Genomic DNA, 55,814 nt, shown 5'->3' with positions numbered 1-55,814 from the left:
CAACGGCTCGTACATCCCGCTGGGCGGCGACTTCGCCTATACCAAGCGCGTGCCGCTCGGCGTCTGCGTCGGCATCGGCGCATGGAATTACCCACAGCAGATCGCCTGCTGGAAAGGCGCTCCAGCCCTCATCGCCGGCAACGCCATGGTATTCAAGCCTTCGGAAAACACGCCGCTCGGCGCACTCAAGATTGCCGAAATCCTCATCGAGGCAGGTCTGCCGAAAGGCCTTTACAATGTCATCCAGGGCGACCGCGAAACCGGGCCGCTGCTGATCAACCATCCCGATATCGCGAAGGTTTCCCTGACCGGCTCGGTGCCGACGGGCCGTAAGGTGGCGGCTTCTGCCGCCGGCAACCTCAAGCACGTCACCATGGAGCTCGGCGGCAAGTCGCCGCTGATCGTGTTCGACGATGCCGATATCGACAGCGCCGTCGGCGGCGCGATGCTCGGCAACTTCTATTCGACGGGCCAGGTCTGCTCGAACGGCACGCGCGTCTTCGTCAACAGCAAGATCAAGTCCGAATTCCTGAAACGCCTGAAGGCACGCACCGATGCCATGTTGATCGGCGATCCGATGGACGAGGCAACGCAGATCGGCCCGATGGTCTCCTGGGCGCAGCGCGAAAAGGTGCTTTCCTACATCGAAAAGGGCAAGGCCGAAGGCGCGACGCTGCTGACCGGCGGCGGCATCCCGAACAATGTCTCCGGCGAAGGCTATTACATTCAGCCGACCGTATTTGCCGACGTTACCGACGACATGACGATTGCCCGCGAGGAGATCTTCGGGCCGGTCATGTGCGTTCTCGATTTCGAGGACGAGGCCGAGGTGATCGCCCGTGCCAACGCAACCGAATTCGGTCTTTCCGGCGGCGTCTTCACAGCAGACCTCACCCGCGCCCACCGCATGGTCGACCAGCTCGAGGCCGGCACACTGTGGATCAACACCTACAATCTCGCGCCGGTGGAAATTCCCTTCGGCGGCTCCAAGCAATCCGGCTTCGGCCGCGAAAATTCGCTGGCGGCGCTCGAGCACTATTCGGAGCTGAAGACCGTTTATGTCGGCATGGGGCCGGTGCAGGCGCCTTATTAACGCAACCTCGGGGCTCAACTTCTCCCTTTGAGGGCGCCGGCGGCGGCGCCTCAAGGGAGGTCAGGAGCAACCAATCGCAAGCGCGGACGATGATCCGCCTCATCCTGAAGTGCTCGCCAAGGCGGCCCTCGAAGGATAGGGCGGCCACAGGGAGATAACTATGCAGCAGGCAGATTTCGTCATCGTCGGCTCGGGCTCGGCCGGCTCCGCCATGGCTTACCGCCTGTCGGAAGACGGCAAGCATTCGGTCATCGTTCTGGAGTTCGGCGGCAGCGACTTCGGCCCGTTCATCCAGATGCCGGCAGCACTTGCCTGGCCGATGAGCATGGATCGCTACAATTGGGGCTATCTCTCCGAACCCGAACCGCAGCTCAACAACCGCCGCATCACCGCCCCGCGCGGCAAGGTAATCGGCGGCTCCTCCTCGATCAACGGCATGGTCTATGTCCGTGGTCATGCGGAGGATTTCAATCGCTGGGAGAAGCTCGGCGCTCAAGGCTGGGCCTATGCGGACGTGCTGCCCTATTTCAAGCGTATGGAACATTCGCATGGCGGCGAGGACGGCTGGCGCGGCACGGACGGCCCGCTGCATGTGCGCCGCGGCGATGCCCGCAATCCCCTTTTCCACGCCTTCATCGAAGCCGGCAAGCAGGCCGGCTTCGAGGCGACCGAGGATTATAACGGCAGCAAGCAGGAAGGCTTCGGCCTCATGGAGCAGACGACCTGGATGGGCCGGCGCTGGTCTGCGGCGACGGCCTACCTCAAGCCCGCGCTGAAGCGGCCGAACGTGAAGCTCATCCGCTGCTTTGCCCGCAAGATCGTCATCGAAAACGGCCGCGCGACCGGCGTCGAAGTGGAGCGTAACGGCAAGACCGAGATCATCAGGGCGAACCGCGAGGTGATCATCTCCGCCTCCTCGTTCAACTCCCCGAAGCTGCTGATGCTCTCCGGCATCGGGCCTGCGCAGCATCTGCGCGATATGGGGATCGAGGTGAAGGCCGACCGGCCGGGTGTCGGCGCAAACCTGCAGGACCATATGGAATTCTATTTCCAGCAGACCAGCCTCAAGCCGGTATCGCTCTATTCCTGGCTGCCCTGGTACATGCAGGGGATCGTCGGAGCGCAATGGATGTTCTTCAAATCGGGTCTCGGCACGTCGAACCAGTTCGAAGCCTGCGCCTTCCTGCGCTCCGCACCCGGCGTCAAGCAGCCGGATATCCAGTATCACTTCCTGCCGGTCGCCATCAGCTACGACGGCAAGGCGGCGGCCCAGAGCCACGGCTTCCAGGTGCATGTCGGCTATAACCTGTCGAAATCGCGCGGCAACGTGACCCTGCGCTCCTCCGATCCGAAGGCCGATCCGGTGATCCGCTTCAACTATATGAGCCATCCGGAGGACTGGGAGAAGTTCCGCCATTGCGTGCGGCTCACCCGCGAGATCTTTGGGCAGAAGGCTTTCGACGACTATCGCGGCGCGGAAATCCAGCCTGGGGCGAACGTCCGGACCGACGATGAGATCGACACCTTCCTGCGCGAGCATCTGGAAAGCGCCTATCACCCCTGCGGCACCTGCAAGATGGGCTCCAAGGACGATCCGATGGCGGTGGTCGATCCCGATACCCGCGTCATCGGCATCGACGGCCTGCGCGTTGCCGACAGCTCGATCTTCCCGCACGTCACCTACGGCAATTTGAACGGTCCCTCGATCATGACCGGCGAAAAGGCGGCCGACCACATCCTCGGCAAGCCGAGACTGGCACGCTCGAACCAGGAGCCGTGGATCAATCCGCGGTGGGAGACGAGCGATCGGTAGGAGGGGCAGACAACGCCAACTTGACGGCATAACTTGCGGGATTTACGGAAAGTCCGTATATTTGCGGTAAGGAGACTTGCCATGAAAACGGTAACTGCCGCTGAAGCTTCCAAGAATTTTGGCGCATTTCAGGATGCGGCCATGCGCGATCCGGTTGTCATTACCAAGAACGGCCGGCCGCGAACGGTTTTGCTCGCTTACGAAGACTATCAGCGACTACTGCGACGAGACAGGCAGGTTCAGCTGACATCGAATCTTTCAGATGCCGATATTGCGGCCGTCGAAACATCTGAGATGGAAGCCGGGCATGAGCATCTTAACGATGAACTAAAGCCGCATGCTGCCCGCTGAGGTCAAAGTCGGCTTCGTCTTTCGCTATTCTTATCTCTGGCATAGGGAGCGCCTGGAGGGACGCGAAGAAGGGGTGAAAGATCGCCCTTGCCTCGTGTTGGCCCTTGTTGTCAGCGATGCAGACGGAACCAAGCAGGTGCGTGTCCTCCCCATTACCCATTCGCCTCCAGAAACGGCGTCCATGGCCATCGAACTTCCCGCGCCGGTCAAACTCCGGCTCGGTCTGGATGATGCCCCTTCGTGGATCGTACTTTCGGAAAGCAACTATTTTGCTTGGCCGGGGCCGGATATTCGTCCGGCGGAGACGGAGAGCGGTTATCTCGGACCATTGCCGCCAAGCCTTTTCAACGAGGTGAAACATCGTTTTGTGGCACTGGCGCGACAATCGGTGCATAGATCAGTTGCCAGGACCGAATAGTATCCTCCGACTCTAATTGTCCTGAAGAGCGTCCCATGCCCCCTATCTACCGTAAGTCCAAGCTGCTCCGCCGTTCCCGTGTTTTCTGGGGTTCGTTCAATCTCTGGCGGCCGCGTTTGGTCTTCTGGACGGGCGCGTTGGCGATCGGCGTGATCAGCGTCGGTTTTGCCAAGCTTGCCGATCTGGCGCAGCGCGCCTTTACCGGTGTGACCCAATCGGGCGAATGGACATGGTTGCTGCCGCTGCTGCTGACGCCGCTCGGCTTCGTGCTATCAGCCTATCTCGCCGCGACCCTGCTTCCCAATTCGCAAGGGAGCGGCATTCCGCAGGCGATCGCTGCGCGGCATCTGCATCATGACGAGGATCGCACGAAGCTGCTCTCGCTACGGCTGGCCTTCGGCAAGATCGTGCTGACCATATTGGGGCTTCTGAGCGGCGCTTCCATCGGCCGCGAGGGGCCGACGGTGCAGGTCGGTGCCTCCTTCATGCTGGCGGTTGCCCGCTTCGGTGGCATGGCGCAGGCAAAGGGGCTTATTCTTGCGGGTTCCGCCGCCGGTATCGCCGCCGCCTTCAACACACCGCTTGCCGGCATTGTCTTTGCCATCGAGGAGATGAGCCGCACCTATGAATCCCGCGCCAATGGCCTCGTTCTGACCGCCGTCATTCTTTCCGGCCTTGCCGCACTCGGCCTTTCCGGCAGCTACAACTATTTCGGCACGGCCGATGCCGCCCCGACGATGCTTCGGGATTGGATCGTCATGCTGATCTGCGGTGTCGGCGGCGGCGCGCTCGGCGCTACCTTCAGCGGGCTGGCACTCTATGCCGGCATCCGCATCCGCCGCTGGGCACAGCCGCAGCCGCTCAAGCGCATGCTGATCCTTGCCGGCCTCTGCGGCCTTGTCGTTGCCGCCGTCGGCGTGCTCTCTGGCGGCCAGACCTTCGGCACCGGCTACGAGCAGGCCCGCGGCGCGGTCGAAGGGCATGCCCTACCCGAACTCTTCTTCCTCGAAAAACTGCTGGCGAGCTTCCTGTCGATGATCTCGGGCATTCCCGGCGGCATCTTTGCGCCGTCGCTTGCCGTCGGCGCCGGTTTCGGCAGCACGGTCGGCACGCTGGTCGGCGGCGGTGTGGCGCTTGCAGCAATTCTCGGCATGGCAGGCTATTTCGCCGGCGTGGTTCAGGCGCCGATGACCGCCTTCGTCATCATCCTGGAAATGACGGGCGATCATCAGGCCGTCATCCCGATCATGGCAGTGTCGATGATCGGCTATGTGACGTCGCGGCTGCTGTCGCGCGAGCCGCTCTATCACGGCCTGTCGCGCGTCTTCATCGCAGCGGCGATCCGCGCCCGGCGCGCCATGGAGAAGGAAGCCGGCGAAGAACACGTCGCCGGTTGACCGGGCGTCAGCCATTCCGCACCGCGAATTGCGCTAAGCCATCAGCCTGGTGACCTCGGCCCTATCCGGCTGAGCAATCGCATCGGCAATGGTCGTCGAGAACAGGACCTTGCGCGTCGCATCCGCCACCCGGGCAAAGACATGCCGGATTTCGCAGGTCTGCTCACCGTCGCAATCGTCGCAGCGGCGATAGGCGGTGAGCGACAGACAGGGCAGCGGCGCCAAAGGCCCATCGATGACCCGCAGTATCTCGCCGAAGGTGATCTCATCCGCCGGCTTGCGCAGGAGATATCCGCCCTGCTTGCCACGGCGGCTGATCACGATGCCCTGATGTTTCAGGTCGAGAAGGATCTGCTCCAGGAATTTCTTGGGGATCTTCTGCTGGGCCGCGATGTCGGAAATCATCATCGGCTCGCCGGCCTCGGATTGGGCCAAAGCCGAAAGCGCGCGCAACGCATATTTTGCTTTCTGAGTAATCATTTCGAACCGCTTCACACACACATGCGATACGTTCGGCCGATGGATTCGGCCGGTCCGCTCTAGCTAGAACTCCTCAACCCTCGTCCCCGGGGTGTTTCGAAGCACTCACACCCATGGCGCAACGCCAGGAAAGATCAGCAACCCAAACTTGTTATCATTCTTAGCCGCTATGCCCATAGTTTAGCGCAAAATCCGCAGCAGCGCATCATTTTGGGCATCACTTCCGATTTCCGTTTGACAAGCTATGTGTAACTCTACTATTTCTATAGACATTAAAGCAAGCACTTAAACATGGCCCGCCATATCAAGTGCTTCCAAAGGGCCGCTTCTGGCGGCGAAACACCTTGGTTAACAGCCGAGGCGGTCGCTTTTCCTTATCGGTGCTGCTTCATGGAGATATTTACTCTCCATCCGCTTCGTTTCGAAATCTATTTTTCTGTCCGCCATCCTTGTGAGCTGCGATACTCCTGGCAACATCAGGACAGGATCCCCATGACTGCCATTACATCCATTGAAGACGCCGCGACGCTCAACGGCCAGCTCGCATCGCTCGATCTTGCTGGCCGTCTGTCCCTTGTTGCCGGCCTCGGTGGCCGCGCCGTGTTCACGACGTCGCTCGGGATAGAAGATCAGGTGATCACGGCGGAGATCGGCAATCATCGTCTGCCGATCGAAGTGGCGACCCTACAGACCGGCCGTCTCTTTCCGGAAACGCTCGCCCTGATCGACGAGACGGAAAGCCAATACGATATCCGCATCATCCGCTACGAGCCGGAACAGGCCGATATCGATGCCTATGCTGAAAAATACGGTCTGAACGGTTTCTACGAGAGCGTCGAAGCCAGGCATGCCTGTTGTGGCGTGCGCAAGCTCAAGCCGCTTGCGCGCGCACTCTCGGGCGCCACCATCTGGATCACCGGTCTGCGCCGTGGCCAGTCCGCCAACCGTGCCGACACGCCCTTTGCCGAATTCGATCCGGAGCGTAATCTGATCAAGATCAACCCGCTGGCCGATTGGGACATCGATGTCATCCGCGCTTATGTCGCCGACAACAGCGTTCCGGTAAACCCGCTGCATGCGCGCGGCTATCCCTCGATCGGCTGCGAGCCCTGCACGCGGGCGATCAAGCCGGGCGAGCCCGAACGGGCCGGCCGCTGGTGGTGGGAAAACGACGAAAAGCGCGAATGCGGTCTTCACGTTCATGAAGAGGCCGCGGCCACTGCCCAGTAAAATACCCGCCGGCTCTCGGCTTTCGATCCAGGGCGCGTTTCCTACGCCGCCGATCCACCGGGAGCCAAGGCATCCATTCTTTCCGGCCCATGTTCCGGCCGGCACACTTGAAAGTTCTGGAGTCATCAATGCCCGATAGCCGTCCGGATACGGAAATTTCCAATCCGCAAAGCGTCAAGCCACCGCTCGATCCGCATCTCAAGGCGCTGGAAAACGAGTCCATCCATATCTTCCGCGAGGTTGCTGCCGAATTCGAGCGTCCGGTGATGCTCTATTCGATCGGCAAGGATTCGTCGGTGCTTTTGCATCTGGCGCGCAAGGCCTTCTATCCCGGCCGCGTCCCCTTCCCGCTGTTGCATGTGAACACCGGCTGGAAATTCGCCGAAATGATCACCTTCCGCGACGAGATCGTTAAGAAGTACGATCTCGATCTGATCGAGCACATCAATCCGCGCGGCAAGGCGGAGAATGTTACGCCCTTCACCCATGGCTCGGCGCGCTATACCGATATCATGAAGACGGAAGCGCTGCGCCAGGCACTCGATGCCGGCCGGTATGACGCCGCTTTCGGCGGTGCCCGCCGCGACGAGGAAGCCTCGCGTGCCAAGGAGCGCATCTATTCCTTCCGCACACCGGACCATCGCTGGGATCCGCGCAACCAGCGCCCGGAACTCTGGAACATCTATAACGGCCAGATCCGCAAGGGCGAAAGCGTTCGCGTCTTTCCTCTCTCCAACTGGACCGAAGTCGATATCTGGCGCTACATCCAGGCCGAGGATATTCCGATCGTGCCGCTCTATTTCGCCGCGAAGCGCCCGATTGTCGAGCGCGAAGGCATGATGATCATGGCGGACGATCCGCGGCTGGAGCTGCTGCCGGGGGAAGCCAAACGCGAGGAGCTCATCCGCTTCCGCACGCTCGGCTGCTTCCCGCTGACGGGCGCCATACGCTCGACGGCAACAACGCTGGAAGACATTATTGCAGAGCTGGAAATCGCCACGGTTTCCGAACGGCAGGGACGCGCCATCGACCGTGACCAGTCCGGCTCCATGGAAAAGAAGAAGCGCGAAGGATATTTTTGAGATGACCGTAAACGCCAACGTCGTCACAATTCCCGCTGTTGGGCCTGCTGCCGAACCGGCCAAGGCCCTTCGCGACTCGCGCCCGCTTCGCCTGATCACCTGCGGCAGTGTCGACGACGGTAAGTCGACGCTGATCGGCCGCCTGCTCTGGGATACCAAGGCGGTCAAGGAAGACCAGGCCGCCACGCTCCAGCGCGATTCCACCGGCAAGCAGAACGATCTCGGCCTGCCTGACTTCGCGCTGCTGCTCGACGGCCTACAGGCCGAGCGCGAACAGGGCATCACCATCGATGTCGCCTACCGCTATTTCTCGACCGACAAGCGCTCCTTCATCGTCGCCGACACGCCCGGCCACGAGCAATATACCCGCAATATGGCAACCGGCGCTTCGACCGCCGATCTTGCCGTGCTGCTGGTCGATGCGCGCTTCGGCATCCTTGAACAGACCCGCCGGCACGCGACAATCGCCTCGCTGCTCGGTATCAAGCAGTTCGTGCTCGCCATCAACAAGATCGACCTGACGAATTACGACCGCGCCGGCTTTGAAAAGATTTCCAACGAATTCCGCGAATTCGCCCTTTCGCTCGGCGTCAAGCAGATCACGGCCATCCCGATGTCGGCGCTGAAGGGCGAAAACGTCGTCTATTCCGGCCAGGCGGCCATGCCTTGGTACAGCGGCCCGACGCTGGTCGAGACGCTGGAACTGGCGACCGTCCGCTCGGCGCAGACGGTCGGTTTTCGTCTTTCGGTGCAGCGCGTCTCCCGCCCCGGCGAAAGCTTCCGCGGTTATCAGGGGACGGTTGCCGGCGGTTCGGTGAAGCCGGGAGACAGCGTGATGATCCTGCCGTCGGGCATGGTCGCCAATGTCTCGAGGATCGTGACGTTCGATCTGGTGCGCAACGCGGCGGTGGCCGGCGATGCCATCACCCTCGTTCTCGATCGCCAGGTGGACGTGTCGCGCGGCGATATGATCGTCGCCATCGACAGTCAGCCGCAGACCGGCCTCTCTTTCGATGCGCAGATCGTCGCACTGCAGCCTGAGGGCATCGAGCCTGGCAAGCGCTACTGGTTGAAGAGCGGCAGCCGCCGCCAGCGCGTGCAGGTACAGCCGATCGCCCAGCTCGAACTCAAGACGGGCGCATGGGCGCCGGCGCAGGCGCTCTGGATGAACGCGATCGGCAAGGTTCGCTTGACCTTCGACGAGAACGCCATCTTCGACCCCTATGAGCAGAACCGTTCGACCGGTTCCTTCATCCTGATCGATCCCGAAAGCAACAACACTGTTGCCGGCGGCATGATCACCGGCAGGCGTTCCGACGTTGGCGGCATCCACAAGGAAGGCCAGCGCGTTCTCCTGTCCCTGCCCGCCGATCTCGCCGAGCAGATCATGGCAAGCGAACTCTTCGCCAGCCGCCGTGATGAAACGGATGTGCGTCGCGTGACCGCAGCACAGGCCGCGGAAATCTGGACGAACGCCGCCAGCGACATCTGATCGCTATCGCATCTGAAAAGGAAGGCGGCGGGCTCGGCCCGGCCGCCTTTTTTATTTGGAGGTGTTTAATTTGGAGCTGGAGCGGTTCAGCTTTTCATGGAAACTCTGAACCGCGCTCACTCTTTATTTCATTGCAATTCCGAACGGAAAACCGCTGCGCACTTTTCCTGGAATTGCTCAGAGGCTTGCGACGACGGCTGCCAGAGTTGCCATGCGAGCTTCGTCACGCTTGTAGAAGATCCACTGCTTGATGCGCTTCGGCCGCACGAAACCGGCTTGCACCAGAATGCGCATGTGCTCGCTCAAGGTCGCCTGCGAAATCTCAAGCTTTTCGGCAATCAGAAGCGCGCACACGCCGTCCTCCACCAGATCGCCGTCGACCTGCGGCGCAAAATGGGCACGCGGATCCTTCAGCCATTTGAGAATGCTGATGCGGCGTTCGTTGGCCAAGGCCTTGATGAGATCGAGCTCTTGCATTTCGTCATTTTGCTAAGTAACAAAGTCATTGTCAACTTTGGCCGCGAGATACCCCATGCTTTCCGACAGGATCACCCCCGAGCGCATCGCAGAAACCGAAAAGCGGATCCGCCCGCATATCCGCCACACGCCGGTTCTGCATGCGGACCTCGCGGATTTCGGCCTTGCTGCGGGGCCGCTGGATTTCAAGCTCGAGTTTTTGCAGCATTCCGGCTCGTTCAAGGCGCGTGGCGCCTTTTCCAGTCTGCTCGGCAGGAAGGTGCCGGCGGCGGGGGTCGTCGCGGCATCCGGCGGCAATCATGGCGCGGCAGTCGCCTATGCCGCGATGCGGCTTGGCATCCCCGCGACGATCTTCGTGCCGAGCGTGACCTCGCCCGCCAAGGCCGAGCGCATCCGCGGCTATGGCGCGAACCTCGTCATCGGTGGGGAACGTTATGCCGACGCCCTTGCCGCCAGCGAGCAATGGGTGGGGGAGAGCGGCGCCATGGCGATCCATGCCTACGACCAGCCTGAGACCTTGCTTGGGCAAGGGACGATCGGGGTCGAGATCGAGGCGGATATTCCTAATACCGATACGCTGCTTGTCGCCGTCGGCGGCGGTGGATTGATCGGCGGGATCGCCGCCTGGTTCCAGGGGCGTGTGCGCGTCGTCGCCGTCGAGCCGGAAGGCGCACCGACACTCTGGCAGGCCTTCGAGGCGGGGTACCCGGTCGACGCTCCCGCAGGCGGCATTGCCGCTGATTCCCTGGCGCCGAAGCGCGTCGGCGAGCTGATGTTCCCCATCGCCCGCGCCTATGCGCAGCGCCCCGTGCTGGTGTCCGACGACGAAATCCGTCAGGCGCAGCAGACTTTGTGGGACCGACTGCGGATCGTCGCCGAACCAGGCGGAGCGACGGCCTTTGCTGCGTTGCTCGCGCGCAAATATGTCCCGGCGCCGGACGAGCGTGTGGCCGTGCTGCTCTGCGGCGCCAACACGACGGCTGTTCGGTTCGACTGAAGCCGTCCTATCCGTTGACGGCTTGCCTCGGAGGGTCCACGCCGAGGCGTAAGGTCACCGCAATATCTCGGCGAGCGCTGCCAGCAGGCGGTCGCACTCCTCATCCGTGCCGATGCTGATGCGCAGGAAGTCGCTGATGCGCTCCGCGGAAAACCGCCTGATCAAAATCCCCCTGCTCCGCAGCTCAGCCGCCAGATCAGCGCCCGGCCGGCTTGGATGCCGGGCGAACAGAAAATTGCTGGATGACGGAAGGACATAGAAGCCGAGTTCCTTGAGCGCCAGGGAAAGACGCTCGCGGGTGGCAATGATCAAGGCGCGATGATGCTCGAACCAGTCCCGATCTTTCCAGGCCGCGACGGCGCCCACCAAGGCAAGGCGGTCGAGAGGATAGGAATTGAAGCTGTCCTTCACCCTTTCCAAGGCCTCGATCAGCGGTCTCTGCCCGACAGCAAAGCCGACGCGCAAGCCAGCCAGCCCACGGGACTTCGACAACGTCTGGACTACCAGCAGGTTCGGATAGGTCCGGACAAGCGGAACGGCGCTCTCGCCACCGAAATCGACATAGGCTTCATCGATGACCACAACCTGATCGGGATGCTCCCGGAGAAGGGCTTCGATACCAGACAAAGGCAGGCCGATCCCTGTGGGAGCATTGGGATTGGGCAGGATGATCGCGCCGCAAGGCTGGCGATAATCGTCAAGGCGTATCCGCATCTCCGCATCGACCGGAACCTGCTGGAACGCAATCCCATAGAGCCGGCAATAGGTCGGATAGAAGCTGTAGCTGATATCAGGGAAAAGCAGGGGCTCTTCATGGTTGAGGAGCGCCTGGAATGTGTGAGCCAGAACCTCGTCCGATCCGTTGCCGACGAAGACCTCGTCCTTGTCGATTCCGAAGCTCTCGGCGATCACGGTGCGCAACTCCCGCGCCGTCGAATCCGGATAGAGCCGAAGCGTGTCGGACGCCGCCTTCGAAATCGCCTCCAGAGCGAGCGGCGAAGGGCCGTAGGGGCTTTCATTGGTGTTCAGCTTGATCATGCCGCCTGTCGTCGGCTGCTCGCCGGCGACATAGGGGGTCAAGGAATGAACAATGGGACTCCAGAAACGGCTCATCGTGATTTCCAAATCTTGGCTGCCGCCGATCCCCGATCGGCGCGGCAAGTTAAATATGAAGTTTCCACCGTCGCAAAATCGAATTCGCGCGACAACCGTTTCGGAGACGATTCGGGAAAATATCCTCGTGGCCCCGGCATGGAGGTTACGAACCGGCCGTCAAACCTCTTTCTCAAACAGCAGCCGTCACCGGTAAAGCCTCACAGCTTTTTGCGAAAAGCCTTTCGCTCAGAAAATCGACCAGTACCCGGACCTTGGGCGACAAATGACGGCTCGACGGCCAGAGGAGATGGAAATGGCCGGGCTCGTCGATGAAATCGTCGAGTACGGTTCTGAGCTTTCCTTCCGCGAGCATGCTGCGCACAAGGAAATCGGGCATGCAGCCGATGCCGAGGCCGGCGACCGTCGCGCCGCGCACCGCCTCCATATTGTTGCAGGCAAAAGCCGTTCGCATCCGCAGTTCCGGTTCGCCTTCCGGCATGGTCAGCGGCCAATCCTGCAGCTTGCCGCTGTTGGGAAAGCGAAACCTGACAGCCAGATGCTCGTTGAGCGCGCGCGGGCAATCGGGAATGCCGAAGCGTTCGAGATAGGCGGGCGCGGCGCAGAGCAGCATCTGAAATGGCCGTAACGTACGTGATATCAAGCGCGAATCCGGCAGGTCGCCGCTGCGGATCGCGACATCGACCCCCTCTTCGATCATGTCGACGATGCGGTCGTTGAAATCGATGTCGAGTTCGACGTCGGGGTAGCGGGAGACGAATTCCGGCACGACAGGCAGCAGGAAATGATAGCTGACGATCGGCACGCTGACGCGCAGCCGTCCGCGCGGCACGGCTACCGCTTGGGCGAGCGAGGCCTGCGCGTCGTCGAGATCATCGAGCACGCGCCGGCAACGCTCATGGAAAAGACGCCCCTCTTCGGTCAGCCGGATGCTGCGCGTGGAGCGCTGCAGCAGGCGAACGCCAAGCTGGCGTTCCAGATTGCTCACCGCCTTGCCGACAGCCGACGCGGAAAGGCCGAGGACACGCGCGGCCGCCGCGAAGCTGCCGAGATCCGCCGTGCGAACGAAAGCCGTCAATCCACTCAAGCGATCCATAGGCGATCTCCATTCGAGAGTTTTATTCCGGTATATATGGAGCGCTAGCGCCATTATCATCCAATTGCAGCAAAACTATCCTGTCCAGGTCATTTCAAGCCCGTGGGCCGCCGCCTTTTCGGCAGCATCTCCCAGCATTGCCCGCGGTCTTTCCTTGCTCAAACCCAACGGTAATCCGATGACCTCACCTCAGACAAAGGCCGCAAGCGCGACCGAGAAATTCTTCGTTCTCGTCGCCGTCTGCTGCGCCGCGGCGGCAATGCCGCTCACATTCACCGGCCCGGCGGTGGCCTTGCCGGCCATCAGCCGGACACTCGGCGGCAGCCCGCTCGCCCTCAACTGGGTCACCAACGCCTTCATGCTGACCTTCGGCAGCTGCCTGATGGCATCAGGCGCGCTGGCGGACAGCTTCGGGCGACGCCTCATCTTTCTTTCCGGCGTCGGATGCTTCGCACTGTTCTCGGCCGGACTGGCATTGGCCGGCGATATCGTCTGGTTCGATATATTGCGGGCGTTGCAGGGCCTTGGGGCGGCCGCCGCCTTTTCCGGCGGCATGGCCTCGCTCGCGCAGGAATTCGACGGCGCAGCGCGCATGCGAGCCTTCAGCATCGTCGGCTCCAGCTTCGGCGTCGGGCTCGCCTTCGGGCCGATCGCCTCCGGCCTGATGATCGATGCCTTCGGCTGGCCGTCGATCTTCGTTCTTGTGGTTGCATTGGCGCTGCTCGCCCTCGGCCTCGGCGCCTATTTCCTGCGCGAGTCAAAAGATCCAGATGCGGCGGGGCTGGATTGGCCCGGTGCATTGAGCTTCACCCTTGCCCTGACGCTGTTCACCTACGGCGTCTTGCGCGCGCCGGAAACCGGCTGGAGCGATCCGCTCGTCGTCGCCTTGCTGGTCGGCGCCGCATCGTTCTTCCTTGCCTTCGGCATCATCGAGCGCATCGTGAAGCGGCCCATGCTGGATCTCAGCCTGTTTCGCTATCCGCGCTTCGTCGGCGTACAACTGCTGGCGGCGGCACCCGCTTATGCCTTCGTCGTGCTGCTGATCCTTTTGCCGATTCGCTTCGTCGGTATCGAGGGCATGAGCGAGATCGCCGCCGGGCGGATGATGATTGCGCTGTCGGCCCCGCTGCTCATCCTGCCGATCGTCGCCGGCCTACTGACCCGCTGGTTCAGTCCCGCAACGATCTGCGGCGCCGGCCTTGTCATCTCCGCTGCGGGCCTGTTCTGGCTCAGCCATGTCACGGCGGGTTCGGCTCCTTCCGCGCTCATCGGTCCACTGCTGACGATCGGCGTCGGCATCAGCCTGCCCTGGGGCCTTATGGATGGGCTTGCCGTCAGCGTCGTTCCCAAGGAGCGCGCCGGCATGGCGACCGGCATCTTCAGCACCACCCGCGTCGCCGGCGAAGGCGTTGCGCTTGCGGTCGTCAGTGCCGTTCTCTCCGCCCTTATCCAGTCGAAGCTCGGGATATCGGCGGCAGAGCGTGCTTCGACCACGGCGCAACAGCTCGTCACCGGCAATCTGGCCGCGGCGGCCTCGAATGTGCCGGCGATCGGGTATGAAGCCCTCATTCAGGACTATGGCCATGCCTTCAACACGCTGCTGTGGTTCCTGACGGCCATCACCGTCGTCACCGCAATCGTCGTCTTTTCCTTCCTCGGCCGGGCGCCATCGACCGTCACCGTTGAAGACGCGGATCAATTGCAGGAGGACGAAGAGACGCTTCGCACATCGAAAGCTTAGGCAACGTCAGCGGCCGGCCAGGGCCTCGATCCCGGCGGTCCTGCCAGCGATCGCGGCATAGCAAGACGGCAAATCAAAGGCCGATAAGGGCCAAAAACCTTGGCGCGGCGCAACAGAATGTTTCGCCGCCACATAAAACGTGCGCGGCGAATCGGCGCTTGGACAATCCACGGAACGGTGCGAGACTGGCGTTCATATGCGCTGCTGCTATATGATATCCCCATGATATCAGACCGGTTTTTGAAAACTATTGCCTGGACCTACCTAGCGGCGCTCATCGGCGTAACGCTTGCGCATTTCAATTGGCAAGCCACATTAGGCAATCCGTTCGATATCTTTCGTGCCGGCGCTCTCTGCATAGCGGGCATGCTTGCCCGCCTCGCCTACCCGCAATCCCCCTCCTTCACCTGCCTTCTGATGATCGGCAGCGTGCTTGCGCTTTCCGTGTCGCATTTCGTGGCGAACGGCAACTATGGCTCGACGTTCGATATCATCATCGGGATGACCAGCGGGCTCTGGGGCATCATGATCGGCTCCGCCCTCAGCAAGCTGATCGCTTCCGCCTCGAAGCGGCCTGCATCCTACTGAAACAACCAGCAGTTCTTTTGACGGAGCGCTTTCTGCCGCCGGTCGAGTATGACCGTTGCGGCCGAAACGCAAAATGGCCGCCAGCCGCGGCCGCCTGACCTCATCTCACAGTATCTGCAAGAAGATTGAAATCGAGATGACGGTTATTTCCTACCTCTGAATGACTATTATGCAGCCAATATTATGCGTGACTTACTATCTGTATTTGCAAATGTGACTTTCCTGCAACTGAAATTTTTAAATCACGGAAAAGACGTTCTGAAAAAAATATATCACATAACTTTCTCGGTGTTCGTCTCTAATAGGGAGCAGAAGCGGGTGGGGCCCGTTTCTCCCGAGTCGGGGTTTTTAAACAGGGATAGGGCAAGGCACGTCGATTTTTCGGCGCGATAGCCTATGCCCAATCTATATTGGATTGGAGTTTTTATGAACATCAAGAGCCTTCTTCTCGGCTCCGCTGCTGCCCTGGCAGTAGTTTCCGGCGCTCATGCAGCCGACGCTATCGTTGCTGCCGAGCCGGAACCGCTGGAATACGTCCGCATCTGCGACGCATATGGCGCTGGCTACTTCTTCATCCCGGGCACGGAAACCTGCCTCAAGATCGGCGGCATGGTCCGTACCGAAGGTAAGTGGTACGATGCCTACAACCCGACCAGCAAGAATGGCACGGTTTGGCACACACGCGCTCAGCTGAGCGTCGACACCGCGACCGACACCGAATACGGCCCGCTGAAGACCAACACGGTCTACCGCTTCGACTGGCAGGATGGCGGCTCGACCACCACGAAGCTGCTGTTCGCCAACATCAGCCTCGGTGGCTTCCTCGTCGGTAAGGCTGACTCGCAGTACAACTCGTACATCGGTTACGCCGGCAACGTCATCAACGACGACGTGGTCAATGACGGTCCGTACGAACTCAACCAGTTGACCTACAACTATGATGCCGGCAACGGCTTCACGGCTGTGGTCTCGGTTGAAGACAGCAACTCCGGTTCGGGCGCTACGGGCGTCAACGGCGAAGACAGCTCCAACCACTATGCTCCGGACGCTGTCGCAGGTGTTGGCTACAAGGCTGGCAACTTCGGCTTCAAGATCGTCGGCGGTTATGACTCCATCGTCGAAGAAGGCGCTGTCAAGGCTCGCGTCGATGCCGACTTCGGCGTCTTCAAGGCCTTCTTGATGGGTGGCTGGAACACCGATGGCGACAAGCTGAACAAGTATGCGAACGCCAACGGCGCCGGCGCTGCCAAGGGTATCGGCTGGGGCGACTGGGCTGTCTGGGGCGGCTTCACCGTTCCGATCAACGAGAAGCTGCAGGCTAACGCTCAGGTTGCCTACACCGACTCCAAGATCTTCGCAGCGACTGCAAACGTCCGCTGGAACCCGGTCAAGAACCTCCTGGTTCAGCCGGAAGTATCCTACACCAACTGGGACTCCATCAATCAGGACCAGTGGGCCGGTATCCTCCGCTTCCAGCGTAGCTTCTAAGACCTCTTTACTGAGATCTGATCTGACTTGACCCCTGATCGGATGGGGACCGGCCCGACTTCCAGCGAAGTCGGGCCGGTCTTCCCGAGAAGGGGTCGAATCATTTTGCGGGTGCCATGGCGTACTTCGGCCGCCGAAATTGCGCGGTTATGCTGGCCGCAAAGTCAGCCGGCGCGCAGGCGCATCGATTGTCGAGCGAGTAACCGCGCTGCCGCCAATTGCCTGAATTTCCTTGTCATCAACGCATCGACATCCGGTATTTTTTGTCGTAGAGACAACGCATGTCGTTCGCTCACGCATATGCCTCGCGATTTTATTCGTACCGCTGCTCTCAGCGGAGGCGGGCCTGTGCGTAGTTAGAAAAGACACGACAGCAAAGACCCGAACAGCCGCTAGTCTACCTGGCGGCTTTTTTTGTCGCCACGGTATGACCCTTAAAGGAACCGATACCGTGTTGAATTCCACTGATGACTTGCGCATTGTCGAGATCACGGCGCTGACGCCGCCGTCTCGGATCATAGACGAGATCCCCCGCGACGAGGCAGCGACGGCCACCGTCACGCAGGCGCGCAATGCCGTCCACAATATCCTTCGCGACGAGGACGACCGATTGATCGTCGTCATCGGCCCCTGCTCCATCCACGATCCGGCAGCAGCTCACGAATATGCGGCACTGCTCAAGGAACAGCGGGACCGCTTCGCCGACGATCTCGAAATCATCATGCGGGTCTATTTCGAAAAGCCGCGCACCACCGTGGGATGGAAGGGCCTGATCAACGATCCGCAACTCGACGGCAGTTACCGCATCGAGGAAGGCCTGCGTATCGCGCGCAAATTGCTGTTCGACGTCAACGAGATCGGCCTGCCGGCAGGCTGCGAATATCTCGATACCATCACGCCGCAATATATTTCGGACCTGGTGAGCTGGGGTGCGATCGGTGCAAGGACGACCGAAAGCCAGGTGCACCGGCAGCTGGCGTCTGGCCTCTCCTGCCCCGTCGGCTTCAAGAACGGCACGAATGGCGACGTGCGCATCGCGCTCGACGCGATCGTCGCGGCGTCGCAGCCGCATCACTTCCCGGCCGTGACCAAGGAAGGTCTCGCAGCGATCGCTTCGACGCGCGGCAACGAGGATTGCCACATCATCCTGCGCGGCGGCAGAGAGCCCAACTACGATGCCGCTAGCGTCCAGTCGACTGCGGAACAGTCCCTCAAGGCCGGGCTCGATCCACGGATCATCATCGACGCAAGCCACGCCAACAGCAGCAAGAATCCGGAAAACCAGCCGCTCGTCGTGACTTCCGTCGCGGAACAGGTCGCGGCGGGCGACCGGCGGATCAAAGGCATGATGATGGAGAGCAATCTCGTCGCCGGCCGCCAGGACCTCGTGCCGGGCAAGCCGCTGGTCTATGGCCAGAGCATCACCGACGGCTGCATCGACTGGCCGACCTCGGTCCGCACGCTGGAGGATCTGGCAAAGTCCGTTCAGGCACGGCGCCGGGCGCGTTAACGCTGCCTCCCATTCGGGAGACCGCTTCGGGTCAAATACGTCGGTAGTGCGCGAGGCTCAGATAGCTTTTTCTGGGTCCGTGCACATGCCACATTTCTGCCCAGGCATCGGATGTCCGAAAGAAGAGACGGCCTCGATAAAGATCGGGGCCGCAATGGTGGGTGACGCGTTGCGACGCGCCCTCACCGATGCGGATGAATTCCGACAGATTGGGAAAACGCACGACGAGATCGTCATCCACGTCATCGAGCCGATAGGTTCGGCTGCTTCTCAGCGTCGCTTGCTCGCTTCGCATATCGCCATGCTCCTCGAACTGGACAGGCGTGACGAACGCCTGTCCCTCGAAGGTTATCAGGGAGCGGTTGAAGCGATCGATGATCCGCCGCTTCACCTCCCATGTGCCGAGGAAGGGGCTCAGCCGGCTAATGCCAGCCGATCCTTCCATCAGGAAGCCGCGCGCTGCGCCGCGTCGGCTTGCCGGCGCGGCAGCTTCCAGCCAGGCCGGACGAAGTGGCACGTATAGCCGTTCGGATAGCGCTCCAGATAATCCTGATGCTCCGGCTCGGCTTCCCAGAAATCGCCGACCGGTGCGACTTCGGTGACGACCTTGCCAGGCCACAGGCCGGAAGCGTCGACATCGGCGATCGTATCGAGCGCGACCTGCTTCTGCTCTTCGCTGGTGTAGAAGATCGCCGAGCGGTAGCTCAGGCCGACATCGTTGCCCTGGCGGTTGCGTGTGCTCGGATCGTGGATCTGGAAGAAGAATTCCAGCAGATCGCGATAGCTGATCTTCCGCGGATCGAAAATGATCTCGATCGCCTCGGCATGGGTGCCGTGGTTGCGATAGGTGGCGTTGCTGACATCGCCGCCGCTATAGCCGACACGCGTCGAGATGACGCCGTCATAGCGGCGGATGAGATCCTGCATGCCCCAGAAGCAACCGCCGGCGAGAACTGCACGTTCCGTTGTCATCTTACATCCTCCACTTGATCGATATAGGCACCATAGCCCTCGGCTTCCATCCGGTCACGCGGAACGAAGCGGAGGGAAGCCGAATTGATGCAGTAGCGCAGGCCGCCACGATCAATCGGCCCGTCCGGGAAAACATGGCCCAGATGGCTGTCGCCGTTTGCCGAGCGCACTTCGACGCGGATCATGCCATGCGACATGTCTGTGAGTTCGCTGACATTGGCGGGTTCGATCGGCTTGGTGAAGCTCGGCCAGCCGCAGCCGGAATCGAACTTATCCGCAGAGGCAAAAAGCGGCTCGCCGGAAACGATATCGACATAGATGCCCGACTGCTTGTTGTAGAGATGTTCGCCGGAGCCGGGACGTTCCGTGCCGCTTTGCTGCGTCACGCGATATTGTTCGGGGGTAAGCTTGGCTATGGCCTCTGCCGTCTTGCTGTATTTGCCCATTGTTGTTCTCCATGCCCCTCGGCACGCATTCCGAGCTGGGCCGGGTCCTTGTGAGGACGCGAGAGGGCCGAATGAAGCTCGATCAGCGCTAAGGGAGTGTTTGCAGGGCCAATATAGGCATCACGAGACCGGTTTGCCATATCGATCACGACTGCGTGACGCCCCGCCCCTTCCTCTTCAACCATCCGCCTTGCATGAGGCGGCATAAATCGCGGCAAGCGCCTCGATGCCGGCCTGGTCATCGCCGTCGAAACGGCTTGGAAGCGGGCTGTCGAGATCGATGACGCCGAAAACCTTTCCATCGCGGAAGAGCGGCACGACCAGCTCCGATCGCGAAGCCGCATCGCAGGCGATGTGTCCGGGAAAGGCGTGTACATCCTCGACGAGAACCGACTGGGCCTTCTCGACCGCCGTCCCGCAGACGCCGCGGCCGACGGCGATGCGCACGCAAGCCGGCTTGCCCTGGAATGGCCCGAGCACAAGTTCGTTTGGCTGCCGCAGGAAATAAAATCCCGCCCAGTTGAGGTCAGGCAGCATCTGGAAGATCAGCGCGGAGGTGTTCGCGGCATTGGCGATCGAATCCTGCTCGCCATCAAGCAAGCCCCTCAGCTGATCGGCAAGCTCGCGATAGAATTCGGGCTTGCTGTCGTTTCGGATCGCTTTTTCCACGAACATGGGCTTGGCCTTTCGAAGATGCCGGTTGGAGAGATGTCAGTCCTTTTCATCCGGCGGGCAAGGCCAGTTGGACGGCGCCTTCAGCCAGGACGGCAATATGGTCGTATTGTCCCCGCAAGCCAGATTGATCTGCGCCTGCTGGAGGCCGCTTGCCTTCGACAGATCGAGGCCTTCGATGCGGGTGAGATACATGAAGGCTCCGCTGAAGGAGGTTGCCCCGTCCATCACCGCGCCGTTCAGCGTTGCCCGGGATAGATTGGCGAAGGAGAAATTCGCACCCGACAGCAGGGCTTTATCGAAATCGGCTCGCCCAAGCTCCGCCTTCTGAAAATCGGCATTGTTGAGCTGCGCGCCGGCAAATTCGGCCCGCTGCAATTCGGCATTGGCAAAGGAAGCGCCATTGGCGGAGGCTTTGGTGAAATCGGAGCGATAGGCTTCGATCTTGGCAAAATTCGCGCCGTCGGCCTTGGCGTTCTTCAGCCAGGCGCGCACCAGCGTCGCTTTCTCGAAGTTGGCGGAGGTCAAGTTGGCGTCGCTCAAATCGGTGCTGTCGAAATGGGCGCCGGCGAGATTGGCGCCCTGCAGATCGCTGCTCGGCAGCATGATGTTGGTCTTGCTGCAGCCGCTCCAGTCGAGACCGGGTGCCGCGACATTGCCGCAATCGGCGGCACGTAGCGCAGTGGCGCTGGAGCCGAGGAAGAACACCGCGCTCAGCGCCAATACGCCAAGACCTGTGGCTATCCCCATTCTCCGCCCCATGGCGCCCGACCGCGCGGCACGACGCCTTTGCCTGCCTGCAAACTTCTCCCCGGCCGCTCGGGCCGCCCCGTCAACAAGATCCATTCCGTCACTCCGCTTCAGCACCGACAGCCGAACTCTCGCCTGAGTCGGATGCGCGTCCCTTTTCCTTGTATATGGTGCTTCGGGCGACAAAAAGAGCGGTTTTGCAAAAGCAGGTCCGATGTTAGCCGTAATGCGACGGAGGGCTGCATCCAGGCTCCAAGTCAAGTCTACCGCAAGTACTCGCATTAGTGATTATCGCGCCGCGCAGGATCAGCTTGATGACGCCTCGCAATGCGACCAATCAACACCTCTCGCGAAGAGTCCCATATCTCGAAAGCACTTAGCGCAGGGAAAATATCCTCTGCATAGAGTGTGCTGGGCATAGAGTTGTTTTCGCCGCGAGCGTAGTCGAACAAAGCCGAGGCACGACCGTATATTTCCGCTGCGTCGAAAATATATTCCTCTAGGTTGAGCGCCAGGACCGGCCGTCCTTGCTCTCTTTCCAGAATCATTCCCTCAAGACGAGCACTATGGACCTGAATGTCGGATAACAAATCTGCGACAAACCTGCGATCAGCAGTGTTTGAGAATTGAATAAACTCTTTCAGGGAATCGATCGCAGTATTGGGAGGATCTGGAATCTCGCTAAGCTTAACGCTTCTAGGTAGTGCCTCGCCTTGGCATCGCTTCAGGGCGATGTTGAGTGTCGTACCAGTACCCTTGGCATACCTGCAAATTCTACTGAGAACCAAAGGCAACACGGCTCGACTTGCCGCGTGTTGCGCCACTATCCGGTCCTCTTCCATTTTTCGTTCAGATGCGATTTGCTGATGTACAGCGCGCACGCTTACAAATGCAGCAATAACAGCTGCGATACCGGTGATTAGAGTGGTATCGATCCAGCGAAGCAACCCAATTGCGCTCAAGGCTTCACTGATCACAATGCCGGCTGGTCTTCGCGCAAAAGCCCACCAAACTTCTCGGCCAACAGCAAACGCGAAAAGACCACCAGCAAAGCCGGCAACGAACGCATGCCATATGTGCAACCTGAAGCTCATTTTCGTATGAAACTACATTAACGATTCGACCTGTAACGATCCCGAATATAGTTATTGTAATAGGTGCCTGGGGAAGCCGCACTGATGAGCCCGAGATAGACGCTTTCCGGTACGTTATAGTAATCGTATGGACCGCCGCTTTCGACAAACCAAATCTGCAGCGTCGCGGCCTGGCTGATGTATTCCGCGCGACGGATCGCCGAAGATCTCAAATATGGCATTCACGCGAATCCCTCAAAATGTTGGCCGAATTGCCAATTTGAGTTGCCATCGACGACTAGGTGCACGCGCCTAGCCTAAAAATTAAATGAGAGCTGATCCGGATGCGACCGCCAATGAGCACGTACATGCTCCTGGCGATTGAATCTTCGGCGGACATATGCCCGCACCCTCACCAATTTTGACCTCAACTTGTTTACCACGTTGATGCCCTCTTTTGCTTCACAGCAGGAATAAGCCCACCGCTCCAGTTCCGCAGAAATGCGGCCCCGCGCCCGTGCCGAGTAACGATCTGAAGATCGCCGAACAAAAGTGCCGATGGCAACCCGCTTTATAGTGGCCGATTCCTGGTGGTGTTGTAACTAAAAATACTCGCCTGATGGCTGCAGCTCACAGAAAAACAATCGAGCGGAAAGAAGTTGACTGGTCGGCCGAAGCCTGATTACTCAGCGATGACGGCGAATTATAAAAATCTGCGGTGGATTTTCCAAGTAGCGGCAAGCACCTTAAAGTTAAAGTTGCTATCTTTCTTCCATAACCGGTTGAAGGATCACTATGCATGGCAGCAAAGAAATATCAGGTTTTTGTATCGTCGACTTTTCGCGATCTTGTAGACGAGCGCCAAGACGCAATCCGAAACATTCTTGACCTCAATCATATCCCAGCCGGCATGGAACTCTTTCCAGCGGCGGATATCGAGCAATTGGGCTATATCAAAAAAGTTATCGATGAATGCGATTACTATCTGCTGATCATTGGCGGCAGATATGGCTCTATGGACGCCGAAGGAGTGAGTTTCACAGAAAGAGAATACGACTACGCTATCCAGACAGGTAAAGTTGTACTCGCATTTGTCCATGAAGATCCGTCCCAAATTGCTGTCGGGAAGAGCGACATTGAGCCCGGAGTGTTCGCGGCACTTCAAGCGTTCCGTCAAAAGGTAGTGACCGGTCGCCTCGTTAAGACATGGACCTCGCGACAGAGTTTGGAATCACTGGTCCTTAAGGCACTGATGCATGCCTTTAATCAAATGCCGCAAGTTGGTTGGATAAGAGGCGACACCGCAGCCAACGAACAGGTTTTGGAACAAGCAAACAGGGCTTTGCAGGATAATGCCACGCTTCGCGCTGAACTTACTATGCTTAAAGGATTATCTGCGCCAAAATATGAGAATCTAGCTGGTCTTGAGGATGAATTTACTTTTCGATATCGCACTCGCCGACCAGCAAGTCAGAACTCGATAAAATACAATTACACAGATCGCACCATGAAGATGAAGTGGCGCGCGATTTTTTTGCCTCTTGCCGCAGATCTTACCACGGCAAAGGTTGATGGAGTTATTTCGAATGCGGTAAAACTAGCGATGCAGGAGGCAAAATGCGAGTACAATCCCTTCGATATCAACGATATGGACTTGGCGACTATTAAAGCTCAATTCATAGCCTTAAATTTGATTAGTGCTAATGTGGGGCAGTCGACGAAAGGCACATATCACGAGTTCCTATCGCTAACTCCGCGTGGAAGGAGCACCTATATGGAAGCGATTGTCGTCCGAAAGGACAGATAGCCCCGGTGGCTCAAATCTCTGGGTAGGCACGACGAGGTACCGGCGGCCCCACCGATCATTAGTGCTGCCGTATTCATTGCCGTGAAGAAATCAGCACGAAGCCCAAATACGAAAAAAGCCCGCGTTAGCGGGCCTTTTCGCTGGTCGGAGTGGAGTGATTCGAACACTCGACCCCCACGTCCCGAACGTGGTGCGCTACCAGACTGCGCTACACTCCGTGACCAGCGGCGCTTCTATAGACCAGCCATTTTTGATGCACAAGCACCAATCTCGAAAAACCTTTTGATTTTTGACGAAAAAATTACAGCCGCGTCTGCCTAGAAAATCGGCAGGAAACCGGTACCGAAAATGCCGGCGTGCAAAAGTCGCAACAGAAGAGGTAAAATCCCGCTTCTACACGCGGATGGGAATTTTCTTTTGCCGGCTTTGGCGCTAAAGCCCTAGGCGGGACAGATGGAAAATGCCGTGGGACAGCGGCCTTTCCGCGACCGAATGCGTGACAGAAGCTCAAGGACGACACGATGAATATCCGCATGATCACCGCGGCTGGACTGTTGCTGGCACTGGCCGGCTGCAGCACCACGACGACGACAACGACAGCAGCCCTGCCGCTGCTTGCGAAGAACCCCGTTCAGGATCGCTGGCAGGGTCAATCCGCAGGCCGCTTCTTCGCGGCCTATGGCCCGCCGATCTCCGACCGCGACGAAAGCGGCAACCGCGTCTACACTTGGCGCGGCGGCTACAAGAACGTGACCATCGTCACCAAGGACGGCAAGAAGAGCGGCAAGCGCTCTCTCAGCTGCAAGGCCGATATCGTCACCAATCAGAGCTACGAGATCCGTTCGGTCAAAATTCTCGGCGACCAGCCGGGTGTCAGCGGCTCGTCCTATTGCGCCGAACTTCTGGCTCCGCCGGAAAAGGCAAGCTGAGGCCGGAGCTTCATCACGGGACAATGCCAGCGGGCGGCCTGCGAGGGCCGCCCGTTTGCGTTTGCGGGTTTCATCAGTTTGCCGCGGCAAGCTCGGCGCAGCTTTTTGGCCGTGGCGCATCGGCAGCCGGCATGAAGCCCTTGTCGACGGCATAGAGCTTGGCAAAGGGCGTTTCAGCGGCAAGCCTCACGCCTTGCGGCACGTCACCGCCGAAGCGATCCTCGGCATCCGCATTGACGAGTAGAATGAAATCGAAGTGCCGCCGCCAATCGCTGAGATAGGACGCAATGCCGCTGACGGCCCTGATCTCGTCGGGGCAATCCAGCAGGCTTATCGAGAAAAGATTGCCTTCCGGCACGGCGATGCCGCTCCAGGGCGGCAATATCGTCAATGGCTGCTTGCCCCTGGCGGTGAAGAGCGTGGGCACGAAGGCATGGGCGTAAGGGACGGCAAGCGTCGGCAGATGCCGGAACGTATCCTGGTTCCAGGCGAAATAGCGATGATCCGCAACGCCGTGCTCGTTCGGCTGCCGCATGATCGGCAGGATGGCCGCGCCCTCGGGCACTGACGCAAGCACGGTGCGAACGGCAGCGGCATCGGCGTCCCCCTGCCGCCAGTTGAAGCCGATCCAGGCCGTTCGTCCCAGCACGGCGGCCGAAAGCACGAGCATGACGATCAATGCCTGGCGACGCGGCAGGCGCGGCAAGGGGCAAATCATCACCATGGCCGCAAGCGCCGTCATGATCGGGAAGCGCCAGCTGATCCAGCCGGTGCCGAGCATGTGGCGCGGCGCAATGCAGGACAGAAGCAGCAGGCCGGCGGCCGCGATCGCCATGCCGGCATGGATGGTCAGACGGCGCGTGCGCACCGCATAGGTGCAGATAAGGATCGGCGGGATCATGAGCAGCATGTCGGCCAGCAGCGCATAGCTCCACAACGCCGACATGAGGTTCGCCAGGATCAGAACGACGGAATCATTCCAGGAGGCATCCAGACCGCCGCCGCCATCGGGCAGGACAGGCTGATAGAAGAACAGGCAAATCGCCGGCAGGGCGCAGGCCAGCATCGCGATCAGAAGCCTGCCGCATAGGCGCAGGAAAGCCCCAGGCGATCTCAAGGCCGCCATCGTCGGCGAGAATTCCAGCCCGCAGACGAGCGCCATGTAGAAGCCCAGCGAAAAGATATGCATGACTGTCAGCAGCAGGCCGGCGAATAGGCGCCAAACGAACAGCACGGCCGGCTTGCGCGATTGCAGGGCATGATCGGCGCCTGCGAAGAGCAGCGCCATGCCGAGCCCGATCTGGAAATTGATGAAACCGCCGATCAGCGTCGCGCACCAGGCGAAGTACAATATGCCGATCTGCCAGTAATAGCCGCCGCCATGCAGGCGCCGGTGCAGCGTGATCGCGCCGAGCGGCGGCAGCACGATCGCCATGAAGAGGAAGATGCGTGCCAATAGCGAAACGCCGATCATCGGCCCCAGCCAATAGGCGGCGAGATCGATGCCGACATTGGTGAATGTCCTGTTCCAATCGAGCGCATAGATCTCGTGGAACGGGGGCGTATTGATGCCGCCGGCCAGCAGCCACATACGGGCATAGTGATTGGGATAATCGAGGATCGGCGGGAATTTGAAGACAGCGACGAAAAGCGCGACCAGGATCAGAAAGGCGGCAATCGCCAGACCCGGCTTCTGCCTGACAATGGCGGCATCCGCGTCGACTGTTTCGTGCACGCTCGGGGAAGCGGCCGCGCCTTGGGCCAATGGTGCGCTGGCTGATCGTTGCCGCATCAGCGGATCGCCCTCACCTGCTCCGCGCTATCGGCGGCGTCACCGGAGGCGTTCAGGGCGCGGTCCAGCGCGCGCCGTTTGCCAACCGCGTCCAGATCGGAAAAATCGCTGGGGATATCGAGCGATCGGCCGCCCTGCAGCAGGCTTTCGATCATGAACATCGGCCGCCGCTTGTTTTCCTGCACCAGACGGCCGACATATTCGCCGATGATGCCGATGCAGATGAGCTGGATGGCGCTGAAGGCGGTAATAGCCGCCATGATGCTGGACCAGCCGACGATCGTTTCGCCCGCAAACCAGCGGATGAGGGTATAGAGCAACAGCAAGGCCGCGCAGCCGGCGCTGACGAGGCCGAGCCAGGTGCTGATGCGCAGGGGCACGGTCGAAAAGCTGGTGATGGCATCGAGCGCGAAATTGATCATCTTGCGCAGCGGATATTTGGTCGTGCCGGCAAAACGCGCGTCGCGCTCATAGGGCAGCGCCACCTGCTTGCCGCCGATCCAGCTCACCATGCCGCGGATGAAACGATCCCGCTCCGGCATCGCCAGCAGGATATCGACGACGCGCCGCCGCATCAGTCTGAAATCGCCGACATTACGCGGGATCGCCACCGAGGCGAGCCGCGACAGCAGCCGATAGAAGAGCGAGGCCGAGGCAAGCTTGAACCAGCTCTCCCCCTGCCGGCGCGCACGCTGGCCGTAAACGACATCCGCGCCGCGATCCATGATCGGCATCATCATCAGCAACAGTTCCGGCGGATCCTGCAGATCGGCATCGATCAGCAACACCCGCTCGCCACGCGCGGCGGCAAGGCCGGCGGTTGCGGCGAGCTGATGACCGTGATTGCGCATCAGCCGCACGCCAAGCACCTGCGGCGTCTCCTTAGCAAGCGAGGCGATCGCCTCCCAGGTGCCGTCGGTCGACCCGTCATCCACCAAAATGATCTCGAAGGCCTCGCCGGCAATCCCCCGCGCCGTCGCCACCGCCCGCCGGCAAAACTCGCCAAGCCCCTCCTCCTCATTGTGGCAGGGGGCAACGATGGAAAGCAGCAATTCGTGGAGAGCGTGGTTCATGATCGCCTGTATCGAGATGATGGCGACGAGAGTGGAGGAAAAAGGTCAAACAATATTTAAGTGGTGGAGATAGCGGCGCTCGCGACGGGAATTTCTTCAGACAATGTCTTTGACGTTGCAAAGACTATTGTTGGAGCCCGCAAATCATGAAGTTCGCATGATTTGGAATATTGGAAAGCAGATGGCTGGGGCGCCAGGATTCGAACCTGGGAATGCCGGTACCAAAAACCGGTGCCTTACCGCTTGGCGACGCCCCAACAGAGGAAATGGCTGTCATGCCAGCCAAATCGGCGTCTGATTAGCAAAGGTCGCATCCCGCTACAATGACTAAGTGATGCGCGAACGCATATTTCTGTGTGCTTTCCGGACGGCTATGATAGGTCTTGCTGCGCTGCATTGCGAATGAGGAGGTCCGATGAGCCAGTTTCGCGCCCGCCCGCCGGCCGTGCCTACCGTGCTTCTTGATGACGCCGTCTGCCGCATCACGCGCTGGGATTTCGAGCCTGGCGCCGATACCGGGCATCATGTCCACGGCCTCGGCTATGTCGTGGTGCCGATGACGGATTGCCGGTTTCTGCTGGAGGAGCCTGGTGGCAGCCGGCAGGTCGATATCCCCAAGGGTGCCGCCTACCGGCGCGAGGCGGGTGTCGAGCACAATGTGGTCAATGCCGGCACAGAGCCGATGTCATTCATCGAAATCGAATACAAGCAATCATGAGCACGCCCGACTTCGACCTTGCCTTCGAACCCGCCTACGGCCGCGCCGTGCCGGCGGCACCCGGCATCGAGCGGATGACGGTCAACAATCCCAGTGCCTTCACCTTTCACGGCACAAACAGCTATATCGTCGGCGGCTCGTCGGTCGCGGTCATCGATCCCGGTCCGGAAAATGAGGCGCATTTCGCCGCCCTGCTGGCCGCATTGAAGGGACGCGAGGTCACGCATATCTTCGTCAGCCACACCCATCGCGATCACTCGCCGCTTGCCAAGCGACTGAAGGAGGAGACGGGAGCGCTGACCGTCGGCGAAGGGCCGCATCGCGCCGCGCGGCCGCTCTATCACGGCGAGGTCAATCCCTTCGCCGAAAGCTCCGACATGGAGTTCCGTCCGGATATCGTGCTTGCCGATGGCGAAAGCGTCTCAGGAGACGGCTGGCAGCTGACGGCGCTGCTGACACCGGGTCATACGGCAAATCACGCCTGCTTCGCGCTTGACGGCACGGGCATCGTCTTCTCGGCCGATCATGTCATGGCCTGGGCAACCTCGATCGTCGCGCCGCCCGACGGTTCGATGGCGGATTACATGGCCTCGCTGGAGCGGCTTCTTGCTCGTGAGGACAGGTTGTTTTTGCCCGGCCATGGCGGCCCGGTGAAGGAGCCCGCCTCCTTCATGCGGGGATTGCGGACCCACCGCCGCATGCGCGAGCGCGCCGTGCTGGAGCGTATCAAGGCCGGCGACCGGCTAATCCCTGATATGGTGAAGGCGATGTATCGCGATACGGACCCGCGCCTGCACGGCGCGGCGGCGCTTTCGGTGCTGGCGCATCTGGAAGATCTGGTCGAGAAGGGCCAGGTGGAAACCGATGGGCCGCCGGCGCTTTCAGGGGCCTATCGTCCCGCCTGAGCCGGGAGCTGTTGGTTGTCGGTGATTTTCGAAGTTTGAATGATGGGCACGATTTCTCCTCTCGGGACCCTCAAGGGGATAAAGGGTCGCAAGTCTCAGCTTCCGGCGATGCCGAGCAATTCCGCGTCCAGTGCCTTCAGATAGGCATCCGCCAAGTCGGCACTGACGCCGAGATCGTTCTGGCCGTAGCGGGAGGCGACGCGGATATCGACCAGCGTCGTTTCCGCCTCCTCACGAATGCGGATCACCAAGTCGCACGGCAGGCCGAGGATGCGGGTGCGGGTTTCGCCCTGCAGGATGACATCAGTATTCTGGCGGATGAGTTCCGCCACGCCATCGCGGAAGGGGCGCGGCGTCGGCACCGGGACGATATCGGGCATGTCGCCGATGGCATTGTCATCCCGCCCCGGATTGACGGTCTGCGGGCGCGGGCGGCGCTTCGGCGTCACGTTACCGTTCGGATCGGTGACATCGGCGCCCTCGGCCTTGACGATGGTGATGTGACGGTCATGCGCGACCTTGCGCACCGCTTCCAGCACGCGGTCGGCAGCACCCTCATAGCGGCGACTGATCAAAGCGGGATAGGCATCGAACTGCGCCTCGCGCTCCTGCTGCGTTACCAGATGGCGCGACGGCAGCCACAGCTGCCTGGCGTCGGGCGTTGCCAGCCATTCGGGCGGCTCGTTGAGATCGGTCGAAATCTCGTAGATCGGCGGCCGGCTCCAGTAGCGCTCGGCACCGAAGCCGAAAATCGCAAGCGGCAAAGCGGCATAGATGAGCGCCTTGACGGCGGAGACGCCGCCGATGGCGGCATTCCGCCAGAGCTGCGTAAGACCGACCAGCGCCAGCAGCACCGAAAGCACGGCACAGGCAGCCGAAATCAGCAGCAACAGCACGAAATAAGGCGTTTCCAGCGGCCCGAAGCGATAGCCGATCAGCGTCACGCCGCAAAGCACCAGGGCAAACGAAGCGATCAAACGCGCGGCGCGGGCGGCATGTGAAACGGGACGGTCGAAGCGAATGGTCATCAAGGGCTCGTCGGCGCGTCGGATCGGAAGCCGGATGCACCGAATCCCGGAAAGCGACTTATGTTTAGATCAAGAAACGGCGAAAATAAATCGAATGTCACGGCATCAACGCGCAATGTTTCGTCAAGGCTGAAACCAGTAACGTCTAGACCAAAAACGTGAGCGCTTGCTTAAATTCCAAAAAAAGGCCATTCTTCAGCGTTTTATCGAGGCTGTGAAAGGACTTGATGAGATGGAACCGATAGTTTCTCAAGACGCCGCCGCCAAGCCCGTGCCGGCAGCGGCTATTGCCGGGGCCGATGCGGCCGATACGATCCTGCCGCTGGAACTTCTGGAACTGGAGCTTTCGCTCGAAGGTTTTTCCGGCGGAGAACCAGGCTTCTGCGAGGCCGTGCGCGACGCCGCTTCGGCGGTGCGCGGCGACTTCCTGTTCGACCTTCCGGCTGCGGGGTTGATACCCGATTGCCGCAGGCTGGCGGTCATCCGCATTCCCGAAGGCGATGGGACGATGCGCACTCTCTTTGCCGCGCTTGACGAAGACGGCGTGGAAATCCGCCTGCTGCAACCGGACGACGAAACCGAGCATCTTTTGCAGTTTGCCGATGCCTTCGTCGATCTGCTGCGCCGATTGCCCGCAAAACCGAAGGAAGCCGCATAGGCGATCCGCCTACGGTCCAATACGTCTTTCGCGCCATGCCGCGCGGCGCTATAATTCGTGCCTGCACATCAGCATTCAGGACACAAAGTCATGCGTATCGCCGCTTCCATCCTTTCCCTCCTCACCATCACGCTTGCGCTTTCCTCCTGCCAGACGGCCGAGGAAATTCGCGCGGCCGACGAGGCGAGATGCGGCGGCTACGGCTTCAGGCGCGGGTCGGAGAATTTCGCCAACTGCCTGATGAATCAAGATCTTAGCCGACGGGCCGATCAAAGAGCCTTCATGGAAAGCAACGATGATTTTTTCTGGGGGCCGACAATCGTAGTTGGCGGCCCGGGATATCATCGCGGCTATTGGCGCCGCTGACCTCAAGAAAATCAGCCTCGTCCCTTGATCGCCGCCTGCGCCGCCGCAAGCCGGGCGATCGGCACGCGGAATGGCGAACAGGATACGTAGTCCAGTCCGATATCCTCACAGAAGTGGATCGAGGCGGGATCGCCGCCATGCTCGCCGCAGATGCCGAGCTTCATGTCGTTGCGGGTGCGGCGGCCACGCTCCGAAGCGATGCGAATGAGCTCGCCGACCCCATCGAAATCGAGCGATATGAAGGGATCATGCTCGATGATGCCCTTGCGCTGATAGGTCGGGATGAAGGCGGCGGCATCGTCGCGCGACATGCCGAATGTGGTCTGCGTCAGGTCGTTCGTGCCGAAGGAGAAAAATTCGGCGGCCTCGGCGATGATATGGGCGCGTAAGGCGGCGCGCGGCAGCTCGATCATCGTGCCGACAAGATAATCGATCTTCATCCTGGCTTCGGTCATGACGGCGCGCGCCACCTCGTCGATACGAGCCTTGACGTAATCGAGCTCGGAACGCAGGCCGACGAGCGGCACCATGATCTCGGGCACGACAGCAGCCCCAGTCTCGCGTGCGGCGAGGACCGCCGCCTCGAAGATCGCGCGGGCCTGCATCTCGACGATCTCCGGATAGGAAATCGCCAGCCGGCAGCCGCGATGGCCGAGCATGGGATTGAACTCGTGCAGCGCATCGACGCGCTGGCGCAGCATGGCCGGTTCCATGCCCATGATACCGGCGACCTCGGCGATCTCCTCGTCCGTTTTCGGCAGGAATTCGTGCAGTGGCGGATCGAGCAGGCGGATCGTCACCGGCAGGCCGTGCATGATGGTGAACAGGCCGGTGAAATCGAGGCGCTGCATCGGCATGAGCTTGGCAAGGGCAGCCCGGCGACCCGTTTCGTCTTCGGCGAGGATCATCTCGCGCATCACATGGATGCGATCGCCTTCGAAGAACATGTGCTCGGTGCGGCATAGGCCGATGCCCTCGGCGCCGAAGGAACGGGCCGCGCGCGCATCGGCCGGCGTATCGGCATTTGTGCGCACCGTCATGCGCCGCGAGCGGTCGGCCCAGGCCATGATCCGGCCGAAATCGCCCGAAAGCTCCGGCTGAATCATCGGCACTTCGCCTTTCAGGACCTGGCCGGTGGAGCCGTCGATGGTGATGATATCGCCCTTCTTCAAGGTGATTCCGACGCCGATCAGCTTCTCATTGCGCATGTCGATACGCATGGTGCCGGCGCCAACGACGCAGGGAATGCCCATGCCGCGGGCGACCACGGCCGCATGGCTGGTCATGCCGCCGCGGGTGGTGAGGATCGCCTCGGCGGCGTGCATGCCGTGAATATCTTCCGGGCTCGTCTCGATGCGCACGAGGATGGCCTTGCGGCCTTCCTCCTCGGCAATGATTGCCTCCTCGGCCGTAAAGACGATTTCGCCGGTGGCCGCACCCGGCGATGCGGGCAGGCCGGAGCCGATGACCTCGCGGCGGACGCGCGGATCGATCGTCGGGTGCAGCAGCTGGTCCAGCGTTGTCGGCTCGATGCGGGAAACCGCTTCGTCTTCCGTGATCAGCCCCTCGTCCACCATGTCGACGGCGATCTTCATCGCCGCCTTGGTGGTTCGCTTGGCGTTACGGGTCTGCAGCATCCAGAGCTTGCCGCGCTCGATGGTGAATTCCAGATCCTGGACCTCGCGGTAATGCGATTCCAACTGCGCGCAGATGCTTCGAAACTCGGCAAAGGCCTCGGGCATCAGCTTTTCCATCGATGGCTTGTCATAGCCGGAGGCGATGCGGGCCATTTCCGTGATGCTCTGCGGCGTGCGGATGCCGGCAACGACATCCTCCCCTTGCGCATTGACGAGGAACTCGCCGTAAAGCTCCTTCTCGCCGGTCGAGGGATTGCGGGTGAAGGCAACGCCGGTGGCGGAGGAATTGCCGAGATTGCCGAACACCATCGCCTGAATATTGACGGCGGTTCCCCAAGCCTCGGGGATATTGTGCAATTGCCGATAAGTGACGGCGCGGGCGTTCATCCAGCTGGCAAAGACCGCGCCGACGGCGCCCCAGAGCTGAACCTCCGGCTCCTGGGGAAAGGCCTCGCCCAATTCTTCCTCGATGACGGTCTTGTAGATCGAGACCACATGCTGCCATTCGACAGCGGTGAGGTCGGTGTCGAACTCGTGACCGAAGCGGGCCTTCTCATCCTCCAGAATCTCTTCGAAGATCTCGTTGTCGAGGCCCATGACGACATCGGCATACATCTGGATGAAGCGGCGGTAACTGTCCCAGGCAAAGCGGGCATCCCCCGCATCATGGCCGAGCGCCTGCACCGTGGCATCGTTGAGGCCGAGATTGAGGACGGTATCCATCATGCCCGGCATCGATGCGCGGCCGCCCGAACGCACGGAAACCAGCAGTGGCCGCGCGGTATCGCCGAACCTGCGCCCGGCAATGGCCTCCATCCGCTGCAAGCCTTGCATGACCTGCGGCTTCAGCTCATCGGGAATGTTGCGGCCATTCTTGTAGTAGGAAGCACAGACTTCGCTGACGATCGTCAGCCCCGGCGGAACCGGCAGGCCGAGATTGCACATTTCAGCAAGATTGGCGCCCTTGCCACCGAGCCGTTCAAAATCGCCGGCGCCCCCCTCGGCCTTGCCGCCGCCGAATGTATAAACCCACTTCGTCATGGTCTCCGTCCAACTCCTCCGGTTGAACTTAATTCATTGAGGCACAAATGAAAATCGACAAATGCGGCAAAATGTTGCGCTGCACAATAAATATGGCCCGGAGCGTTCCGATTTCAATCGATTGATCGAAACCGGGGAGCTTCCGGGTCAATTCAGTACGGCTTGGCGGCTAAGCTTGCGGCTCGCGCTGGGCTAGGATTTTGTCGATGCGCATGCCGTCGAGATCGACGATCTCGAAATGCCAGCCGCCGAAGGAAAAGCTTTCGCCCACTTCGGGCAGCTGGCCGAGCTGGTAGAGGGCAAAGCCCGCCAGCGTATGAAAATTGACGTCCTCTTCGCTGAAGCGCAGCCCCAGCCGCGCAAAGGCATCGTAGACCGGCATCATGCCTTCCATCAGCAGAGATCCGTCGGCACGCTCGACGACATCGGGCGTATCGTTGTCCATATCAGGCAGATCGCCGGCGATGGCTTCCAGCAGGTCCGTCTGCGTGACGATACCTTCCAGGCTGCCATATTCATCGATTACCATTGCGAGGCGGACGGGCGCGCGCTTGAAGCTTTCGAGCACCTTGAAGACCGCCGTCGCTTCATGCACGACCAGCGGCTGGCGGATGACGGCCATGGGGTTCAGCGGCTCGCCGTTCAGAAGCTGATCGAGAAGATCCTTTTTCAGGATCATGCCGATCGGCTCGTCGATCGATCCACGGGCGACGAGAAGCTGCTCGAAACGGCTTTCGCGAATGGTCTTCTGCATCTCCGCCGGCGTATCGTCAGCATCGATCCAATCGACCTCCAGACGTGGCGTCATGATGTTGGAGACGTCACGATTGCCGATATTGAAGACGCGCTCGACCAGATCCTGCTGCGCTTGCTCCAGCAGCCCGGCTTCCTGGCTTTCGGCGATCAAAAGCTTGATTTCGGCGGGCGAATGCAGCGACCCCTCGCCTGCCCCTGGCTGCAGCCCGAAAAGGCGCAGAACAAGATTGCCAAGACCGTTAAGGACGGTGATCGCGGGACGAAGCAGGAAAAGGAAAAGACCAAGCGGCCGCACCACGCCCAAAGCGGTGCCCTCGCTGCGCTGCAACGCCAGGCTTTTCGGTGCAAGCTCGCCGAGGACAATGTGCAGCGCGGTGATGATGATGAAGGAAATGGCGACGGCAATGGCATGGGAGCTGGCCGCAGCCCATGTTCCGGGGAGAAAATCGAGCAGCGGCTCCAGCAGATGAGCAAGGGCGGGTTCACCGACCCAACCGAGGGCGAGCGACGAGATCGTGATGCCGAGCTGCGTGGCCGCCAGATTGGCGTCGAGATTGTCGACCGCCTTCTGCAGCGACTTGGCGTTCATTCGCCCTTCGGTAACCAGTTCCGTCACGCGGCTGCGGCGAACGGAAACCAACGAAAACTCCGCCGCAACGAAAAAGCCATTGGCGGCAACGAGCAGCAATACAGCAAGTATTCCGAGGAAATCGAAAATGCCGCCAGTCGAACCAGACATACTTCCCTTCCGGGCGGATCAGCGCCCATGTTGTTGATCGAAAAACAAAACTAGCACGCTTTAGGGCTGTACGGCAGCCAAGACGGCAATTTCCTGTCGATAAGAGAACAGTTTTATCATCGTTCGCAGGGCGCTCTCAGGCGATTTCGCGCAGCCGTTCGGCGGTCTGCAGGTCGACGGAGACGAGCTGCGAGACGCCCTGCTCCGCCATGGTCACGCCGAAGAGACGATTCATGCGGGCCATGGTGATGGGATTGTGGGTGATGACCACGAAGCGGGTCTCGGTAGAGGCCGCCATCTCGTCCATGAGATTGCAGTAGCGCTCGACATTGTGGTCGTCGAGCGGCGCATCCACTTCGTCCAGAACGCAGATCGGCGCGGGATTGGTGAGGAACACCGCAAAGATCAGCGCCATGGCCGTCAGCGCCTGCTCACCGCCCGAAAGCAGCGTCATGGTTTGCGGCTTCTTGCCCGGCGGGCGGGCTAAGATTTCGAGACCGGCCTCCAGCGGATCGTCGGATTCGATGAGCTGCAGCTCGGCCGTGCCGCCGCCGAAAAGATGGGTGAACAGGCGCTGAAACTGCGCATTGACGATGTCGAAGGCGACGATCAGGCGTTCACGGCCCTCGCGGTTGAGGCTCTGGATCGCGCCACGCAGCTTCCTGATGGCGTCGATAACGTCATCGCGCTCCTTGATCAGGGCCTGCAGCCGCTCCGTCAGCTCCTTGCTCTCCTCCTCGGCGCGCAGATTGACGGCGCCCAGACGCTCGCGTTCGATCTTGAACCGTTCCAGCTCGCGTTCGACCTCGCGCAGATCCGGCACGTTCTGCATGGCCGAAAGGCCGGTCAGGCGCATGGCCTCGTGCGGTTCGACATTGAGCGCCTGACGGATGCGCAGTTCGCTCTCCTGCCGACGCTCGCGGGCGGAGACCAGCCGCTCCTCGACGCGGCCACGCTTCTCGCGGCTTTCCGCCAGTTCGGAGAGAGCCGTCGTCGCATGACGATCGGCCTCGCGTTGAACGACTTCCGCTTCGGCAAGGCGGTCGGCGGCCTGGCGGCGCGCCTCCTCGGCCTTCTGCAGCTCGTTCATCAATGCGCGGCGTTTGTCGTCGAATTCATCGGGGGCGAGATCAAGTTCGGCCGCCTCTTCGCGCGTTTCCTCTTCACGGTCGCGCAGTGTCTGGATATGTTCCTCGGCGCTGACCGCGCGCTGGCGCCAGGTATCGCGTTCGTGCCGGATCGCCAGAAGGCGGCGCTGCCGCGCCTCGTTTTCCCGGTTCAAGCCCTCATGGCGGGCGCGGGCCTCGGCCAGGGTGCCACGATCCGTCGCGACCTCCGCCTGCTGGTCGCGCAGCTTCACATCGATGGCGTCGAGATTCGGTGCGTCTTCCAGCTCGATGCGGGCATTCTCATCCTGCATCGCCACATCTTCGAGCTGCTCCCGCAACCGGCTGACAGCCTCGACGACGACATCGCGGCGGCGGATGAGATCACCGGATGCGCGCTCGGCGGCAGCCAGTGCTTCACGCGCCTCGGCGAGATGCCGGGCCGCAAGCCGGCTGGCGTCGCGGGCGGTGGCCAGATGTCCCTCTTCGGCCCTGATCGCCTCGGCGGCGGCCGACAGACGCTCTTCAGCCTCCACAAGCATATCGCGCGCAAGCTCGACTTCGGCTTCCAGCTCGGAGAGACGGTTCTTCTGCGCCAGCCGCAGGGCAGCGGCACTCGGTGCATCGGCGCCGGTCACATGACCATCCCAGCGGAAGACCGCGCCTTCCCTGGTGACCAACCGCTGTCCGGGCTTCAGTGCCGGCATCAATCGCAAGGCGTCTTCAACCGAAACGATGCCGATCTGCCGCAGGCGCCGCGTCAATGCCGCCGGCGCGCCGACATGAGTGATCAACGGGGCAACGCCTTCCGGCAGAGCCGGATCGGTCGCGCCGCTGCCATTGTCGGACCAATAGACCGGCGCCTCGGAATCGAGCGAGGATTCCAGGTCATCGCCAAGTGCCGCGCCAAGCGCCGTCTCGAAACCGCGGTCGACGCGCAACTCCTCGGCAACCGGCGAAAAGGCACCGGACGTATCGCCCGCCGCCAGCATTTTGGAAATGGTTCGCGCTTCGGTTTCGAGCGCGTTCAGACGTGCCCGCGCCTGTTCGACCGGCCCACGCGACAACGCCTCGGTTTCGCGCGCCTTGGCGAGAACGGCTTCGACACGCTGGATCTCGCCCTCCGCGTCGGCAACGACATTCTCCGCCATCTCGACCATGTCGCGCTTTTCGCTAGGGTCGGGCAAATCGGCCATCTTCTCGTCGATGGCGGCAAGCTCGCCATTCGCTTCACTGGCTTGGCGCTCGAGCCGCATCTTGCGATCGGCCAGATCGCGGATGGCGCGCTCCAGCTGATTGCGGGCGGCTGCGGTCTCGGCGCGTTCTGCGGTCAGGGCGGTAAAGATGCGCTCGCTGTCGGCGAGCTTGGCGGCGGCTTCTTCGAAAGCGACGCTCGTCTCCTCGGCAAGCCTTCCGGAGTCGGCGAGGATATCGGCGAGATCGGCTTCCTCGGCATCGAGCTTGGCAAGGATGGAGGCATTGTCGGCGACAAGGCGCTGCTCGCGGCTGATGTCCTCGGCCAGCTGCGCCAGACGACGGATCAATTCATCACGCCGCCGCAGGATGCGATTGACATCCTCCTCCAGCTGCGAGCGGGCGATCTGCAGACGCTGCAGGGCGGCCGCCGCCTTCGCTTCGTCGTCGCGCAGCTCCGGCAGTTTAAAACTGGCGATGCCCTGGGCCTTTGCCGCCTCCATCTGGATTTGCGCCTTTTCGGCGACGAGCGCGGTTGCCTGGTTGAGCGCGCTATCGGCTTCGGCTTCGGCTTCCTTGGCCTGCACCCAGCGGATATGCAGCAGCATGGCCTCACGGGCGCGGATCTCGGCCGAGAGCGTCTTGAAGCGGTTGGCCTGCCGCGCCTGGCGTTTCAGGCTCTCGATCTGGCTTTCGAGCTGCGATGTCACGTCATCCAGCCGCTCGAGATTGCTTTCAGCGGCGCGCAGGCGCAGTTCCGCTTCATGCCGGCGCGAATGCAGGCCGGAAATGCCGGCGGCCTCTTCCAACAGCTGGCGCCTCGCCTGGGGCTTGGCCTGGATCAGCTCGCCGATACGCCCCTGCCCGACCATGGACGGCGAGCGGGCGCCGGTGGAGGCATCGGCAAAGAGAAGCTGCACATCCTTAGCGCGCGCTTCCTTACCGTTGATGCGATAGATAGAGCCCTGTTCGCGCTCGATGCGGCGCGTCACCTGGATTTCATCACTGTCGTTGAAGGCGGCGGGCGCGGTGCGGTCGCTATTGTCGAGGTAAAGGCCGACTTCGGCGGTGTTGCGGGCGGGGCGATTGCCGGATCCGGAGAAGATCACGTCGTCCATGCCGGAGGCGCGCATGTTCTTGTAGGAATTCTCACCCATCACCCAGCGCAGCGCTTCGACAAGGTTGGACTTGCCGCAACCGTTCGGGCCGACGACACCGGTCAGACCGCGCTCGATGACGAATTCCGCCGGTTCGACGAAGGATTTGAAGCCGACAAGTCTCAGTCTGTTGAATTTCATAGGCGGTGCCCTCTTCTCCCCAGGGAGGAGAAGGCCGTCCACGATGCCGGCATGGGGAGCGCGAACGCTCCAAACTCGAATTCAAAAGAAACAATCACAGGCGCACGACCCCGGCCGCCCGCCTGTGATGAAAAAAGGCGCGGATCAGAGCAGGCTGTCGATAAGCTTCGACATGGCACCAACAGACATGTCCCCTGCATAGCGCTTGCCATTGACTAGGAAGGTCGGCGTTGCATTGACGCCGAAATCCTTGGCTGCGCGTTCCCGTACTGAGTTGACATCATCCAGAAGCTTCTGGTTCGTCAAGCATTTCGTGAAGCTATCCTCAGTAAAACCAGCGAGTTTCGACATCTGCAGCAGTGCGGCGCGGCCGTCGACATCCGGAGAGGCCCAGGCGATCTGCTGCTTGAACAGCATTTCGACCATCGGCATGTACTGTTCCTGCGGGGCGCAACGAGCCAGCATGAAGGCGGCGGCGGCACGCGGATCGAACGGGAATTCGCGGATGATGAAGCGAACCTTGCCGGTATCGACGTATTTCTGCTTGATCGTGTCGAAGGTCGTAACCGCGAAATGCGCGCAGTGCGGGCAGGTCAGCGACATGTATTCGACGATCTTGACGGGGGCATCTTCCTTGCCGAATGCGATTTCCGGCAGCGGGCCGGGCTTCAGCACTTCGTTCATGTCGACATTGCCGTCCGACGGCGGCACTTCGTCTTCGGCGGTTGCTGCAAATGCGGTGTCGGCAAAGGCAGAGAACGCCACGGAAAGGGCTGCAACGGCGGAGCCGCCCAGCAGATGGCGTTTGGTCAAGAGCATGTCGGACATCGGCATAGAGTCACCCGTCGTTGAAAGAGGTCTTCGAATATTCATGCGATATAACGGCAGCTTGCCGCTAACAAGGCACGGTTGACCAACTTTCTTCAAAGAATTGTGACCTGGGAAAGACAAGGAGGTTAAATTGCCGGCGAAATGAGAATCTATGCGTGTTTAGTGCTCGTCGAGCAAGGTCGATGAAATATTCTGACCAGCATAAAAGAGACGTAGAATAACGACTTGCTCGTTCTTGATAAGGTAAGCGGCGGTAACCCGCCGCTCGAACACCATGATCCGAACACCTGGCCCCAAACTCTCACGTTGAGGGCCTCTATCGGCCATTATTTTAAGTGTTTTGCACTGCTCTTGTAGTCGTTGGATAAACGACAACGCGCGGCTCGGGCTATCTTTCGCAATGAATTCATAGATATTTATAAGGTCGTCTTCGGCAAGAGCACTGAAAACAACCCTATATTTCACGGCCAGCTGCTTTCATTCGCTCAGCATGCATCCTTTCGATTCTATCGAAAACCTCGTCAGCATCTCTGCCGGGTCGCGGGTCATCAAGCGCTTCCTGGATCTTTGCGCGCATGATTTGATTTATGACTTCTTCTTCACGGTCTAATGCCCTCAAAGCAGCGCGCAGGACTTCGCTGGCGGAATCGTATGCTCCGGATTCCAGTCTCGCATCAACACCGCGCTGCTGATTACCGAGTGTAACCGTTATCGGCCTACTGCTTCGCATATCCAGTTCCTTGCAAATACTTTGCTCGAGTATGACAGTGTCATTAACAAAAGCAAGCCTGGATCAGGCCTTACCCCGCCTCCAAGCCATCGCCGTGCCCAAACGCTGAACGGCGGCCCTGATCTTCTCATCCTCGATACCATCCATCATGTCAGCCAGCTTGCGTGCCGCCTCGCCCTTCAGGGGCGGCGGCGTACGAGAGCGCTTGGATGCGACCGAGACCGGCTTCTGCACGATGCGGATCTGATTGACGGCATGGAATCCGAAAAAGCTGTTGATGCGCTGGATCAGCTCGCCCTGCGCATGGGTGAGAAATAGCGCGCGGGCGCCCTCGCAGGCGATCGTCAGCACGCCCGGCTGAAACCGCTCGTCCATGCCGGAGCCGCTTCGCTTGGCCCAGGCGATCTTTTCCGGCCGCGTGCAGTCGGCAAAGTCTTCGCCGGCGATTTCATCCCAGCAGCCAAGCAGCGTGGTATTGATGCCGGCGCGCTTTGCCAGCACCGGATCGACGATGCTGTTGGTCAGCTCGGAAATCTGCCGTTCGCCTTTTCGGGGATAACTCATATCATCCAGGTTTCTATGCGTGCTTTATGCGTCCGGGACCTTGATCGCCCGACGCGGCTTGGCCAAGTATAGAGCACTTCCCCTCGACGCGGCAAATCATGACCTCGACTTTAGAATCCCCCACGGCCGCATCCCTGCTTGCCTGGTATGACCGACATCATCGCGACCTGCCCTGGCGGGTCTCGCCGCCCATGGCCGCGCGCGGCGTCAAACCCGATCCCTATCGCATCTGGTTGTCGGAAGTGATGCTGCAGCAGACGACGGTGCCGGCGGTCAAATCCTATTTCGCGAAATTCCTGGAGCGCTGGCCGACGGTCGATGATCTCGCCGCCGCCACGAACGATGACGTCATGGCGGCCTGGGCCGGGCTTGGCTATTACGCCCGCGCCCGCAACCTGAAGAAATGCGCCGAGGCCGTTTCAGCCGATCATGACGGTCGTTTTCCCGATACCGAGGATGGCTTGCGCGCCCTCCCCGGCATTGGCGACTACACGGCTGCCGCCGTTGCCGCCATCGCATTCAATCGCCGGGCGGCGGTGATGGACGGCAATGTGGAGCGCGTCATTTCCCGCCTCTACGCGATCTCGGCGCCCTTGCCCGGCGCCAAGCCGTTGATGAAGCAGAAGGTCGCCCTGTTGACGCCCGCAGACCGGCCGGGCGATTTCGCCCAGGCGATGATGGATCTCGGCGCGACGATCTGCACGCCAAGGCGCCCGGTCTGTTCGCTCTGTCCCTTCAACGGTGCCTGCCAGGCGCTGGCCGGGCATGATCCCGAGCATTTTCCGGTCAAAGCCGCCAAGAAGGACAAGCCGGTGCGCCAGGGCGCGGCCTTCGTCGCCGTCAACGGCGAGGGCAAAATCTTTCTGCGCCGACGCGTCGAAAACGGCTTGCTGGGCGGCATGACGGAGGTACCCACCACGGGGTGGACCGCGCGTATCGACGGCGAGACCGGCCACGAGGCAGCCCCCTTTCCGGCCGACTGGCAGCCGGCGGGGACGGTGACCCACGTCTTTACGCATTTCGAGCTGAGATTGTCCATCTGGCGTACAGTCACGACGGCGCGCACGGACAACCATGACGGATGGTGGGCACCAGTTACAAATCTTGAAGAGCAGGCGCTGCCGACAGTCATGAAAAAAGCGATCGCCCAGGCTATTCCCAATGCGTTCGCAAAAATGCGTTTGGACAAAAAATCAGGAATTCATTCATGACGACGGAAATGCGGCACATCGTTTTCGATATCGGCAAGGTTCTGCTTCATTACGATCCGAGCATTCCCTACAGCCACGTCATTCCGGACGATGCCGAACGCGAATGGTTCCTCGCCAATGTCTGCACGAGCGAATGGAACATCGAACAGGACCGCGGCCGCACGTGGGGAGATGCCGAGGCACTGTTGATCGCCGAACATCCCGAGCGTGAGGAGCATATTCGCGCCTTCCGCAAATATTGGCACGAGATGGTTCCGCATGCTTATGAAGACAGCGTCGCGATCTTCGAAGGATTGATCGCGGAAGGCCGCGACGTCACGATGCTGACCAACTTCGCCTCCGATACGTTCCGCGAGGCCCAGTTGCGCTACCCGTTCCTCAACAAGCCGCGCGGCGTTACGGTTTCCGGCGATATCGGGCTGATCAAACCGGATGTCGCGATTTACGATACCCACGCCAAGAGCTTCGGTCTCGATCCGGCCTCGACGATCTTCATCGACGATTCCTATCCGAACGTCGAAGGCGCACGCGCTGCCGGCTGGCATGCAGTTCACTTCACCGGCGCCGAGAAGCTGCGCAGCGATCTCACCGCCCATGGCATAAAGGTTTGAGCCGATGATCTTCGATCCCGCAGAGCGCATCGATCTGTTCCACGACGCGATCAATCGCCTCGATTATGAGGCGATCGAGAACTTCTTTGCCGAGGACGCTACCTACGTCTCCAACGGTGTCGGCAGCCTTGCCGGCCGCGCGGCGATCATGGAAGCGTTCCGCGGCTATTTCGACACCTATCCCGATCAGACGGCATCCAACTCCCTGGTGGAGACGCTGACACCGCTTTCGGGCCGTGCCGTCTGGTCGGTTCGCGCGACCAACAGCAAGACCGGCAAGCCGCTGATCCGCGAAGGCGAGGAAACGATTACCTTCGACGAGGACGGCCGCATCGTCCGCGTCGATGTTACGGACTATCAGGAATTCTGATACCCGGAGCTGAAAAGACGCCCAGGGCCTTACCGATATTCGTTCGATAAGGCCCTGGGCGTTTCACCTTCTTCCCTAACTGGAGGTACACGACGGAAGAAGGCGGATATGTTTGCGGGAAAACAAAGAGATAGAGCGATTCCGTGGAAAGCTGAACCGCTCTTTGCTTACTCCACCTTCGCCAGATCGCTGCGGATGATAGCCCTCAGTTCGTCGATCGGACGCAGGGCACGTCCGTCGTCGAAGTGCCAGAACATCCATCCGTTGCATGCATCGAGGCCCTGGACCTTCGCGCCGAGGCGATGAATCGAACCGGCCTCGCCGCCGGAGGCGACCGTGCCGTCGGCGCGCACGATGGCGCTATAGCGGCGCTTCGCGTCCGTCAGCACCTGGCCCGGCTTGATCATGCCGCTCTCGATGAGCACGTTGAAAGCCACGCGCACTTCGGCCTTCTTGCCGGTCATGACGGTCAGTTCCGCCTTACCGAGCGGCTCGACGGCGGCGATGCGGGCGCTTGCCGCATCGATATAGTCCTGCTCGCGCTCGATGCCGACGAAATGACGGCCGAGGCGCTTGGCAACGGCGCCCGTCGTGCCCGACCCGAAGAAGGGATCGAGGATGATGTCGCCGGGTTTGGACGAGGCCATGATGACGCGGGCAAGCAAGGCTTCCGGCTTCTGCGTCGGATGCACCTTCTTGCCGTCGTCGCCCTTCAGCCGCTCGTTGCCGCTGCAGATCGGGAACAGCCAGTCGGAGCGCATCTGCACGTCGTCATTGGCGGCCTTCATGGCGTCGTAGTTGAAGGTATAGCCCTTGGCCTTGGCGTTCGGACTTGCCCAGATCATCGTCTCATGCGCGTTCTGGAAGCGGCGGCCCTTGAAATTCGGCATCGGATTGGTCTTGCGCCAGACGATGTCGTTGAGGATCCAGAAGTTCAGATCCTGCATGGTCGCGCCGACGCGGAAGATATTGTGATAGGAGCCGATGACCCAGATCGTGCCCGTCGGCTTCAACACGCGGCGGCAGGCAAGCAGCCAGGCGCGGGTGAAGGCGTCATAGGCTTCGAAGGATGCAAACTGGTCCCACTCGTCATCGACGGCGTCGACCAGCGACTGGTCCGGTCGATGCAGCGTGCCGCCAAGCTGAAGATTGTAGGGCGGGTCGGCGAAGATGACGTCGACGGACTGATTGGGCAGTGCTTCAAGAGCGGCCACGCAATCGCCCTTGATGATCGTGTCGATCCAGGACCCCGGAACTGCGGAGGTCCTGAGGTCGGCAAGCGGGAAAACTGACGCCATGTGATACTCGCTCTGTTACACTTACTCGATGCTCTTAACTGAGTGTTATGGTTACCTAACTTGGTTACCAAAGACTAAAGCGGCGGCATATTTTCCAAATTCCCGAGGAAGCCCCAGGGAATGCGTGGCTCGCAAGGCGGTGCTATCCCGCTAAACTGCCTTAGATGTCGTGCACCGCGTGGCTGTCATCTGGCGCCTCGTCCCGTTCCGTCATCCCGTAATCGCGAAGGACCTGCGTGACGCGCAAACGATAATCGGCGAATACCGTCTTGCGGCCCGCTTTCTGCGCGGCGCGATGGGCTTCGCGGTTTCGCCATTCGCGAACGGCGGCTTCGTCGCGCCAGAAGGACAGCGACAGGATCTTGCCCGGCTGACTGAGGCTTTCGAAGCGTTCGATGGAGACGAAACCATCGATGGCTTCGAGTTCGGAGCGCAGCCGTCCGGCAATGTCGAGATAATGCTGACGTTCATCAGGATGCGGGACGACTTCGAAAATAACTGCGATCATGGCGATATCCCTGGAGCATGTGGCAGGGATATATTTTTCAGGAAAATACGATTCTCCTGCAAGATGAAACGCTCACGACGGGAGAAATCGTGATTGGCCTGCGCCAGCGGGTCGGCGGCTAGGCTCTTGCGGTAGGCCTCGTAGGCGGCCAGGTTTTCAATGTTGTATATGCCATAGGCCGTCGTCAGCGAACCCTCATGTGGCGCGAAGTAGCCGATCAGATCGGCGCCGTTGCGCGGGATAATCTGGCCCCAGGCCTTGCCATATTGCGCGAAGGCTTCCTGCTTGAACGGATCGATCTGATAGCGGATGAGACAGGTGATCATTGGCTTTCTCCTTTGCTGATGGGAGTGTTTTCTCACATTGCAGGACGAAGATGCTTCGGTTACGATCGAAGTATGAAAGAAGGTCCAGACATCGCACAGATCGGCTCGCTGATCGGCGATCCGGCACGAGCGAACATGCTGACGGCGCTGATGGGCGGCCGCGCGCTGACGGCGACGGAACTGGCGGCTGCGGCCGGCGTGACGCTGCAGACCGCGAGCGCTCATCTTGCCAAGCTCGAAGCAGGCGGCCTGCTCACGCAACGCAAGCAGGGCCGCCATCGCTATTTCGCGCTGGCCGACGACCGCGTCGGCAAACTGCTTGAGGGCATCATGGGTTTTGCCGCAAGCCGCGGGCACCTCCGCCATCGTCCCGGCCCGAAGGAGCCGGCCCTGCGCAAGGCGCGCATCTGCTACGACCATCTGGCTGGCGATTATGGCGTGCGCATGCTCGACAGCCTGGTGGAGGCCGGATCGATTTCCGTCATGGGCGAAGGCCTGAGTGTGACGGCCGACGGCGAGAAGCGTTTGGGATCGATCGGCATCGATATATCCGGGCTGCGTTCGAGCCGCCGTCCGCTTTGCCGATCCTGCCTTGATTGGAGCGAGCGGCGGGCGCATCTGGCCGGCAGCCTCGGCAAGGCGCTGCTTTCAAACTTCTTCGACAAGGGTTGGGCGCGACGAACCGAAAACAGCCGCTCGATCTTCTTCACGCCCGAGGGGGAGCGCCGCTTCCTGGCGCTCTTTCCTGTCGAATTGGGTGAAGATATCGAGCAGCCCCAGCTGGATGATACGCTTTGAACTGTCGCGAGGTACATTGCAGCTGAGGTCAAATCAAAAACGGCCTCACTCGGAAGACGAAATGAATTGCCGATCGAAACACGTCCAGTAATACACCGAAGAAACTATCTATAATTTTTAGCCGACGATTGCGAACGCTTCGCGGGTCGATCCGGACGGTGTGCGAACCGGCGCGCGGCCGATCCATTGCACATGTTTCTGCAGAATCGCGGCTGCCTCATCGGCCCGCCCTTGGCGCAACGCCGCCAGAATAGCGCGGTGGTCGTGATCCGTGCGCTTCTCCCAGCCGGATTGCCAGGCGGAGAAGAGAAAGCGGGCGCTGGCGGCATGCAGGTCATCGATGGCGGCCAGCAGGCGCACCATGCCGCAGGGCGCCAGGATCAGGCGGTGGAAGCGGCGATTGGCCTCCTCCCAGGCGCGGACATCGCCGGCGGCATCGCCGTCGCGTGTCGCCTGCTCGGCCTCGTCGAGAATGGCAGGCGTCAGGTGCGGGGCCGCATGCTTGAGCGCAAGGCCCTCGAGCGCCGCCCGCATTTCGGCGACCTCGCGGACTTCCTTGAGATCGAAAGAGGCGACGCGAACGCCGCGGCGCGGCAAGCTGATCGCCAGCCCTTGCGCCTCCAGCCGCCGGAACGCTTCGCGCACGGGCACGTGGCTGGTACCGAATTCTGCGGCGATGTGATCCTGCCGCAGGCGGGCATCGGGCGCGATCTCGCCGCGGATGATGCGGTCGGCAAGCACCCGGCTGATGCGGCTGGCAATGGTGTCGTCGCGCTCCTTGGCCATGGCCGATCCTTAAAGGCGGGCCTGCCGGATGTCGAGCGGCAAGCAACGGTCATCACTTCTTTTGCGCATTTCGACCCTTTCGCTCACTGCAGCGCAGCCATGCCCGTCAATTGGTTGAGCTTTGGCGACAGATCGTGTAAAGCCCCACGGTCATTTTCCAGAGCATGCTCCGAACCACCGACGGCCTTCCGCGAAGCATGCCGACTTCAGCCCATATCAAAGGCAGCACTTCTCATGAGCAATGGCTTCGACCTCATCATCTTCGACTGCGACGGCGTTCTGGTCGATTCGGAAATCATCGCGGCACGGGTCGAATCGAAACTGCTGACCGATGCCGGCTACCCGATCAGCGCCGAGGAAATGGGCGAGCGCTTCGCCGGCATGACCTGGCGCAACATCCTGTTCGAAGTCGAGCGCGAGGCAAGTATCCCGCTCTCCGCGTCGCTACTCGACAAGTCGGAGAAATTGCTCGACCTGAAGCTTGCCAATGAGGTTCAGGCGATATCAGGCGTTCCGCTGGCGCTGTCACGGCTGCCGATGCCACGCTGCATCTGCTCGAACTCCAGCTCCGAACGTCTCGACATGATGTTGACCAAGGTCGGCTACATCAAGTTCTTTGCGCCGCATATCTACTCCGCCAAGGATCTCGGCGCCGACCGCGTGAAGCCGAAGCCGGATATCTTCCTGCACGGCGCCAAGCAGATGAATGTCAGCCCCGCCAACACGATCGTCGTCGAAGATTCCGTTCATGGCGTCCAGGCCGCACGCGCCGCCGGCATGCGCGTCATCGGCTTCACCGGCGCGTCGCATACCTATCCTTCCCATGCCGACCGTCTGACGGATGCCGGCGCCGAAACCGTCGTCAGCCGCATGGCCGACCTGCCCGGCGTCGTCATGGCGCTCGCAGAATGGGACGGCGTGCTCTGAGGCAATAGGCAATAGGCAATAGGCAATAAATGTTGCGGCTATAGTGCCGACGGCAGCAAGGGGACAAGGTGTCTTTTACTACTGCCTACTGCCTACTGCCTACTGCCTACTGCCTACTGCCTACTGCCTGACCCCAACCTTAGTGACGCTTCTTACGGGCCGGCTTCTCACCCTTTACAGGCTTCTGCGGACCCTGTTCGAAGCCGATCTGGACGATCGTGAAGCCGCCGGAACCGCCGGCAACCTGGATATCGTCATCGGTGAAGAGGAATTGTGCCGTGGTCTCACCCGGCGGAATTTCCGCCGTGTACATGATGGTCTTGCTGTAAAGGGCATTATCATTGTCCATGACGGCAACGTGGATGGGCAAGGTGACCTTGCCGGAACTGCCCGTCGGGCCGGCAACGAGGCGCCCTTGCGCGACGACATGAATGCCGAGGCTGGCGCCGTCGCTTGTGCACTGGCGCGTCGCCTGCGCGAGCGAGGCCTGATAGGCCAGCTGGTTCGGATCATCCTTGGCGCCCTTAGCGTAAACGCGATAGACCGAATCTTCGTCGCGAATGACCGCCTGCGGGCATTTGCCGGCGACATAGGTCTGACCACCGGTCGGAGCCGCGGTCGCGGGGCTCGCCTGCGGTGCTACCGTTACGTCCGTTGCCGGCTGTTTTTCACTATTGCCGCCGATACCGAGAGTGCTGCAACCCGTCAGCAATGCCAGAAGCGAAGCGGAGAAAAGACGACGCGAAACCTTGCCAAACACTATTATTCCACCCTCTCCAGATATTTCACATTATCGGCCTGCAGCCTATTAAACGGGCCTTTTATGACACTTGGCGATGGTCTATACCAGCGACGCAGCAAAAAATCGATTGGGTAGACACCGTTTTGGCTCACTTTTCGAGATCGACACATTGCCATAGACAGCCGCCACATGGCGCCGATCCCACGCGCCTTGCGCAAACGCGAAAACCACGCGGCTGATCCGACGCAAAAAGACAGGCCGCCGTCGCTTCGTTCCACTACCCTCTCAATCGATCACTCAGGCAATTTTGCGACCAAAGGAATTCTAAGACCGTGGACTATATCTCAACGCGGGGAGAAGCCCCTGCCCTTGGCTTCTGCGACGCCCTCCTGGCCGGCCTTGCTCGCGACGGCGGGCTCTATGTTCCCCGTGAATGGCCTGCCCTGACGAAGAAGGAAATCCGCGCCTTTCGCGGCAAAAGCTACCAGGACGTCGCTTTCGCGGTCCTCTCCCCCTTCACCAATGGCGAGATCCCGGCCGACGTCTTCCGCGGCATGATCGACGATGCCTACGCCACCTTCCGGCACCCCGCGGTCACACCGCTCGTCCAGACCGGGCCGAACAGTTTCGTCATGGAACTCTTCCACGGCACGACGCTCGCCTTCAAGGATGTCGCCATGCAATTGCTGGCACGACTGATGGACTACGCGTTGGAAAAGCGCGGCCAGCGGGCCACCATCGTCGGCGCCACATCAGGCGACACCGGTGGTGCCGCGATCGACGCCTTCGCCGGCCGCGAACGCACCGATATCTTCATTCTCTTCCCGCATGGGAAGGTTTCGCCGGTACAGCAGCGGCAGATGACCACCTCGACGGCGGCCAATGTTCACGCGCTGGCGGTCAAGGGCAATTTCGACGACTGCCAGAACCTCGTCAAAGCCATGTTCAACGACGCCGCCTTCCGCGACAAGGTCAAGCTTTCCGGTGTCAATTCCATCAACTGGGCGCGAATCATGGCGCAGGTGGTCTATTATTTCACCACCGCAGTCGCCCTTGGCGGCCCGGACCGGAAGATTTCCTTCACCGTGCCAACGGGCAATTTCGGCGATATTTTCGCGGGCTACGTCGCCAAGCGCATGGGCTTGCCGATCGAGCGCCTAGTCATCGCCACCAACGAGAACGATATCCTGGCGCGCATGCTGAAGACCGGCCGCTACGAAATGCGTTCCGTCAAGGCCACCACCTCGCCGTCGATGGATATCCAGATCTCCTCCAACTTCGAACGGCTGCTGTTCGAGGCCAACGGCCGCGACGCGTCCAAGGTCCGCGCCGCCATGGAAAGCCTGAAGCAATCGAACGGCTTTTCGATCAGCGAAGAGGCCCTGAAATTCATCAAGAAAGACTTCCGCGCCGGGCGCGCCAGCGAAAAGCAGGTGGCCGAAACGATCCGCAAAACCCTCGCGGATACGGGCTATCTGCTCGACCCGCATACGGCGATCGGTGCTTTCGTCGCCGCGAAGAACGAGCGCCCCAGCAGCCCGATGGTGACACTTGCCACCGCGCATCCCGCAAAATTCCCCGCCGCAGTAAAATCCGCATCCGGTATTGACCCGGCGCTTCCGACGTGGCTTGCTGGTCTGATGACCAGGGAGGAGCGTTTCGACATTCTCGATCCGGAACTTAAAGCCGTTGAAGGCTTTATCGGCAAGCACGCCCGGACCGGGGAATAACAGACGCGGAAAGACAAGCGATGACAGTGGAGTGCACCCGGCTTGCGTCCGGGCTGACAGTAGCAACCCAATCGATGCCACACCTTGAAAGCGTGGCACTCGGCGTTTGGATCAAATCGGGTTCGCGTAACGAGACGGAAGCAGAACACGGTATTGCGCATCTGCTCGAGCATATGGCGTTCAAGGGCACGGGACGGCGCACCGCCCGCGAGATCGCCGAGGAAATCGAGAATGTCGGCGGCGAAGTCAACGCTGCCACCTCGACCGAAACCACTTCCTATTATGCCCGCGTTCTGAAGGATCACGTGCCGCTCGCCGTCGATATCCTTGCCGATATCCTGACCGAGTCCGCCTTCGACGAGGAAGAACTGGCCCGCGAAAAGCAGGTGATCCTGCAGGAAATCAACGCCGCGAACGACACGCCTGACGATGTCGTCTTCGACAAATTTTCCGAAGTCGCCTATCGTGGACAGACGCTCGGGCGCGCCATTCTCGGCACGCCGGAAACCGTCGTCTCCTTCTCGCCGGAACAGATCCGCCATTACCTCGGCCGCAACTACACGACCGACCGCATGTTCGTGGTGGCGGCCGGCGCGGTCGACCATGAAAGCTTCGTGCGTCAGGTCGAGGAGCGCTTCTCCAGCCTGCCGGCGAAACCGTCCGCTCCGCCCGTTATCGAGCCAGCCCGCTACATCGGCGGCAACATCCGGGAAACGCGCGACTTGATGGATGCGCAGATCCTGCTTGGCTTCGAAGGCCGTGCCTATCATACCCGCGATTTCTATTGTTCGCAGATCCTCGCCAACATCCTCGGCGGCGGCATGTCATCGCGCCTGTTCCAGGAAGTGCGCGAGTTCCGCGGGCTCTGTTATTCGGTCTATGCCTTCCACTGGGGCTTCTCCGACACCGGCATCTTCGGCATCCATGCCGCCACCGGCGGCGAGAACCTGCCGGAATTGCTGCCCGTCATCGTCGACGAGCTGCGCAAGTCTTCCCATGACATCCAGCAGCAGGAAATCGAGCGCGCCCGCGCCCAGATCCGCGCACAATTGCTGATGGGCCAGGAAAGTCCAGCCGCCCGCGCCGGCCAGGTCGCCCGGCAGATGATGCTTTACGGCCGCCCCATCCCGAACCAGGAGATGCTGGAACGCCTGGAAGGCATCACCATCGACCGCCTGACGGATCTTGCCGGCCGGCTGTTCTTCGATACAGTACCGACGCTTTCGGCGATCGGGCCGCTGGAGCAGCTTGCACCGATGGAAGACATCGTCACGTCGCTGTCGTCGCCAGCCCCCGCTTCCAAAAGCGCAAGCGGCTAAGGGCACGCCGCGAGCCTATGGGTTCAATTCTCGGGGGAGTGCTTGGCGGCATGCAAAAATCTGTCTTTCGGTTTCTCTCACGTCATCCGGACGCGGTTGAACTCGAAAACGACACATATTTGCTGCGCCTGCCGCGCTACTCCGATTTCAACCAATGGCACAGGCTCCGGGCGGAGAGCCGCCGCTTCCTGGAACCCTGGGAGCCGACCTGGCGGCATGACGAGCTTACGGAGGGCGCCTATCGGGCACGCATCATCCGCGGAAAGCAGGAATATAGTTCCGGCCAGGCCATACCGCTATTCATCTTCCTCAGGGAAAACATGACGCTGGTTGGCGGGATTACGATCGGCTATATTCGCCGCGGTGCTGCGCAGAGCTGCATGATCGGATATTGGATGGGCGAGCGCTATTCCGGTCAGGGCCATATGTTCGCCGCACTTCAATTGGTTATACCCTATATCTTTTCCGGACTTGAGTTGCACCGTATTGAAGCAGCCTGTATTCCGGACAATGAGCGTAGCATGCGGCTTTTGGAAAAAGCCGGTTTCCAGCGGGAAGGTCATTTGCGCGGTTATCTTAAAATCAACGGTCAGTGGCGCGACCATGTGATGTTTTCAAGGTTGGCATCCGACACCAACCCGAACCGAAGCTTCGACCAGCGATGATCACCGGATTCACGCAGACGTGGCCGATGGCCCCGCGGCTATCCGCGCTGATCGCCACGCTTGCGGCCACCATGCTGCTGTTGATCGCCGGTATGGCGCATGCGGCGGAGCCCGTGAAGATTTCGCGCGACGATACCGCCCTCGACCTGACGGCGACGACGGAGATCTACACCAACCAGGGCGAAGCCTTTCAGGTCTCGACTGCGGCCGGAGCCGACGGCATCCGGCGCCGCATTGAGGTACGATCCTCCTCACCGAACCATCAAGGTGACTGGGCCGTCTTCGCGCTCGCCAATGTCTCGGAAGAGCAGCTGGAGCGCGTCATCGTCGCGCCGCATTTCCGTCTGGTGAATTCTAAGGTCTTCTGGCCCGATCTCGGCTCGCAGCGCATCGTCGCCATTACGCCGAGCGAAGGTTTCGCGCTCGACCGTCAGCCGAGCGACGAGGCCGATGTCTTCCGCATCACGCTGAACCCCGGCGCCGTCGTCACCTTCGTTGCCGAGCTTTCGTCGCCGAACCTGCCGCAGCTCTATCTCTGGGAACCGAACGCCTACAAGGATACGGTCAACGCCTTCACGCTCTATCGCGGCATCGTGCTCGGCATTGCCGGGCTGCTGGCCGTGTTCCTGACCATCCTTTTTGTGGTCAAGGGCACGTCGATGCTGCCGGCGACGGCGGCACTCGCCTGGGCGGTGCTCGGCTATATCTGCGTGGATTTCGGCTTCCTCGGCAAGCTCATCAGCATCACGTCGAGCGACCAGCGAATATGGCGCGCCTGCGCGGAGGTGGCGCTCGCATCGAGCCTGGTGATCTTCCTGTTCACCTATCTCAATCTCAATCGCTGGCATGCGCATCTCGGCTACGTGACGCTTGCCTGGGTTCTCGGCCTTGCCCTGCTCTTCGGCGTCGCGATCTACGATCCGTCGATCGCGGCCGGTATCGCGCGGCTGTCGCTGGCGCTGACGGCGACGGCCGGCCTGCTGCTCATCATCTATCTCGGCTTCAGCCGCTATGATCGCGCCATCCTGCTCGTGCCTGCCTGGGCTCTGATCCTCGTCTGGCTGTTCGGAGCCTGGATGACGGTCATGGGCAAGCTCGACAACGACATCATCCAGCCCGCACTCGGCGGCGGCCTTGTGCTCATCGTCCTGCTGATCGGCTTCACCGTCATGCAGCACGCCTTTGCCGGCGGTGCCTTCCAGCAGGGCTTGTTCTCGGATCTCGAGCGTCAATCCCTGGCGCTCACAGGTTCCGGCGACACCGTCTGGGACTGGGACGTGGCGCGCGACCGCGTGGTGACGACTCCCGATATCTCGATGAAGCTCGGCCTTTCGCCGGGCACCATGCACGGCGCCGCGCGCAACTGGCTGCCGCGGCTGCACCCAGACGATCGAGATCGTTTCCGCGCAACGCTTGACGTGCTGCTGGAACACCGTCGGGGCCGACTGAACCACGAATTCCGCATTCGCGCGGAGGATGGGCATTTCCACTGGCTGTCGATCCGCGCCCGGCCGGTGCTTGGGTCGAACGGCGAGATCATTCGCTGCGTCGGCACGATCGTCGATATCACCGAGCAGAAGAATTCGGTCGAGCGGCTGCTGCACGACGCCGTGCACGACAATCTCACCGGATTGCCGAACCGCCAGGTCTTCCTCGACCGGCTGCAGGCCGTTCTGACGCTCGCGTCGGATAGCAATCAGCTCCGGCCGACCGTGATGGTCATCGACATCGACCGCTACAAGCTCGTCAACGATACGCTCGGCTTCGCGGCTGGTGACAATATTCTCATCGCGCTGACGCGGCGCCTTCGCCGCCTGATGAAGCCGCAGGATACACTCGCTCGCCTTTCGGGCGACCAGTTCGGGCTCATCCTCGTTTCCGAACGCGATCCGGCCAAGGTTGCGGATTTTGCCGACGCGATCAGCAAGGCAATCATGGTGCCGATCAATTTCGCCAATCGCGAAATCATCCTGACGGCATCGGTCGGGCTAACGTCGTGGGTCGACCAGCAGGAAAATGCGGCCGGCATGCTGAGCGATGCGGAACTTGCCATGTACCGCGCCAAACGCGCCGGCGGCAATCGCGTCGAGCCGTTCCAGCCGGCCTTCCGCAGCTTCGGCACCGACCGGCTGCAGCTCGAAACCGATCTGCGCCGCGCCGTCGAGCGCAAGGAACTTTCGCTGGTCTATCAGCCGATCGTCCGCCTGGAAGATGCCGAGGTCGCGGGCTTCGAGGCGCTGATGCGCTGGGAGCATCCCAAGCGCGGCAATATTCCGCCGACGGAATTCATTCCGATCGCGGAGGCTTCCGACATCATCGGCCCGCTCGGCATGTTCGCGCTCGAACAGGCGACCAACGACCTGAAGGCCTGGCAGCGACAGACTGGCGATCTGCCACTGTTCGTCTCCATCAATCTTTCCAGCGTGCAGCTGCTCAACAACGAGCTTTACGACGATATCCGTGCCCTGCTCGCCAAGACCCATTGCGATCCGAGCCGTATCAAGCTGGAGCTGACGGAATCGCAGGTGATGGAAAACCCGGAACAGGCTCGGCTCGTGCTCAACAAGCTGCGCGACGCCGGCATCGGCCTCGCGCTCGACGATTTCGGCACCGGCTATTCGTCGCTCGCCTATCTCACCCGCTTCCCCTTCGACACGATCAAGCTCGACAAGGCCATGGTTCGCGACGACAGCGACAAGAAGGCCGTTCTGCTGCGCTCGGTCATTTCCATGGCGCGCGAACTCAACATGCGCGTCGTCGCCGAAGGAATCGAATCCGAAGAGGATGCCTTGGAGCTTGCCAAGATCGGTTGCAGCTACGGACAGAGCTTCATCTTCGGGCCGCCGATGGGCTCCGATTCGGTGATACGTCTGTTGAAGGAACGCTTTCCGCTGACGAAGCGTGCCTAAGGCTTTTCGCGAACCGTCATCGACGATTTGCGGCGCCTAGAGCACGCTTCGATTTCTCAGAATCGCAGGTTCGCAAATCAGCTGAGATATGATTCTCTGTTCCTACCGGGAAAGGACGGTCGGCAGGGATGACCCAACCATATTCCGAAGATCTTCGCGAACG

General features: G+C 60.8%; 54 protein-coding genes and 2 tRNA genes (1 of these 56 running past the window's edge). 28 read left to right on the top strand and 28 right to left on the bottom strand.

Translation table 11 applies throughout. The features are described from left to right. The 5 genes from betB to HGP16_RS24400 form a co-directional block, all read left to right on the top strand. Nucleotides 1-1,093, top strand: partial view of a betaine-aldehyde dehydrogenase gene (gene betB, locus HGP16_RS24420; RefSeq protein ID WP_168842577.1) — the 3' portion only. Its footprint begins 371 nt before the window's first position; 1,093 of the gene's 1,464 nt are visible here — the last part of the coding sequence; the start codon falls outside the window, past its left edge; its stop codon occupies nt 1,091-1,093. Between the two features lie 160 nt (nt 1,094-1,253). Then, nucleotides 1,254-2,906 carry a choline dehydrogenase gene (betA, locus tag HGP16_RS24415; protein WP_168842576.1) on the top strand — a complete coding sequence of 551 codons (1,653 nt, stop codon included), beginning with the start codon at nt 1,254-1,256 and terminating at the stop codon, nt 2,904-2,906. 81 nt (nt 2,907-2,987) lie between these two features. Beyond that, a complete protein-coding gene (locus tag HGP16_RS24410; RefSeq protein ID WP_168842575.1) occupies nt 2,988-3,257 on the top strand; it encodes a type II toxin-antitoxin system Phd/YefM family antitoxin in 270 nt (89 codons plus the stop codon). Beyond that, nucleotides 3,244-3,675, top strand: a complete 432-nt coding sequence (locus tag HGP16_RS24405; RefSeq protein ID WP_168842574.1) for a plasmid maintenance toxin (PemK-like) — start codon at nt 3,244-3,246, stop codon at nt 3,673-3,675. The genes HGP16_RS24410 and HGP16_RS24405 overlap by 14 nt, the downstream gene beginning before the upstream one ends. A gap of 35 nt (nt 3,676-3,710) precedes the next feature. Beyond that, nucleotides 3,711-5,072, top strand: coding sequence for a chloride channel protein (locus HGP16_RS24400; RefSeq protein ID WP_168842573.1), 1,362 nt, complete (start codon nt 3,711-3,713; stop codon nt 5,070-5,072). A 33-nt stretch (nt 5,073-5,105) separates the two neighbouring features. Here HGP16_RS24400 and HGP16_RS24395 read toward each other — a convergent pair whose 3' ends face one another. Next, nucleotides 5,106-5,552 (bottom strand): RrF2 family transcriptional regulator, encoded by a 447-nt coding sequence (locus HGP16_RS24395; protein WP_168842572.1) that lies wholly within the window; start codon nt 5,550-5,552, stop codon nt 5,106-5,108. A 492-nt stretch (nt 5,553-6,044) separates the two neighbouring features. Between HGP16_RS24395 and HGP16_RS24390 the strand changes: the two genes are divergently transcribed. From HGP16_RS24390 to cysN, 3 genes are all read left to right on the top strand, one after another. Then, nucleotides 6,045-6,782: a phosphoadenylyl-sulfate reductase gene (locus tag HGP16_RS24390; RefSeq protein WP_168842571.1), complete on the top strand. Its 738-nt coding sequence runs from the start codon at nt 6,045-6,047 to the stop codon at nt 6,780-6,782. Nucleotides 6,783-6,910: 128 nt separating this feature from the next. After that, nucleotides 6,911-7,864 (top strand): sulfate adenylyltransferase subunit CysD, encoded by a 954-nt coding sequence (cysD, locus tag HGP16_RS24385; protein WP_168842570.1) that lies wholly within the window; start codon nt 6,911-6,913, stop codon nt 7,862-7,864. Nucleotide 7,865: 1 nt separating this feature from the next. Beyond that, a complete protein-coding gene (gene cysN, locus HGP16_RS24380) occupies nt 7,866-9,356 on the top strand; it encodes a sulfate adenylyltransferase subunit CysN (protein WP_168842569.1) in 1,491 nt (496 codons plus the stop codon). 177 nt (nt 9,357-9,533) lie between these two features. On the opposite strand, the gene HGP16_RS24375 is transcribed toward cysN, so the two are convergent. Further along, on the bottom strand, nt 9,534-9,833 hold the full coding sequence (locus HGP16_RS24375; RefSeq protein ID WP_168842568.1) for an ArsR/SmtB family transcription factor: 300 nt from the start codon (nt 9,831-9,833) through the stop codon (nt 9,534-9,536). Between the two features lie 55 nt (nt 9,834-9,888). Here HGP16_RS24375 and HGP16_RS24370 point away from each other — a divergent pair, with 55 nt between their 5' ends. After that, nucleotides 9,889-10,830, top strand: coding sequence for a threonine/serine dehydratase (locus HGP16_RS24370; protein ID WP_168842567.1), 942 nt, complete (start codon nt 9,889-9,891; stop codon nt 10,828-10,830). Nucleotides 10,831-10,884: 54 nt separating this feature from the next. On the opposite strand, the gene hisC is transcribed toward HGP16_RS24370, so the two are convergent. Next, entirely contained in the window at nt 10,885-11,943 is a 1,059-nt protein-coding gene (gene hisC, locus HGP16_RS24365) for a histidinol-phosphate transaminase (RefSeq protein ID WP_168842566.1), read from the bottom strand. A gap of 172 nt (nt 11,944-12,115) precedes the next feature. After that, the gene (locus HGP16_RS24360) at nt 12,116-13,039 is read right to left on the bottom strand and encodes a LysR family transcriptional regulator (protein ID WP_168842565.1); all 924 of its coding nucleotides are present in this window, start codon (nt 13,037-13,039) and stop codon (nt 12,116-12,118) included. Nucleotides 13,040-13,217: 178 nt separating this feature from the next. Between HGP16_RS24360 and HGP16_RS24355 the strand changes: the two genes are divergently transcribed. The 4 genes from HGP16_RS24355 to HGP16_RS24340 all read left to right on the top strand — a co-directional run bounded on the left by HGP16_RS24355 (nt 13,218) and on the right by HGP16_RS24340 (nt 18,366). Then, entirely contained in the window at nt 13,218-14,780 is a 1,563-nt protein-coding gene (locus HGP16_RS24355; protein WP_168842564.1) for an MFS transporter, read from the top strand. A gap of 222 nt (nt 14,781-15,002) precedes the next feature. Continuing rightward, a complete protein-coding gene (locus tag HGP16_RS24350; RefSeq protein WP_246703502.1) occupies nt 15,003-15,368 on the top strand; it encodes a hypothetical protein in 366 nt (121 codons plus the stop codon). 426 nt (nt 15,369-15,794) lie between these two features. Continuing rightward, nucleotides 15,795-16,856 (top strand): porin, encoded by a 1,062-nt coding sequence (locus tag HGP16_RS24345; protein WP_168842563.1) that lies wholly within the window; start codon nt 15,795-15,797, stop codon nt 16,854-16,856. A 427-nt stretch (nt 16,857-17,283) separates the two neighbouring features. Further along, nucleotides 17,284-18,366 (top strand): 3-deoxy-7-phosphoheptulonate synthase, encoded by a 1,083-nt coding sequence (locus HGP16_RS24340; RefSeq protein WP_168842562.1) that lies wholly within the window; start codon nt 17,284-17,286, stop codon nt 18,364-18,366. Between the two features lie 31 nt (nt 18,367-18,397). On the opposite strand, the gene HGP16_RS24335 is transcribed toward HGP16_RS24340, so the two are convergent. The 7 genes from HGP16_RS24335 to HGP16_RS24305 form a co-directional block, all read right to left on the bottom strand. Beyond that, nucleotides 18,398-18,811 carry a DUF6314 family protein gene (locus HGP16_RS24335; RefSeq protein ID WP_168842561.1) on the bottom strand — a complete coding sequence of 138 codons (414 nt, stop codon included), beginning with the start codon at nt 18,809-18,811 and terminating at the stop codon, nt 18,398-18,400. Continuing rightward, on the bottom strand, nt 18,811-19,338 hold the full coding sequence (gene msrA / locus HGP16_RS24330) for a peptide-methionine (S)-S-oxide reductase MsrA (RefSeq protein ID WP_168842560.1): 528 nt from the start codon (nt 19,336-19,338) through the stop codon (nt 18,811-18,813). Before msrA ends, HGP16_RS24335 begins: the two co-directional genes overlap by 1 nt. Then, entirely contained in the window at nt 19,335-19,784 is a 450-nt protein-coding gene (gene msrB, locus HGP16_RS24325; RefSeq protein ID WP_168842559.1) for a peptide-methionine (R)-S-oxide reductase MsrB, read from the bottom strand. The genes msrA and msrB overlap by 4 nt, the downstream gene beginning before the upstream one ends. A 177-nt stretch (nt 19,785-19,961) precedes the next feature. Beyond that, a complete protein-coding gene (locus HGP16_RS24320; RefSeq protein WP_168842558.1) occupies nt 19,962-20,459 on the bottom strand; it encodes a GAF domain-containing protein in 498 nt (165 codons plus the stop codon). A 36-nt stretch (nt 20,460-20,495) separates the two neighbouring features. Beyond that, complete coding sequence (locus HGP16_RS24315; protein WP_168842557.1) at nt 20,496-21,206, bottom strand: pentapeptide repeat-containing protein; 711 nt, start codon at nt 21,204-21,206, stop codon at nt 20,496-20,498. 281 nt (nt 21,207-21,487) lie between these two features. After that, the gene (locus tag HGP16_RS24310; RefSeq protein WP_168842556.1) at nt 21,488-22,300 is read right to left on the bottom strand and encodes a hypothetical protein; all 813 of its coding nucleotides are present in this window, start codon (nt 22,298-22,300) and stop codon (nt 21,488-21,490) included. Nucleotides 22,301-22,317: 17 nt separating this feature from the next. Then, a complete protein-coding gene (locus HGP16_RS24305) occupies nt 22,318-22,521 on the bottom strand; it encodes a KTSC domain-containing protein (RefSeq protein ID WP_168842555.1) in 204 nt (67 codons plus the stop codon). A gap of 557 nt (nt 22,522-23,078) precedes the next feature. On the opposite strand from HGP16_RS24305, the gene HGP16_RS24300 reads away from it, so the two are divergent. Further along, complete coding sequence (locus HGP16_RS24300) at nt 23,079-24,086, top strand: DUF4062 domain-containing protein (RefSeq protein WP_168842554.1); 1,008 nt, start codon at nt 23,079-23,081, stop codon at nt 24,084-24,086. Between the two features lie 141 nt (nt 24,087-24,227). Here HGP16_RS24300 and HGP16_RS24295 read toward each other — a convergent pair. Further along, nucleotides 24,228-24,304, bottom strand: a tRNA-Pro gene (locus HGP16_RS24295). Nucleotides 24,305-24,607: 303 nt separating this feature from the next. Between HGP16_RS24295 and HGP16_RS24290 the strand changes: the two genes are divergently transcribed. Beyond that, a complete protein-coding gene (locus tag HGP16_RS24290; protein ID WP_168842553.1) occupies nt 24,608-25,015 on the top strand; it encodes a hypothetical protein in 408 nt (135 codons plus the stop codon). A 73-nt stretch (nt 25,016-25,088) separates the two neighbouring features. Here HGP16_RS24290 and HGP16_RS24285 read toward each other — a convergent pair whose 3' ends face one another. The 3 genes from HGP16_RS24285 to HGP16_RS24275 all read right to left on the bottom strand — a co-directional run bounded on the left by HGP16_RS24285 (nt 25,089) and on the right by HGP16_RS24275 (nt 28,137). After that, on the bottom strand, nt 25,089-26,807 hold the full coding sequence (locus HGP16_RS24285) for a hypothetical protein (RefSeq protein ID WP_168842552.1): 1,719 nt from the start codon (nt 26,805-26,807) through the stop codon (nt 25,089-25,091). Continuing rightward, nucleotides 26,807-27,880: a glycosyltransferase gene (locus HGP16_RS24280; RefSeq protein ID WP_168842551.1), complete on the bottom strand. Its 1,074-nt coding sequence runs from the start codon at nt 27,878-27,880 to the stop codon at nt 26,807-26,809. The genes HGP16_RS24285 and HGP16_RS24280 overlap by 1 nt, the downstream gene beginning before the upstream one ends. A gap of 182 nt (nt 27,881-28,062) precedes the next feature. Beyond that, nucleotides 28,063-28,137: transfer RNA gene (locus HGP16_RS24275), tRNA-Gln, on the bottom strand. A gap of 158 nt (nt 28,138-28,295) precedes the next feature. Here HGP16_RS24275 and HGP16_RS24270 point away from each other — a divergent pair. Both HGP16_RS24270 and HGP16_RS24265 read left to right on the top strand, forming a co-directional pair. Beyond that, nucleotides 28,296-28,598 (top strand): cupin domain-containing protein, encoded by a 303-nt coding sequence (locus HGP16_RS24270; protein WP_168842550.1) that lies wholly within the window; start codon nt 28,296-28,298, stop codon nt 28,596-28,598. Beyond that, complete coding sequence (locus HGP16_RS24265) at nt 28,595-29,503, top strand: MBL fold metallo-hydrolase (protein ID WP_168842549.1); 909 nt, start codon at nt 28,595-28,597, stop codon at nt 29,501-29,503. The genes HGP16_RS24270 and HGP16_RS24265 overlap by 4 nt, the downstream gene beginning before the upstream one ends. Before the next feature lie 95 nt (nt 29,504-29,598). Here HGP16_RS24265 and HGP16_RS24260 read toward each other — a convergent pair whose 3' ends face one another. Next, the gene (locus HGP16_RS24260; protein ID WP_168842548.1) at nt 29,599-30,531 is read right to left on the bottom strand and encodes a DUF1499 domain-containing protein; all 933 of its coding nucleotides are present in this window, start codon (nt 30,529-30,531) and stop codon (nt 29,599-29,601) included. Between the two features lie 241 nt (nt 30,532-30,772). Here HGP16_RS24260 and HGP16_RS24255 point away from each other — a divergent pair, with 241 nt between their 5' ends. Beyond that, entirely contained in the window at nt 30,773-31,189 is a 417-nt protein-coding gene (locus HGP16_RS24255) for a hypothetical protein (RefSeq protein WP_168842681.1), read from the top strand. Between the two features lie 90 nt (nt 31,190-31,279). After that, nucleotides 31,280-31,555: a hypothetical protein gene (locus HGP16_RS24250; RefSeq protein ID WP_168842547.1), complete on the top strand. Its 276-nt coding sequence runs from the start codon at nt 31,280-31,282 to the stop codon at nt 31,553-31,555. A gap of 11 nt (nt 31,556-31,566) precedes the next feature. On the opposite strand, the gene ppdK is transcribed toward HGP16_RS24250, so the two are convergent. The 7 genes from ppdK to HGP16_RS24215 all read right to left on the bottom strand — a co-directional run bounded on the left by ppdK (nt 31,567) and on the right by HGP16_RS24215 (nt 41,451). Then, complete coding sequence (gene ppdK, locus HGP16_RS24245) at nt 31,567-34,233, bottom strand: pyruvate, phosphate dikinase (protein WP_168842546.1); 2,667 nt, start codon at nt 34,231-34,233, stop codon at nt 31,567-31,569. A 169-nt stretch (nt 34,234-34,402) separates the two neighbouring features. After that, complete coding sequence (locus HGP16_RS24240; RefSeq protein WP_168842545.1) at nt 34,403-35,728, bottom strand: hemolysin family protein; 1,326 nt, start codon at nt 35,726-35,728, stop codon at nt 34,403-34,405. Nucleotides 35,729-35,864: 136 nt separating this feature from the next. Then, on the bottom strand, nt 35,865-39,326 hold the full coding sequence (locus HGP16_RS24235) for a chromosome segregation SMC family protein (protein ID WP_168842544.1): 3,462 nt from the start codon (nt 39,324-39,326) through the stop codon (nt 35,865-35,867). Nucleotides 39,327-39,470: 144 nt separating this feature from the next. After that, nucleotides 39,471-40,160: a DsbA family protein gene (locus tag HGP16_RS24230; RefSeq protein ID WP_168842543.1), complete on the bottom strand. Its 690-nt coding sequence runs from the start codon at nt 40,158-40,160 to the stop codon at nt 39,471-39,473. A gap of 156 nt (nt 40,161-40,316) precedes the next feature. Continuing rightward, nucleotides 40,317-40,622 carry a type II toxin-antitoxin system RelE/ParE family toxin gene (locus HGP16_RS24225; RefSeq protein WP_168842542.1) on the bottom strand — a complete coding sequence of 102 codons (306 nt, stop codon included), beginning with the start codon at nt 40,620-40,622 and terminating at the stop codon, nt 40,317-40,319. Continuing rightward, nucleotides 40,612-40,887, bottom strand: a complete 276-nt coding sequence (locus HGP16_RS24220) for a type II toxin-antitoxin system ParD family antitoxin (protein WP_168842541.1) — start codon at nt 40,885-40,887, stop codon at nt 40,612-40,614. Before HGP16_RS24220 ends, HGP16_RS24225 begins: the two co-directional genes overlap by 11 nt. Before the next feature lie 63 nt (nt 40,888-40,950). Beyond that, nucleotides 40,951-41,451 carry a DUF721 domain-containing protein gene (locus HGP16_RS24215; RefSeq protein ID WP_168842540.1) on the bottom strand — a complete coding sequence of 167 codons (501 nt, stop codon included), beginning with the start codon at nt 41,449-41,451 and terminating at the stop codon, nt 40,951-40,953. 98 nt (nt 41,452-41,549) lie between these two features. Here HGP16_RS24215 and mutY point away from each other — a divergent pair, with 98 nt between their 5' ends. The 3 genes from mutY to HGP16_RS24200 are packed head-to-tail and all read left to right on the top strand — an operon-like array spanning nt 41,550 to nt 43,643. Beyond that, the gene (gene mutY, locus HGP16_RS24210) at nt 41,550-42,662 is read left to right on the top strand and encodes an A/G-specific adenine glycosylase (RefSeq protein ID WP_205926577.1); all 1,113 of its coding nucleotides are present in this window, start codon (nt 41,550-41,552) and stop codon (nt 42,660-42,662) included. Continuing rightward, nucleotides 42,659-43,273: an HAD family hydrolase gene (locus tag HGP16_RS24205; protein ID WP_168842539.1), complete on the top strand. Its 615-nt coding sequence runs from the start codon at nt 42,659-42,661 to the stop codon at nt 43,271-43,273. The genes mutY and HGP16_RS24205 overlap by 4 nt, the downstream gene beginning before the upstream one ends. 4 nt (nt 43,274-43,277) lie before the next feature. Next, nucleotides 43,278-43,643, top strand: a complete 366-nt coding sequence (locus tag HGP16_RS24200) for a nuclear transport factor 2 family protein (protein WP_168842538.1) — start codon at nt 43,278-43,280, stop codon at nt 43,641-43,643. Nucleotides 43,644-43,810: 167 nt separating this feature from the next. Here the strand turns inward: HGP16_RS24200 and HGP16_RS24195 are convergent, their stop codons facing one another. The 3 genes from HGP16_RS24195 to HGP16_RS24185 all read right to left on the bottom strand — a co-directional run bounded on the left by HGP16_RS24195 (nt 43,811) and on the right by HGP16_RS24185 (nt 45,775). Next, nucleotides 43,811-44,941 (bottom strand): site-specific DNA-methyltransferase, encoded by a 1,131-nt coding sequence (locus HGP16_RS24195; protein ID WP_168842537.1) that lies wholly within the window; start codon nt 44,939-44,941, stop codon nt 43,811-43,813. A 160-nt stretch (nt 44,942-45,101) separates the two neighbouring features. Beyond that, nucleotides 45,102-45,449, bottom strand: coding sequence for an antibiotic biosynthesis monooxygenase (locus HGP16_RS24190; RefSeq protein ID WP_168842536.1), 348 nt, complete (start codon nt 45,447-45,449; stop codon nt 45,102-45,104). Next, the gene (locus HGP16_RS24185) at nt 45,446-45,775 is read right to left on the bottom strand and encodes an NIPSNAP family protein (protein ID WP_168842535.1); all 330 of its coding nucleotides are present in this window, start codon (nt 45,773-45,775) and stop codon (nt 45,446-45,448) included. Before HGP16_RS24185 ends, HGP16_RS24190 begins: the two co-directional genes overlap by 4 nt. A gap of 72 nt (nt 45,776-45,847) precedes the next feature. On the opposite strand from HGP16_RS24185, the gene HGP16_RS24180 reads away from it, so the two are divergent. Beyond that, a complete protein-coding gene (locus tag HGP16_RS24180; RefSeq protein ID WP_168842534.1) occupies nt 45,848-46,573 on the top strand; it encodes a helix-turn-helix transcriptional regulator in 726 nt (241 codons plus the stop codon). A gap of 117 nt (nt 46,574-46,690) precedes the next feature. Here the strand turns inward: HGP16_RS24180 and HGP16_RS24175 are convergent, their stop codons facing one another. Next, complete coding sequence (locus HGP16_RS24175; protein ID WP_168842533.1) at nt 46,691-47,359, bottom strand: GntR family transcriptional regulator; 669 nt, start codon at nt 47,357-47,359, stop codon at nt 46,691-46,693. A gap of 234 nt (nt 47,360-47,593) precedes the next feature. Between HGP16_RS24175 and HGP16_RS24170 the strand changes: the two genes are divergently transcribed. Further along, nucleotides 47,594-48,286, top strand: coding sequence for an HAD family hydrolase (locus tag HGP16_RS24170; RefSeq protein ID WP_168842532.1), 693 nt, complete (start codon nt 47,594-47,596; stop codon nt 48,284-48,286). Nucleotides 48,287-48,425: 139 nt separating this feature from the next. Here the strand turns inward: HGP16_RS24170 and HGP16_RS24165 are convergent, their stop codons facing one another. Further along, complete coding sequence (locus tag HGP16_RS24165) at nt 48,426-49,046, bottom strand: hypothetical protein (RefSeq protein WP_168842531.1); 621 nt, start codon at nt 49,044-49,046, stop codon at nt 48,426-48,428. A gap of 314 nt (nt 49,047-49,360) precedes the next feature. Here HGP16_RS24165 and thrC point away from each other — a divergent pair, with 314 nt between their 5' ends. The 4 genes from thrC to HGP16_RS24145 are packed head-to-tail and all read left to right on the top strand — an operon-like array spanning nt 49,361 to nt 55,651. Further along, entirely contained in the window at nt 49,361-50,758 is a 1,398-nt protein-coding gene (gene thrC / locus HGP16_RS24160; protein WP_168842530.1) for a threonine synthase, read from the top strand. A gap of 20 nt (nt 50,759-50,778) precedes the next feature. Continuing rightward, entirely contained in the window at nt 50,779-52,077 is a 1,299-nt protein-coding gene (locus tag HGP16_RS24155) for a pitrilysin family protein (protein ID WP_168842529.1), read from the top strand. Nucleotides 52,078-52,127: 50 nt separating this feature from the next. After that, entirely contained in the window at nt 52,128-52,742 is a 615-nt protein-coding gene (locus HGP16_RS24150) for a GNAT family N-acetyltransferase (protein ID WP_168842528.1), read from the top strand. Further along, nucleotides 52,739-55,651, top strand: a complete 2,913-nt coding sequence (locus HGP16_RS24145) for an EAL domain-containing protein (protein ID WP_168842527.1) — start codon at nt 52,739-52,741, stop codon at nt 55,649-55,651. Before HGP16_RS24150 ends, HGP16_RS24145 begins: the two co-directional genes overlap by 4 nt. The last annotated feature ends 163 nt before the right edge of the window (nt 55,652-55,814 follow it).

Source organism: Rhizobium sp. P40RR-XXII (genome assembly GCF_012641405.1).
Lineage (GTDB): Bacteria > Pseudomonadota > Alphaproteobacteria > Rhizobiales > Rhizobiaceae > Rhizobium.
This window is presented reverse-complemented; position numbering and strand designations above follow the sequence as displayed.

Bases quoted from the DNA above. Each gene is read 5' to 3' on its own strand.
- HGP16_RS24335 (WP_168842561.1), bottom strand. From the start codon at position 18,811: ATGGAAGGATCGGCTGGCATTAGCCGGCTGAGCCCCTTCCTCGGCACA.
- HGP16_RS24405 (WP_168842574.1), top strand. From the start codon at position 3,244: ATGCTGCCCGCTGAGGTCAAAGTCGGCTTCGTCTTTCGCTATTCTTAT.
- HGP16_RS24350 (WP_246703502.1), top strand. From the start codon at position 15,003: ATGATATCAGACCGGTTTTTGAAAACTATTGCCTGGACCTACCTAGCG.
- HGP16_RS24305 (WP_168842555.1), bottom strand. From the start codon at position 22,521: ATGCCATATTTGAGATCTTCGGCGATCCGTCGCGCGGAATACATCAGC.
- HGP16_RS24395 (WP_168842572.1), bottom strand. From the start codon at position 5,552: ATGATTACTCAGAAAGCAAAATATGCGTTGCGCGCGCTTTCGGCTTTG.
- HGP16_RS24345 (WP_168842563.1), top strand. From the start codon at position 15,795: ATGAACATCAAGAGCCTTCTTCTCGGCTCCGCTGCTGCCCTGGCAGTA.
- betA (WP_168842576.1), top strand. From the start codon at position 1,254: ATGCAGCAGGCAGATTTCGTCATCGTCGGCTCGGGCTCGGCCGGCTCC.
- HGP16_RS24265 (WP_168842549.1), top strand. From the start codon at position 28,595: ATGAGCACGCCCGACTTCGACCTTGCCTTCGAACCCGCCTACGGCCGC.
- HGP16_RS24250 (WP_168842547.1), top strand. From the start codon at position 31,280: ATGCGTATCGCCGCTTCCATCCTTTCCCTCCTCACCATCACGCTTGCG.
- HGP16_RS24175 (WP_168842533.1), bottom strand. From the start codon at position 47,359: ATGGCCAAGGAGCGCGACGACACCATTGCCAGCCGCATCAGCCGGGTG.
- cysD (WP_168842570.1), top strand. From the start codon at position 6,911: ATGCCCGATAGCCGTCCGGATACGGAAATTTCCAATCCGCAAAGCGTC.
- HGP16_RS24155 (WP_168842529.1), top strand. From the start codon at position 50,779: ATGACAGTGGAGTGCACCCGGCTTGCGTCCGGGCTGACAGTAGCAACC.
- HGP16_RS24145 (WP_168842527.1), top strand. From the start codon at position 52,739: ATGATCACCGGATTCACGCAGACGTGGCCGATGGCCCCGCGGCTATCC.
- HGP16_RS24185 (WP_168842535.1), bottom strand. From the start codon at position 45,775: ATGATCACCTGTCTCATCCGCTATCAGATCGATCCGTTCAAGCAGGAA.
- HGP16_RS24260 (WP_168842548.1), bottom strand. From the start codon at position 30,531: ATGACCATTCGCTTCGACCGTCCCGTTTCACATGCCGCCCGCGCCGCG.
- ppdK (WP_168842546.1), bottom strand. From the start codon at position 34,233: ATGACGAAGTGGGTTTATACATTCGGCGGCGGCAAGGCCGAGGGGGGC.
- HGP16_RS24220 (WP_168842541.1), bottom strand. From the start codon at position 40,887: ATGCGAAGCAGTAGGCCGATAACGGTTACACTCGGTAATCAGCAGCGC.
- HGP16_RS24285 (WP_168842552.1), bottom strand. From the start codon at position 26,807: ATGCGGCAACGATCAGCCAGCGCACCATTGGCCCAAGGCGCGGCCGCT.
- HGP16_RS24180 (WP_168842534.1), top strand. From the start codon at position 45,848: ATGAAAGAAGGTCCAGACATCGCACAGATCGGCTCGCTGATCGGCGAT.
- HGP16_RS24205 (WP_168842539.1), top strand. From the start codon at position 42,659: ATGACGACGGAAATGCGGCACATCGTTTTCGATATCGGCAAGGTTCTG.
- HGP16_RS24270 (WP_168842550.1), top strand. From the start codon at position 28,296: ATGAGCCAGTTTCGCGCCCGCCCGCCGGCCGTGCCTACCGTGCTTCTT.
- HGP16_RS24355 (WP_168842564.1), top strand. From the start codon at position 13,218: ATGACCTCACCTCAGACAAAGGCCGCAAGCGCGACCGAGAAATTCTTC.
- HGP16_RS24200 (WP_168842538.1), top strand. From the start codon at position 43,278: ATGATCTTCGATCCCGCAGAGCGCATCGATCTGTTCCACGACGCGATC.
- HGP16_RS24170 (WP_168842532.1), top strand. From the start codon at position 47,594: ATGAGCAATGGCTTCGACCTCATCATCTTCGACTGCGACGGCGTTCTG.
- HGP16_RS24370 (WP_168842567.1), top strand. From the start codon at position 9,889: ATGCTTTCCGACAGGATCACCCCCGAGCGCATCGCAGAAACCGAAAAG.
- HGP16_RS24230 (WP_168842543.1), bottom strand. From the start codon at position 40,160: ATGCCGATGTCCGACATGCTCTTGACCAAACGCCATCTGCTGGGCGGC.
- HGP16_RS24190 (WP_168842536.1), bottom strand. From the start codon at position 45,449: ATGATCGCAGTTATTTTCGAAGTCGTCCCGCATCCTGATGAACGTCAG.
- HGP16_RS24300 (WP_168842554.1), top strand. From the start codon at position 23,079: ATGGCAGCAAAGAAATATCAGGTTTTTGTATCGTCGACTTTTCGCGAT.
- HGP16_RS24280 (WP_168842551.1), bottom strand. From the start codon at position 27,880: ATGAACCACGCTCTCCACGAATTGCTGCTTTCCATCGTTGCCCCCTGC.
- HGP16_RS24315 (WP_168842557.1), bottom strand. From the start codon at position 21,206: ATGGGGATAGCCACAGGTCTTGGCGTATTGGCGCTGAGCGCGGTGTTC.
- HGP16_RS24320 (WP_168842558.1), bottom strand. From the start codon at position 20,459: ATGTTCGTGGAAAAAGCGATCCGAAACGACAGCAAGCCCGAATTCTAT.
- HGP16_RS24310 (WP_168842556.1), bottom strand. From the start codon at position 22,300: ATGAGCTTCAGGTTGCACATATGGCATGCGTTCGTTGCCGGCTTTGCT.
- HGP16_RS24410 (WP_168842575.1), top strand. From the start codon at position 2,988: ATGAAAACGGTAACTGCCGCTGAAGCTTCCAAGAATTTTGGCGCATTT.
- msrB (WP_168842559.1), bottom strand. From the start codon at position 19,784: ATGGGCAAATACAGCAAGACGGCAGAGGCCATAGCCAAGCTTACCCCC.
- HGP16_RS24400 (WP_168842573.1), top strand. From the start codon at position 3,711: ATGCCCCCTATCTACCGTAAGTCCAAGCTGCTCCGCCGTTCCCGTGTT.
- HGP16_RS24235 (WP_168842544.1), bottom strand. From the start codon at position 39,326: ATGAAATTCAACAGACTGAGACTTGTCGGCTTCAAATCCTTCGTCGAA.
- HGP16_RS24375 (WP_168842568.1), bottom strand. From the start codon at position 9,833: ATGCAAGAGCTCGATCTCATCAAGGCCTTGGCCAACGAACGCCGCATC.
- msrA (WP_168842560.1), bottom strand. From the start codon at position 19,338: ATGACAACGGAACGTGCAGTTCTCGCCGGCGGTTGCTTCTGGGGCATG.
- HGP16_RS24195 (WP_168842537.1), bottom strand. From the start codon at position 44,941: ATGGCGTCAGTTTTCCCGCTTGCCGACCTCAGGACCTCCGCAGTTCCG.
- hisC (WP_168842566.1), bottom strand. From the start codon at position 11,943: ATGAGCCGTTTCTGGAGTCCCATTGTTCATTCCTTGACCCCCTATGTC.
- mutY (WP_205926577.1), top strand. From the start codon at position 41,550: ATGACCTCGACTTTAGAATCCCCCACGGCCGCATCCCTGCTTGCCTGG.
- HGP16_RS24215 (WP_168842540.1), bottom strand. From the start codon at position 41,451: ATGAGTTATCCCCGAAAAGGCGAACGGCAGATTTCCGAGCTGACCAAC.
- HGP16_RS24150 (WP_168842528.1), top strand. From the start codon at position 52,128: ATGCAAAAATCTGTCTTTCGGTTTCTCTCACGTCATCCGGACGCGGTT.
- HGP16_RS24390 (WP_168842571.1), top strand. From the start codon at position 6,045: ATGACTGCCATTACATCCATTGAAGACGCCGCGACGCTCAACGGCCAG.
- HGP16_RS24340 (WP_168842562.1), top strand. From the start codon at position 17,284: ATGACCCTTAAAGGAACCGATACCGTGTTGAATTCCACTGATGACTTG.
- HGP16_RS24240 (WP_168842545.1), bottom strand. From the start codon at position 35,728: ATGTCTGGTTCGACTGGCGGCATTTTCGATTTCCTCGGAATACTTGCT.
- cysN (WP_168842569.1), top strand. From the start codon at position 7,866: ATGACCGTAAACGCCAACGTCGTCACAATTCCCGCTGTTGGGCCTGCT.
- HGP16_RS24290 (WP_168842553.1), top strand. From the start codon at position 24,608: ATGAATATCCGCATGATCACCGCGGCTGGACTGTTGCTGGCACTGGCC.
- HGP16_RS24360 (WP_168842565.1), bottom strand. From the start codon at position 13,039: ATGGATCGCTTGAGTGGATTGACGGCTTTCGTTCGCACGGCGGATCTC.